The 41,174-nt window shown below is 70.4% G+C and carries 36 protein-coding genes and 2 pseudogenes (1 of these 38 running past the window's edge); 24 read left to right on the top strand and 14 right to left on the bottom strand.

Going from position 1 to position 41,174, the window contains the following annotated elements; all coding sequences use genetic code 11:
- Positions 1-543: 543 nt before the first annotated feature.
- Complete coding sequence (locus ACIRQP_RS18190; RefSeq protein WP_403890655.1) at positions 544-1,371, bottom strand: SDR family oxidoreductase; 828 nt, start codon at positions 1,369-1,371, stop codon at positions 544-546.
- Positions 1,372-1,643: 272 nt separating this feature from the next.
- On the opposite strand from ACIRQP_RS18190, the pseudogene ACIRQP_RS18185 reads away from it, so the two are divergent.
- Together ACIRQP_RS18185 and ACIRQP_RS18180 are read left to right on the top strand one after the other, a co-directional pair.
- Positions 1,644-2,069, top strand: a pseudogene (locus ACIRQP_RS18185) (hypothetical protein).
- 188 nt (positions 2,070-2,257) lie between these two features.
- Positions 2,258-2,362: pseudogene (locus ACIRQP_RS18180) on the top strand (IS481 family transposase); the annotation flags it as partial.
- Positions 2,363-2,617: 255 nt separating this feature from the next.
- Here ACIRQP_RS18180 and ACIRQP_RS18175 read toward each other — a convergent pair.
- On the bottom strand, positions 2,618-3,004 hold the full coding sequence (locus tag ACIRQP_RS18175; protein WP_403890652.1) for a winged helix-turn-helix transcriptional regulator: 387 nt from the start codon (positions 3,002-3,004) through the stop codon (positions 2,618-2,620).
- Positions 3,005-3,107: 103 nt separating this feature from the next.
- Here ACIRQP_RS18175 and ACIRQP_RS18170 point away from each other — a divergent pair, with 103 nt between their 5' ends.
- Together ACIRQP_RS18170 and ACIRQP_RS18165 are read left to right on the top strand one after the other, a co-directional pair.
- Positions 3,108-3,731, top strand: coding sequence for an NAD(P)-dependent oxidoreductase (locus ACIRQP_RS18170; protein ID WP_403890649.1), 624 nt, complete (start codon positions 3,108-3,110; stop codon positions 3,729-3,731).
- Between the two features lie 244 nt (positions 3,732-3,975).
- Positions 3,976-4,203, top strand: a complete 228-nt coding sequence (locus ACIRQP_RS18165) for a hypothetical protein (protein WP_403890646.1) — start codon at positions 3,976-3,978, stop codon at positions 4,201-4,203.
- 22 nt (positions 4,204-4,225) lie between these two features.
- Here ACIRQP_RS18165 and ACIRQP_RS18160 read toward each other — a convergent pair whose 3' ends face one another.
- The 3 genes from ACIRQP_RS18160 to ACIRQP_RS18150 all read right to left on the bottom strand — a co-directional run bounded on the left by ACIRQP_RS18160 (position 4,226) and on the right by ACIRQP_RS18150 (position 5,292).
- Positions 4,226-4,552, bottom strand: coding sequence for a hypothetical protein (locus ACIRQP_RS18160; RefSeq protein WP_403890644.1), 327 nt, complete (start codon positions 4,550-4,552; stop codon positions 4,226-4,228).
- Positions 4,533-5,033, bottom strand: a complete 501-nt coding sequence (locus ACIRQP_RS18155; protein ID WP_403890641.1) for a hypothetical protein — start codon at positions 5,031-5,033, stop codon at positions 4,533-4,535. Before ACIRQP_RS18155 ends, ACIRQP_RS18160 begins: the two co-directional genes overlap by 20 nt.
- A gap of 85 nt (positions 5,034-5,118) precedes the next feature.
- Positions 5,119-5,292: a hypothetical protein gene (locus tag ACIRQP_RS18150; RefSeq protein WP_403890638.1), complete on the bottom strand. Its 174-nt coding sequence runs from the start codon at positions 5,290-5,292 to the stop codon at positions 5,119-5,121.
- Positions 5,293-6,286: 994 nt separating this feature from the next.
- Between ACIRQP_RS18150 and ACIRQP_RS18145 the strand changes: the two genes are divergently transcribed.
- From ACIRQP_RS18145 to ACIRQP_RS18105, 9 genes are all read left to right on the top strand, one after another.
- On the top strand, positions 6,287-8,923 hold the full coding sequence (locus tag ACIRQP_RS18145) for a M14 family zinc carboxypeptidase (RefSeq protein WP_403890635.1): 2,637 nt from the start codon (positions 6,287-6,289) through the stop codon (positions 8,921-8,923).
- Between the two features lie 72 nt (positions 8,924-8,995).
- On the top strand, positions 8,996-10,285 hold the full coding sequence (locus ACIRQP_RS18140) for a threonine synthase (RefSeq protein ID WP_403890633.1): 1,290 nt from the start codon (positions 8,996-8,998) through the stop codon (positions 10,283-10,285).
- A complete protein-coding gene (locus ACIRQP_RS18135) occupies positions 10,282-11,070 on the top strand; it encodes an amino acid ABC transporter ATP-binding protein (protein ID WP_403890630.1) in 789 nt (262 codons plus the stop codon). The genes ACIRQP_RS18140 and ACIRQP_RS18135 overlap by 4 nt, the downstream gene beginning before the upstream one ends.
- 31 nt (positions 11,071-11,101) lie before the next feature.
- Positions 11,102-12,010, top strand: a complete 909-nt coding sequence (locus ACIRQP_RS18130; protein WP_403890628.1) for a transporter substrate-binding domain-containing protein — start codon at positions 11,102-11,104, stop codon at positions 12,008-12,010.
- A 2-nt stretch (positions 12,011-12,012) separates the two neighbouring features.
- A complete protein-coding gene (locus tag ACIRQP_RS18125; protein ID WP_403890625.1) occupies positions 12,013-12,693 on the top strand; it encodes an amino acid ABC transporter permease in 681 nt (226 codons plus the stop codon).
- Positions 12,693-13,349: an amino acid ABC transporter permease gene (locus ACIRQP_RS18120; RefSeq protein WP_403890622.1), complete on the top strand. Its 657-nt coding sequence runs from the start codon at positions 12,693-12,695 to the stop codon at positions 13,347-13,349. Before ACIRQP_RS18125 ends, ACIRQP_RS18120 begins: the two co-directional genes overlap by 1 nt.
- Positions 13,350-13,435: 86 nt before the next feature.
- Complete coding sequence (locus ACIRQP_RS18115; RefSeq protein WP_403890619.1) at positions 13,436-14,107, top strand: GntR family transcriptional regulator; 672 nt, start codon at positions 13,436-13,438, stop codon at positions 14,105-14,107.
- Positions 14,108-14,356: 249 nt separating this feature from the next.
- Entirely contained in the window at positions 14,357-14,713 is a 357-nt protein-coding gene (locus ACIRQP_RS18110) for a hypothetical protein (RefSeq protein ID WP_403890617.1), read from the top strand.
- Between the two features lie 124 nt (positions 14,714-14,837).
- Entirely contained in the window at positions 14,838-16,244 is a 1,407-nt protein-coding gene (locus ACIRQP_RS18105; protein WP_403890614.1) for an MFS transporter, read from the top strand.
- 40 nt (positions 16,245-16,284) lie between these two features.
- Here the strand turns inward: ACIRQP_RS18105 and ACIRQP_RS18100 are convergent, their stop codons facing one another.
- The 4 genes from ACIRQP_RS18100 to lnt all read right to left on the bottom strand — a co-directional run bounded on the left by ACIRQP_RS18100 (position 16,285) and on the right by lnt (position 21,418).
- Entirely contained in the window at positions 16,285-18,207 is a 1,923-nt protein-coding gene (locus ACIRQP_RS18100; protein ID WP_403890611.1) for a helix-turn-helix domain-containing protein, read from the bottom strand.
- 173 nt (positions 18,208-18,380) lie between these two features.
- Complete coding sequence (locus ACIRQP_RS18095) at positions 18,381-19,256, bottom strand: 3-hydroxybutyrate dehydrogenase (protein WP_403890608.1); 876 nt, start codon at positions 19,254-19,256, stop codon at positions 18,381-18,383.
- Positions 19,257-19,312: 56 nt separating this feature from the next.
- Positions 19,313-19,792 carry an NUDIX hydrolase gene (locus tag ACIRQP_RS18090; protein WP_403890605.1) on the bottom strand — a complete coding sequence of 160 codons (480 nt, stop codon included), beginning with the start codon at positions 19,790-19,792 and terminating at the stop codon, positions 19,313-19,315.
- Between the two features lie 9 nt (positions 19,793-19,801).
- Positions 19,802-21,418 (bottom strand): apolipoprotein N-acyltransferase, encoded by a 1,617-nt coding sequence (gene lnt, locus ACIRQP_RS18085; protein WP_403890602.1) that lies wholly within the window; start codon positions 21,416-21,418, stop codon positions 19,802-19,804.
- A gap of 304 nt (positions 21,419-21,722) precedes the next feature.
- Here lnt and ACIRQP_RS18080 point away from each other — a divergent pair, with 304 nt between their 5' ends.
- The gene (locus ACIRQP_RS18080) at positions 21,723-22,802 is read left to right on the top strand and encodes an O-antigen ligase family protein (RefSeq protein WP_403890600.1); all 1,080 of its coding nucleotides are present in this window, start codon (positions 21,723-21,725) and stop codon (positions 22,800-22,802) included.
- Between the two features lie 165 nt (positions 22,803-22,967).
- Here the strand turns inward: ACIRQP_RS18080 and ACIRQP_RS18075 are convergent, their stop codons facing one another.
- The gene (locus ACIRQP_RS18075) at positions 22,968-23,528 is read right to left on the bottom strand and encodes a hypothetical protein (RefSeq protein WP_403890597.1); all 561 of its coding nucleotides are present in this window, start codon (positions 23,526-23,528) and stop codon (positions 22,968-22,970) included.
- 115 nt (positions 23,529-23,643) lie between these two features.
- The gene (locus ACIRQP_RS18070) at positions 23,644-24,510 is read right to left on the bottom strand and encodes a glutamate racemase (protein ID WP_403890594.1); all 867 of its coding nucleotides are present in this window, start codon (positions 24,508-24,510) and stop codon (positions 23,644-23,646) included.
- A 58-nt stretch (positions 24,511-24,568) separates the two neighbouring features.
- Between ACIRQP_RS18070 and ACIRQP_RS18065 the strand changes: the two genes are divergently transcribed.
- The gene (locus tag ACIRQP_RS18065) at positions 24,569-25,861 is read left to right on the top strand and encodes a glycosyltransferase (RefSeq protein WP_403890591.1); all 1,293 of its coding nucleotides are present in this window, start codon (positions 24,569-24,571) and stop codon (positions 25,859-25,861) included.
- 38 nt (positions 25,862-25,899) lie between these two features.
- Here the strand turns inward: ACIRQP_RS18065 and ACIRQP_RS18060 are convergent, their stop codons facing one another.
- A complete protein-coding gene (locus ACIRQP_RS18060; RefSeq protein ID WP_403890588.1) occupies positions 25,900-27,183 on the bottom strand; it encodes a TerD family protein in 1,284 nt (427 codons plus the stop codon).
- Positions 27,184-27,421: 238 nt separating this feature from the next.
- Here ACIRQP_RS18060 and ACIRQP_RS18055 point away from each other — a divergent pair, with 238 nt between their 5' ends.
- From ACIRQP_RS18055 to ACIRQP_RS18040, 4 genes are all read left to right on the top strand, one after another.
- A complete protein-coding gene (locus tag ACIRQP_RS18055; RefSeq protein WP_403890585.1) occupies positions 27,422-27,901 on the top strand; it encodes a DUF6643 family protein in 480 nt (159 codons plus the stop codon).
- Between the two features lie 119 nt (positions 27,902-28,020).
- On the top strand, positions 28,021-28,902 hold the full coding sequence (locus ACIRQP_RS18050; RefSeq protein ID WP_403890582.1) for an MOSC domain-containing protein: 882 nt from the start codon (positions 28,021-28,023) through the stop codon (positions 28,900-28,902).
- 176 nt (positions 28,903-29,078) lie between these two features.
- The gene (locus tag ACIRQP_RS18045; protein WP_403890579.1) at positions 29,079-29,690 is read left to right on the top strand and encodes a hypothetical protein; all 612 of its coding nucleotides are present in this window, start codon (positions 29,079-29,081) and stop codon (positions 29,688-29,690) included.
- A gap of 163 nt (positions 29,691-29,853) precedes the next feature.
- A complete protein-coding gene (locus ACIRQP_RS18040; RefSeq protein ID WP_403890576.1) occupies positions 29,854-32,271 on the top strand; it encodes a right-handed parallel beta-helix repeat-containing protein in 2,418 nt (805 codons plus the stop codon).
- On the opposite strand, the gene ACIRQP_RS18035 is transcribed toward ACIRQP_RS18040, so the two are convergent.
- Positions 32,241-34,715, bottom strand: coding sequence for a hypothetical protein (locus ACIRQP_RS18035; protein ID WP_403890573.1), 2,475 nt, complete (start codon positions 34,713-34,715; stop codon positions 32,241-32,243). The genes ACIRQP_RS18040 and ACIRQP_RS18035 overlap by 31 nt on opposite strands.
- Before the next feature lie 169 nt (positions 34,716-34,884).
- Here ACIRQP_RS18035 and ACIRQP_RS18030 point away from each other — a divergent pair, with 169 nt between their 5' ends.
- The 3 genes from ACIRQP_RS18030 (at position 34,885) to ACIRQP_RS18020 (ending at position 38,649) form a co-directional block, all read left to right on the top strand.
- A complete protein-coding gene (locus ACIRQP_RS18030; protein ID WP_403890570.1) occupies positions 34,885-35,769 on the top strand; it encodes a DeoR/GlpR family DNA-binding transcription regulator in 885 nt (294 codons plus the stop codon).
- A gap of 136 nt (positions 35,770-35,905) precedes the next feature.
- Positions 35,906-36,340: an SRPBCC family protein gene (locus ACIRQP_RS18025; protein WP_403890567.1), complete on the top strand. Its 435-nt coding sequence runs from the start codon at positions 35,906-35,908 to the stop codon at positions 36,338-36,340.
- Between the two features lie 227 nt (positions 36,341-36,567).
- Entirely contained in the window at positions 36,568-38,649 is a 2,082-nt protein-coding gene (locus tag ACIRQP_RS18020; RefSeq protein ID WP_403890564.1) for a hypothetical protein, read from the top strand.
- A 94-nt stretch (positions 38,650-38,743) separates the two neighbouring features.
- On the opposite strand, the gene ACIRQP_RS18015 is transcribed toward ACIRQP_RS18020, so the two are convergent.
- Positions 38,744-39,901, bottom strand: coding sequence for a PLP-dependent cysteine synthase family protein (locus ACIRQP_RS18015; RefSeq protein ID WP_403890561.1), 1,158 nt, complete (start codon positions 39,899-39,901; stop codon positions 38,744-38,746).
- Positions 39,902-40,111: 210 nt separating this feature from the next.
- Here ACIRQP_RS18015 and ACIRQP_RS18010 point away from each other — a divergent pair, with 210 nt between their 5' ends.
- Positions 40,112-40,429 (top strand): hypothetical protein, encoded by a 318-nt coding sequence (locus ACIRQP_RS18010; RefSeq protein ID WP_403890558.1) that lies wholly within the window; start codon positions 40,112-40,114, stop codon positions 40,427-40,429.
- A 258-nt stretch (positions 40,430-40,687) separates the two neighbouring features.
- Positions 40,688-41,174 carry the 5' portion of an ATP-binding protein gene (locus ACIRQP_RS18005; RefSeq protein ID WP_403890555.1) on the top strand. The gene runs 38 nt beyond the window's last position, so only the first 487 of its 525 coding nucleotides appear in the window; its start codon is at positions 40,688-40,690; its stop codon lies beyond the right edge, outside the window.

Genomic DNA, 41,174 nt, shown 5'->3' with positions numbered 1-41,174 from the left:
AGCTCGCCACCCGCTACCGAGCCGGACTCCAACTCGCCTCACTCATCCTCTGGCTCCGCCAACCAGCGACATGATCATTGTCAGACACACCCTAGTGACCTGAGTCGGAGACTCGCCCTTTGATCAGATATGAGTCGTCCAGGTTCGAAGATTCCTCCGTTGTCGGTTACCGATGCCCAGCGGGCTGTGCTGGAGAGCTGGTTGCGTCGTCGGCCGACGGCCCAGGCTCCGGCTCAGCGGTCGAGGATCGTGCTGGAGTGTGTCGGCGGACACTCGATCACGGAGGTGTAGCGCCGGCTCGCGATCACCGCAGACACGGTCCGCACCTGGCGGCGGCGGTTTCTGGAACACGGCCCGGCCACGACTACGTCCACGCCGGCACGACCACCCTGTTCGCGGCCCTGGAGGCCGCCACGGGCAAGGTGATCGGCTCCCCGCACCGGCGGCACCCGGCCGTGGAGTTCAAGAAGCTCCTGGCAAGCCTTCAGCGCTCCTGGATTCCGATCTCTGGTGTTGCGGGATTGACGGTGCTACGAGCGTGTCCTACCCATTCGCCAAGAACTCGTCGAACGTACGCGGCGCATGCCCGGTTAGCTCCCGCACCGCCGTCGTCACCTCAGACATCGCGCCAGCTGCCATCTCTGCGTAGAGCCGCAGAAGGTCATCTACGAACCATCCGGGCAACCCCTGTGCCTGTAGACCCTCAGCCGCCTCCCGAGGGGTCAGATCACGGAAGGGAATGGCGAGCTTGGCGGCGATCTCCTCATGCGTCAGCGCCTCCGGCCCGGTGAGCGCATAGGTTTCGCCGCCTCGGAGCGGGGCTGTCAGCAGCACTGCGGCACAGGCGGCGACGTCGTAGGCATCGATGTACGCCACATGTCCCGCACCGTACGGACCTTCCAGGGCACCGCTGTGGGTGAAGCCGCCCTCGCCGGTGAAGAAATTCTGCATGTAGCCGGTGGGCTGAAGTGACGCCCACCGCAGGCCAGACGCCTTGAGGTACTGCTCGATCTCCCAGTGCGCGCGTACGGACAGCTTCGCGTCCGGGCCGGGTTGCCACGCCGATATCTTCACCACCCACGAGACCCCGACAGCCCGTGCCGTGTCGATGACGCCGGTCTGCTGCCGGACCATCGGCTGCAGCCCATCCACGGGAAGCGCGCCGCCGCTGTTGAGCAGAAGACGGTCAACGCCCTTCAGCGCGGACATCATCGACACCGGATCGTCGAAGTCCCCGACCGCGAACTCGCAGTCCAGCTCCTTGCCCTTGCGTGCGTCCCGCACCAGCGCCCGAAAGGGCACGTCCGCCTCCGCAAGCGCCCGTACCAGGTACCGGCCAATGGTGCCGGTCGCACCCGTCACAAGAATCATCCTGTTCCCCCACTGCCCGAGAAGGCTTCAAGAGTCCTCGCCGACACTACCGGAGGGTTCATCCGCTTATCGAGTCAAGGGACGCACCACCGAGCATGTTCATACCGCGCTCAGAGACATTCGTCGGAGCACCTCAGTGGCCGGCCGACTTGACGGCCAGCCGGCCGCCCCGCGTTTCCGGCCACGTCACTACCGTCATTTCTCATCGAGATTCACACGCCAATTGATCACCAAGTGACTCCGGAGCCCTTCGACAAACGCTGTTCCCAGAGATGAACGTAGCCAACCGGCGGACGCTCGACGCCACACAGGACCAGTGGCCCCGGATGCACGAGAAGACGGCGACGAAGCTCCGCGCGCTGGAGACCCGCCTCGGCTCGTTCTACGCCGGCGACGTGCGCACGTACCTGCGCGAAGAGGTCCCCGAGCAGGCGCCCGTCGTCATGTTCCCGCCGTTCTACAGCGGGGACTACACCAGCCAGTTCGCGAGCATCGACGCCGCGTTCGACTGAACGGAGCCCGACTTCGGCGAGCTGACCGAAGATGGCAAGGAAGAGATCATCCAGCAAGTGCAGGACCGGCCCCACTGGGTGTTGGGCCTCCACATCGAGCGGCCCGAGCCCGTGTCCGGCGATCTTGCGAAGGACGTGGGCGTCGGCGTCGGCGTCGGCGTCGGCGTCGGCGTCGGCGTCACATGACGAACTCGATGAAGATTCGCCCCACCGCACAGCCCCCTGAGCCCGAGCCGGAATTCGTGAGCAAAGCCGGATGAAGGACATCCGGTCCGGATCCTCTCTCTCCAGCCCGGCCGCCTGGTGCACGAGGACCTGACGGCCGACGACTTCGTCCGCCTCATGGACGTGGCGATGCGGCACCGCCGGGTCCTGTTCGGCGACCCGACAGAGTGTCCCGCCTCACCCACCTCGACCGCGCAACCGGCCGCGTCATACGCCGCTACGAACGTGAAAAGCCCGGCGAACTCGTCCACGCCCGACGCCGCACGACCTCGGCCGCGCCTCCTGTCCTGCACCCCGGCCGATCTCGTGGCCACCACCGCCGAGACCTCAACAACCAAGGGCAGCCGTTAAATTGACACACCCGTAGCTGCGCGGGGCCGTTGCGTCACTCGCCGGCGAGTACAGCACCGGCCCGGTACGCGCACGCGATCAATTCGCTGCCCGACAGCCCGTGAGCGGCGCTCCGTGTGAGCCTGACCTCTTGCAGCGCAGGGCCACTGCCCGCCGCGTTATCCGTCGCGGTCGAGAGGAGTGGCGTTGTCGTACGACTCCCGGGCGTCAAGCAGTTCGTCCCAGTGTTTCTCCGTCCAGGCGCAAGCGACTGCTATCGGTTGGAGCATGCTGCGGCCCAGCGGCGTCAGTTCGTACTCGACACGCGGGGTGGCCTCGGCGTAGACGGTGCGCTTGACCAGGCCATCTCGTTCGAGAGACCGCAGCGACTGGGTCAGGACCTTGGGGGTGACGCGGCTCAGCGGCACGCGCAGCTCGGAGAACCGGCGCGGCCTGTGCTCGAGACAGCGGATGATGAGCGCTGCCCACTTGTCGCCGAATCGGATCGGATTGAGCGAGGACGGGCACAGTTCGTCGAACATGTCGGCGGGCAGCGGTTCCCTCATAGCCTCACCCTAGCCGGTATCCCAGTGGTAACCGGGGCCCTCGATAGTGTCCGAGAACTGGCTGGGGTGCACGGGCTCCGGCCCTGGTGAGAGGCGGTTCGTCATGAACATTGTGGTCTTCGGCGCCGGCGGCCGGGCAGGGCGGCAGGCTGTCGCGGAGGCGCACCGACGCGGACACCAGGTCACTGCGGTGCTACGCGACCCTGCGGGCCACAGCGACCTGACCGACGTGCGGGTCGTGGCGGGCGACGTCACGGACACGGCGAGCATCGAGCATGCGGCCGCCGCGCATGACGCCGCCATCAGTGCCGCCGCGGACCTGTCCGTGCCGCCACACGAATTCTTCACCGCGTCGTCCCGCGCCTTGACCACCGGCCTGGCCAACGCGGGCGTACAACGCCTCGTGGTGGTCGGGCTCGCATCGGTTATGCCCGGTGCGTCCGGCACTCCACTGATGGACGAGCCCGGCTACCCGAACGAGTACCGCTCCTTTTCCCTCGGCCACGCGGCGGGCCTCGACGAGCTGCGGAGGTGTGACCTGGACTGGGCGTACGTGGCCCCGGCGGGCGACTTCGACCACCAGGGAACGCGCACTGGTCGGTATCGGATCGCTGAGCATGGCGACCTGGCCAGCCGGATTACGTACGCAGACCTGGCGATCGCACTGATCGACGAGATCGAGGCGCCCCGCCATCACCGGGCCGCCGTCAGCGTGCGCGAGGCGTGACACCCGAGGTCCACGACAGCCTGGGGCGCGGGATGCCGCTCCAGTGGAGCGGTCAAGCCGGTGGTTTCGCGGCGCCACCGGTTCTCGCGGCGAGTTCGGCGAGTTCGGTGAGGCTGGGGATCCCCAAGAAGACGGGCGCGCTCCTTGTCCGACGCGGGCGTCATTCCGATGAACGGGTCTGATGGTGGGAGTTGGGCCTGATGATTACAGGGAGATCAAGGTCAACAACGCTGGGGCCGGAGGGGTGCCGGTCAAGCTGGGCGAGTTTCTCCTCAGCTCCGGCGAGGCCGACCTTGACCCCCTCGACCTCGCCGAGCCGGCCTTCGCGTTCGGCCTCGGAGATGCGGGCGATCAGGAGCAGTCGACTGCGAGGGTCGCGACCGCAGCGCCGCAGGGGCAGGCCCGGTTGAGCCCTTCGTTGCCGGTCGGCCCGCAGCACCCCGCGCTGTTCTCTCAGTTGGGCAACGGCTGAAGGCCAACAGCGTCCTCGGGGTTCACCAGTGCTGTGTCCGGGCTGCCCGTCGAGATGACGAACCCCTCTTCGTTGCAGACCCGAGGCCCGTGGACTGCGCCGGCTTCGGGTTCTCCTGATCGTCCTGCGGGACATAGGGAGGTCCCCAGGGCTCGGGGTCGATCGCGTAATGACCCCGTTGGACGGTGGACCCTGCCCGACGTATCTTCTTGTCCTGGTCCCGCATGCTGTCCGAGACGTCGGAGACTGCGGCGAGCTCGACAAGCTCCGACGTGATCGCGGTGCCGCGCCTGGAACAGAGGAAGACGGTCATCCCCTCGTTGTAGTACTCAGAGGAGTTGCTGCGCATCCTCATTTCCTTTCGGCGGCGGCTGTCCTCTGACAGGTGATCTTGACCGTGCGCCAAGCGAGTCTGACCGGTCAGAGCAGGTGGGGATGCAGGGCGACTTTGTCTGCTTCGACATGGATCTCCACCCAGGCGCAGTGGATGCCGGCGGGGGAGGCGAGCCGAGGTCGAACAGCACCTGCGAGTCGCCCAGATCGAGGACCGTGGCGCCGTCCTCGATGAGCCGAAGGCGCCCGCGGAAGACGACCCGGGTGGCCTCCTGGCGGATTCCGGGTTCGGGAAGCGTGGCTGGCCACGTGTTCTGGCCGCAGTGGATGTCCTCGTCGACGGTCCATTCGATGTAGTGCCGACCGTCTGCTTCCTGCGGATCGCCATGCCACCGCACCACAGCGCTTCCGATGGGTGAGTGGACCTGGACCATCAGCGGTCGCCGGGGAGCCTGCGGCGCCTTCTCAGTGTGAACCAGCACGTCTTCATCATCCACGGTCCAGCCGGTCCAGGTCCGGGCGGCCTGGGCACAGACCGGTCAAATGCTTGCGCGTAAAGGAGCAGATTCTCCTGATCGTTCATCAATCGCCACAGCAGCCACCCAGCTGCCGGTCATGCTCTTCGGCTGCCGGCACGGGCAGCGGCGCCTCAACCCCCAGCTGGGTCCACTTGGCGCCGACCGACCGCAGTACGTGCTCCAGCGCGTCCATCACCACGTCCTTCGACCGCCTCGTGTTCAGGCGGATCCAGATCAAGTCCGCTATGGATAACACGAGTTGGGGGTCGGTGACAGCACGTCGGCCCAATCGTCGATTACGAGACCTCGTCCAGGGTGAGAGAGCCGATGGAACCCACCGGCATGATGTTCCTTATAACACTGCCGAACACCACGTTCCGGCGTGTGGTCGAACTCGTCGACGAAGGATCGGAGCCTTGCGGCGAACGAGGGGTTTCGATCCGGGAATGGCCCGGTGCGGCGACCAAATCCCGCTCGTCCAGTTCGTACGGCTCAGCCGCTGCCAACGGTCTGCAGGCGAGCACCGGCTCGCCACGACTCAAAACCGCGGCCCGATTGTCTCCTGTTTACAGCCTGCAAGAGAGCCCACGCTGCCGAATTCCCTAACTCCGGACCCACCAGCCCTCCTTGCTCACTTTTACTCCCGAAGACATCGGTACTCAGCATGTTCCACTTGTCGGCGACCTGCCGCAGGTTGCCCTTGTTCCAGCGTGCGTCCCGTTTGATCAGTCCGGTCGCATCGAAGCCTTTGTTCCTCCTAGGGCGTCGATCTCGAAGCCGTCGCTGGCGGCAACGTGCCACCGGAAGACTGACGGAGCGTCAGCTGGCTCTCGTCGACCGTCGGTTGCTCGCCCCACGCATACCGCGCTGCCATCGCCCCGGCCAGGCACGATGCAACACGCTTTTAATATTAAATCCAAGGTTGAACCGTTGCCCTCACTCGGTGCCGGATGACAGATTGCGTTGCGCACGAGGTTTCCACTGCCCGGGGTCGGGGCGCTCGCGGATCATCACGCGGGTCTGCCCGACAGCAGCGCGCGGCACCCAGGCACCGCGACAACCATCGTGGCGCGGCGCTGCGCCACCTACACGTACGGCGTTGTACGACACCCCGCAGACCAGCGAAGTCGACCCACCCTGACTCCGTGACGGACAACGGCCCGGCCCAGCCGGACCGTGAAAGGCGATGTCGGTAGATGACTAGCAGTGAAAGCTCAAGACTCTCCCGCCGGATGCTTCTTCGGACCACCGCGGCGGCCGGCGCCGGGGCGGCCGCGACGGTGATCCATCCGGGCGCCGCCTCGGCAGCGCCCGCGACACCCCTGACCGACCAGGACCAGCCGTCCGCCGGGCAGCAGAGGGGGCCCATCCCCACCCCGGCGGAGTACTTCGGAACTCCGATCGGAACCGACGGCTTCCTGGCTCAATGGAACAAGATGCTCCCGTACTTCCAGCTGATCGGTTCTCGCAGCGACCGGGTGAAGTACGAAGAGATAGGCAAGACCACCCTGGGATATCCGTACGTCCTGCTGACCATCAGCTCTCCGAAGAACCTGGCCAATCTCGACAAGCTGGTCGCCACCAACGCCAGGCTGGCCGACCCCCGAGGGCTGTCCGAGGCCGAGGCGAAGAAGCTGGCCACCAAGGGCAAGCCGTTCTACTACGTGCAGGCCGGGATCCACTCGACCGAGGTCGGCAACTCCCAGGCCGCCATCGAATGGGCCTACCGGCTGGCGACCGAGAATTCCGACTACATCGAGAAGATCCTCGACAACCTGGTCATCCTGCTCCAGCCGTGCCAGAACCCGGACGGACTCGTCCTCGTCAACGACTACTTCGCCGCCACGGCCGGCACCAGCTACTCACGCACCTACCCCGACCTGTACAACAAGTACACCGGCCACGACGACAACCGTGACTGGATCATGCTCACCCAGATCGAGAGCAGATACAACGTCTCGATCCTGAACAAGTACCGGCCCCACGTCTTCCAGGACTCCCACGGCGCCGGCGCCAACGCCCCCCGGCTGTTCACGCCGCCGTACCTGTCGCCGTACGACCCCAACATCGACACCATCCTGGTGCAGCAGACCAACACGGTGGGCCTGGCGATGCAGCGGGGGATGACCGTGGCCGGCATGAAGGGCCACGGCTGGGGCTCGACGTACGACTACTGGTCCCCGTCCCGGCAGTACTGCGCCTACCACGGCGCGGCGCGCATCCTGACCGAGGCGGCGGCAGCATCCAACCTCGCCTACCCCAATGTAGGCACGAAGCCGCTCGGCCAGCAGACCACCGACATCAACTTCATCGAGCCGTACGACTCCAACACCTGGACGTTGCGCAACATCATCGACCGGGTCTCGCAGGCCTTCTACTCGGGCCTGGAGGCGGTCGCCTACGACACCTACAACTGGCTCTACAACTCCTACCGCATCGGGGTCAAGGCGGTCACCCGGACCAGCCCGTACGCGTATGTCATCCCGGCCGGGCAGCGTGACCCGCAGTCCGTCCGCGACGCCCTGGAGATCTTCCACCTCGGCGCGGTGGAGATCCATGAGGCACGGGCCGCGTTCACCGCCGACGGCAAGCAGTACCCTGCCGGGTCGTACATCATCTATCTGCGGCAGCCTTACGCCGGGTTCGCCAAGACGCTGCTGGAGGTGCAGAACTACCCGCAGTTGCTGCAGTACCCCGGTGGCCCGCCGCAGCGACCGTACGACACCACCGCGCAGACCCTACCGATGCTGCTCGGTTTCGAGGCCGCCTTGATCGAGGCGTCCTTCTCGGCCGACGCCAAGCTGCTGAGCTCCGTCAGGCCCGCGGCGGTCGCCACGCCGTCCACACCACCGCGCGGCGGGGCGTACGCGATCGGACCGGAGTCCTACGGGGTGTTCCGGATCGTCGCCGCGCTGCAGAAGGCGAACATCCCCACCTTCCGTGCCGCCGCCCCGTTCACCGACGGCGGCCGCACCTTCCCCGTCGGCACCTTCCTCGTCCCGCCGTCATCGGCGGCCCAGGAGCTTCTGCGCACCCAGTCGAAGAGCACCGGCATCCCGGTGTCCGCCGTCGGCGCGGTGCCGGCCGTGGCCGGTGTCCAGCTCAAGCCGGGCACGAGGATCGGCCTGCTCAAGCCCCCGGACAACATGCCGTCCGGCTGGCTGATGTGGACGTTCGACCAGTACGGGGTGGACTACTCGGTCGTGGAGGCGGGCGACTACGCCGACCTCGCCGGCAAGTACGACGCCATCATCATGCCGGACGGGGTCAGCAAGAACTCCATCGTCAACGGCCTGAGCTCGACGACGTACCCGCCCGAGTGGGCCTGGGCGTTCGGTGTCGGCACGACCGGCTGGAACCAGCTGCACGACTTCGTGACCGGCGGCGGCACGCTGGTCACCTACGGCAGCGCGACCGCCACCGCCCAGTCGCTGTTCAGCCTGCCCATCACCTCCACCCTGCCCAGCGGCTCCAACTCGGACTTCTACTGCCCGGGATCGCTGCTGAGCCAGGAGTTCGACACGGACAACCCGGCGGCCTGGGGCGTGCCGGCGAACAACCCCGTGTGGTTCGTGTCGAACGACGCGTACAAGCTGACCAGCACGAGCACCTACCCGGTGGATGTGATCGCCAAGTACCCCGACAGCGATGATCAGTTGGAGAGCGGCTGGCTGATCGGCGGCGAACACCTCAACAAGGCGGTCAACGGGCTGTCCTGGACGATCGGCAAGGGTTACGTCGTCACCTTCGGCAGCGAGATCGGGTTCCGCACCTGGAACCGGTCCGAACAGCGGATGCTCTTCAACGCCGCGTACTACGGGCCGTCGACGAAGCTCACGGCCGACCAGTTCAAACGCCTCGGAAAGTAGATCGCGTGGTGGGGACGGGTCCTCCCGCCCCCACCACCGGCCAATCCCGGCCGGACAGAGAGGAAGAACCGGTTGTACCCCGACGATGGGACCTGGACCAGCTCGCTGACCCACCTGGAGTGTGGACGGTGCGCCGAGCGGTACGACGCGGATGTGCCGCAGAACGTGTGCCGCTGTGGTTCGCCGCTGCTGGCCCGCTACGACCTCGACCAGGTCCGAGCCTCGGTCAGGCCACAGGACATCGCGTCGCGCGGCACGGACCTGTGGCGGTACCGGGAGCTGCTGCCGGTACGGGATCCCGCGAACGTGATCACCCTCGGCGAAGGCTGGACACCGATCGTGCCGCTGGCCGGGTACGGCAGGCGGATCGGGGTACCGGGCCTGCTGGCCAAGGACGAGGGAATGTTGCCGACCGGCAGTTTCAAGGCGCGGGGCGCGGCGGTCGGCGTTTCCCGGGCGCATGAACTGGGGGTGCGACGCCTGACGCTGCCGACCAACGGCAATGCCGGCGCAGCCTGGGCCACCTATGCCGCGCGGGCCGGCACGGACTGTCTGGTGGTGATGCCCGAGGACGCTCCGCAGGTGACCCGTAAGGAGTGTCTGGCGGCCGGCGCTCGGGTGTACATGGTGGACGGTCTGATCGGCGACGCCGGTCGCATCGCGGCGCAGGCGGTACGGGACGGCTGGTTCAGCGCCGCGACGCTGCGCGAGCCCTACCGCATCGAGGGCAAGAAGACGATGGGTCTGGAGATCGCCGAACAGTTCGGCTGGCGGGTGCCGGATGTCGTGGTGTACCCGACCGGTGGCGGCGTGGGCCTGATCGGTATCCGCAAGGCGCTCGACGAGTTGGCCGCGCTGGGTTGGATCACCGGGCGGCTGCCCCGGTTCGTGGCCGTGCAGTCCAGCGGCTGCGCGCCGATCGTGCGGGCCTTCGAGTCGGGGGCCGAGACCGCCCAACCGTGGCCGGCGGACCAGGCACGCACTGTCGCGTTCGGTATCAACGTCGCCGGCGCGCTGGGCGACTTCCTCATCCTGTCCGCGCTACGGGACAGCAAGGGCACGGCGATCGCCGTCGACGACCGCGACATCCTTGAGGAGCAGGTGGCCTGTGCGACGTCCGACGGTGTGCTGATGTGCCCGGAGGGGGCGGCGACGCTGGCCGCGGTACGCCGGCTGCGCGCCGACGGGTGGCTTGACGGGGACGAGGAAGTCCTGGTGCTCAACACCGGCAGTGCGGTCAAGTACGCCGACACCCTGCGGGTCGGCCAGCCGCCCCGCCTGCGACGCGACGCGGACCTGCCGCCGGAGGCCTCCGCGGCTGAAACGACCGGCACGACCCACGGCTGTCGGACACCGCGATGACGGAGTCGCCGAGCGTGGACGGTCCGCTCGCCCGGTCACCCGCCGACACGCGGCCGGCGATGGTGCAGCTGCGCGGGGTACACAAGTCCTACGGCAGTGTCGAGGTGCTCAAGGGCGTCGACCTGACGGTGGCCCGCGGTGAGGTGGTCGCCGTCATCGGCCCGTCCGGTGGCGGCAAGAGCACCATGCTGCGCTGTGTCAACCTGCTGGAGCCCGTGACCTCCGGCCAGGTGCTGCTGGAGAACGAGGACCTGACGGGGCCCGGCATCGATCTGAACAAGGTGCGCCGGCGCATCGGCATGGTGTTCCAACAGTTCAACCTCTTCCCGCACCTGTCCGCCGTCGACAACCTCACCCTGGCACCGCGCAAGCTGCTGCAGATGCCCAAGGACCAGGCGCGGGAGCGGGCCACCGCGTTGCTGGCCCGCGTGGGGCTGGCCGACAAGGCCGACGCGTACCCGAGACAACTGTCGGGTGGGCAGCAGCAGCGGGTCGCCATCGCCCGCGCGTTGATGATGGACCCGCACGTGATGCTGTTCGACGAGGTGACCTCCGCACTGGACCCGGAGCTGGTCAGCGAGGTCCTCGACGTGATGCGTGACCTCGCCCGCTCCGGGATGACGATGCTGTGTGTCACCCATGAGATGGGCTTCGCCCGTGAACTCGGCGACCGCCTGGTGTTCATCGACGGTGGCGTGATCGCGGAGCAGGGCCGCCCGGCCGATGTGCTGGACCGGCCCCAGAACGACCGTACCCGCCACTTCCTGCGCAAGGTTCTCAGATAGCCCGCCCGGGCGGGCAGAAGGAAGTTACGTCTTGAGATCGAAATTCGGCACTGTCATCGGTGCGGCGATGGTCCTGGTCCTCGCCGCGGGCTGCTCCTCTTCGCCCGACGGGTCATCCTCGTCCAGCGCCGCCTCCGGCAGCCCCGTGGACGTGGGGGCGCCGCTGCCCGACGCGGTGAAGAGCAAGGGCAAGCTGACCGTCGGCGTCAAGTGCGACTACCCGCCGTTCGGATACATCGACGAATCGTCGAAGAACGCGGGCTTCGAAATCGCCATCGCCCACCAGATGGCCTCCTACGCGTTCGGCGACCCCAACGCGCTGACCCTGACCTGCGTGACCGGATCCAACCGGGTGTCGTTCCTGACCTCCAAGCGCATCGACCTGATCGAAGCGACGATGAACTACACCCCGGAACGCGCCCAGACCATTGACTTCTCCACCCCCTACTTCGACAGCGGCGTGAAACTGCTGGTATCCAAGAACTCCCCGATCACCTCGTTCGACCAGTTGGCCGGCAAGTCGGTCATCAGCATCTCCGGCGCCACCGCCAGCCTCTGGCTGACCCAGTGCATGAAAGACGTCAAGCAGGCGCTGTTCACCGAGACCAGCCAGGCACTGACCGCGCTGAACCAGAACCGCGGCGTCGCGTTCGCCCAGGACGACACCCTTCTGCTCGACCTGGCGGCGAAGAACCGCGACCTCAAGGTCGTCGGCGAGGCCAAAGCCGACAGCCCCTGGGGAATGGGCGTCCGCAAGGGCGACGCGCAGATGCTCGCCTGGGTCAACGGCGCCCTCGCCCACATGCAGCGGACCGACTTCTTCTGGACCGAATTCCAGAAGACCGTCACCGACCCCTCCGTGCAGAAGCAGTTCGCCAAGTACGTGCCCCGCCCGGGCAGCGAGCTGACCTATCCGTCCGGCTCCACCATGCGGTGCTGAGCATGTCCGACGCCTCCGGCTACCACTTCGACCCGGGCTTCATCGTCCAGCATCTCGACGAGCTCGGCACCGGTCTGCTGCGGACGCTGGCGATCAGCGCCATCGGCATGGCCGGTGCCCTGATCGTCGGTGTCCTGCTCGGCGCGATCAGCACGCTCCGCATACCGGTCGCCCGGCAACTGATCACGGTCTACGTCGAGGTGTTCCGCAACACCCCACTCCTGGTACAGATCTTCTTCCTCTACTTCGCGCTGCCCGAAACCGGGCTGCAACTCGACGGCTTCACCGTCGGCTGGCTGTCACTGCTCCTCTGGGGCGGTGCCTACAACGCGGAGAACTTCCGCGCCGGCTTCGAAGCCGTCGAAGGCGGCTACGTCGAAGCCTGCCGAGCCCTCGGCTTCCCCCGCCTGGCCGCCTTCCGGCACGTCACCCTCCCCCTCGGCGCCCGCGTCGCTCTGCCGTCGGTCACCAACATCCTCATCTCCGTCTTCAAGAACTCATCGTTCATGGTCGCGATCAGCTACCCGGAACTCACCGAAACCGCCGTCAACATCGTCGCCGTCACCTTCCGGGCGTTCGAGATGTTCCTCGCCATCGGCGTCGTCTACCTGGGGCTGGTCTGGCTCATGTCACTGGGCGCCGGAGCCATCGAGCGTCGCTTCGCGATAGCAGGAGGACACTGATGCCCCCATGGGTCGGACCCGTAGCCGGCTACCTCGCCGACGGCCTGCGCGAAACCGCCCTGCTGGCCCTGGTCAGCGTCGCCGCCAGCCTGCTGGCCGGAACCCTGCTCGGCGCCGTACTCACTCTGCCCAGCAGACCGGTCAGGGCGGTGGCACGGGCCTATGTCGAAATCTGGCGGGGCCTACCGATCATCATCATCCTGTACTTCATATTCTTCGTCCTCCCCATCATCGGCGTACTGGTGAACACCTTCATCGCCGCCGCCATCGGACTGTCCCTGTGGGGCAGCGCCAACATGGCCGAAGTCGTCCGCGGCGCCGTCCTGTCGGTACCCCGGGGGCAGGCCGAAGCCGCCGCGGCGCTGGGCTTCTCCTGGACCGGACGCATGCGGCACGTCCTCCTGCCCCAGGCCGCCCGGCGGGCACTCCCCCCACTGATCGGACTCGTCGTCAACCTCACCCAACAGACCTCACTGGCTGCCGTTATCGGACTGCTCGACATCCTCGAAGCATCACAACGCTCCATCGAACGACTCACCCTCTCCGGCGGCTCCTCCCACGCGGTACCGATCCTCGGCGCCGTACTCGCCGTCTTCTTCGTCATCTGCCTGCCACTGACGATGCTGTCCCGCTGGTACGAGCGCAGACTTCACTGACGCGCGCCCGGCCGCGCCGTAGCCACTCCGGGGAAGTACCGTGCTCGGTAGACATCTTCACGGAGAAAGGGGGGGCTCCCGCGACCATGACCGTCCCACGCCACACCTTGCTGAACGCCGCCTACGACCACCTGCGGGCCGCCATCCTCGAGGGCTCCCTCACCCCAGGCTCCCGCGTCACCGTCCGCCCCCTGACCGAACAACTCGGCCTCAGCCCTACCCCCATCAAGGCCGCCCTCGCCGCACTCGAACGCGAAGGCTTCCTCATCTCCGTTCCGCACCGCGGCTACTTCGTCCCCGAAGCCACCACCGACGACCTGCTGGAACTGTACGAGCTGCGGGAGGCCCTCGACGGGATCGCCGCGCGCCGGACGGCCGGGGCCCCCGATCGTGACCGGATCGCCGCCCAGCTGGGCGAGCTGCTGGAAAAGCAACGCAAGGCCATCGAGGCGAACAACCTGCACTCCTATGGGGAATTGGACCTCGCGTTCCACCGCCTCATCTGGGAAGGCTCAGGCAACCGACGCCTCATCCCCATCGCGGAGAACCTCATCGCTCAGGTGCGCCTGGGCAACCGTCTCTCCGCACGGGCGCCCGGCCGGCTGCCGGTCGCCATCGACGAGCACGAGGCCATTCTGGAGGCGATCCGGAAGGGCGACTCGCGCGCCGCGGAGCGGCACATCCGCCTCCACGTCCGTGAAGCGGGCCAGGCGCTGCAGCGCTACCTCGAGGTACGGAGTGCGGCGGAGCAGTCGTGACTTCACGCCACAGGTGCGCGGTCAAGCGGCGAACTGGCGGCCGGGCGAACCGGGGTCGGTAGCGCCTGGTCCCCCTCGTCTCGGCCCGGTACGCCCGACCAGCGCGGTGCCCGCGCCCGCGCCCTGGTCTCGGCCGCAGCGGTCTCCGCCCTGCTATGAGCTTGACCCCGGCGGGATTCTCGCAGCTGTCGAGGCCGGCCGCTGACGGCCCGCCAGGACTTCAGTCGGGGATCCCATCCGGAGTGGTGGGTGGACCGGGACGAAGCTGTCACCGTCACCACGGCCGTATGCCGGCGCGACCGTCGACGGGCCAGTGGCCCGGTCGCGATCAACGCGGGACTCCACGGCGCCGGCGGCTTCGGCAAGACCACACCGGCCAAGTACGTAGCCGCCCATCGCACGGTGCAGCGCATCACGACCGATCAGTGGCATGCCCGCCACCTCGACGTCCGATCTGTTCCAGATGTCGAAGTTCAACGGAGCGTGGTCAGTACCAAACCAGCACGGGAGTCAGCACCGCACCGCCAAATCACCCCGAATGACGCATCCTCGACGCCGCCCACTCCGCTGTCGATCGTGCCCGTGCCGCGGGCCCTGGCTGCCTGACATGGGTCGCACGCGCACACTGCGGGTCCGAACTATGGTGTCCCGCCACATGGGCCCCTGACCTGGGCATTCCTACGGTGTGGCGACACAGCAACCATCCCCAGACCGCTCGGAAGTGGTGACCATGGCTGCCTCGGCATCCGCTCCCCCAACGCCCAGCTCCCTCAAGCGCATCGTCGCCGCCAGCCTCATCGGCACGACCATCGAGTGGTACGACTTCTTCCTCTACGGATCCGCCGCCGCGCTGGTGTTCAACAAGCTGTTCTTTCCCGACTCCGATCCGCTCGTCGGGACACTGCTTTCCTTTCTCACCTACGCTGTGGGCTTCGCCGCGCGGCCGCTCGGCGCGTTGGTGTTCGGGCATTACGGTGACCGGATCGGGCGCAAGAAGCTGCTGGTGCTGAGTCTGCTGATGATGGGCGGGGCGACGTTCGCCATTGGGCTGATGCCCACGCACGCCACCATCGGTACGGCGGCGCCCGTGCTGTTGACCGTGTTGCGGCTGATTCAGGGGTTCGCGCTCGGTGGTGAGTGGGGCGGGGCCGTGCTGCTCGTGTCCGAGCACGGGGACGCCGAGCGGCGGGGGTTCTGGGCCTCGTGGCCGCAGACCGGGGCGCCGGCCGGGCAGTTGCTCGCCACCGGGGTGCTGTCCGCGCTCACCGCGCTGCTCTCGGACGCGGCCTTCGCCTCGTGGGGCTGGCGCATTCCGTTCCTGCTCTCCGGCGTGCTGGTGATCGTCGGCCTGTGGATCCGGCTCTCCGTCGATGAATCACCGGTCTTCAAGGAGGCGTTGGCCAGGGCCGAGGAGCGGAAGGCCGCGGACGCCGGGGCCGGCACGGAGAAGATACCGCTCGTCGCCGTCCTGCGGCACCACTGGCGGGATGTGCTGGTGGCGATGGGCGCGCGGATGGCCGAGAACATCAGCTACTACGTGATCACCGCCTTCATCCTGGTGTACGCCACGACCTCGGCGGGTCTGAGCAAGCAGACGGCTCTCAACGCCGTGCTCATCGCCTCCGCCGTGCACTTCGCGGTGATCCCGGCCTGGGGCGCGCTGTCGGACCGGATCGGGCGCCGGCCCGTCTATCTGATCGGCGCCGTCGGCGTCGGTGCCTGGATGTTCCCGTTCTTCGCGCTGATCGACAGCGCGAGCTTCGGCAATCTGCTCGTGGCCGTCACGGTCGGTCTGGTGCTGCACGGCGCGATGTACGCGCCGCAGGCGGCGTTCTTCTCGGAGATGTTCGCGACCCGGATGCGCTACTCCGGCGCCTCGATCGGTGCGCAGTTCGCCTCGGTCGCCGCCGGTGCCCCGGCGCCGCTCATCGCCACGGCGCTGCTCGCCGACTACGACAGCTCGACGCCGATCTCCCTGTACGTCATCGCCGCCGCGCTGATCACCGTCGTCGCGATCGTGTGCGCCCGGGAGACCCGCCATCGCGATCTGGCCGATGTCGAGGCGGAGCCGGCCCGGACAGGGGTGCCCGCGCCGCGGCGGGCCGATGACTCCGGTTCCCGTATCAGCGGAGTCTGAGGGGCGCTGTCGGAGGCGGTCGTACGGTGAAACTCCCCTTTCACCGTAGGACCGCCTCCGACATGGCGTGCAGCCGCAGCGCCAGTTGGATCTCCAGGGCCCGCGCCGGTGACTGCCAGTCGGGGCCGATCAGCCGGGAGACGCGTTCGAGCCGCTGGGCCACGGTGTTGACGTGGACGTGCAGTTCGTCCTTCGTACGGGCCGGGCTCATCCCGGACGCGAAGTAGGCGCCCAGGGTGCGGACGAGGTCCGTGCCCCGGCGCCGGTCGTAGGCGACGACCTCACCGATGGTGCGGTCCACGAAGCCCTCGATGTCGCGGCTGTCGGCGAGCAGCAGACCGAGGAAGCCGAGGTCCTGGGCGGCCGCGCCGTCGCCCGAGCGCCCGAGCAGCCGCAGGGCGTCGAGGCAGCGCCGGGCTTCCGCGTACGCCTCCGCTATCGCACCCGGACGCGCGGCGGGCGCCTCGACGACCGAGGACGCGCCTACGGTGACGGGCTCACGCAGGGCGCGGCCGAGTTGTCCGGCCGTACGTCTCGCCAGATCGGCCGCGGTGTCGCCGGGGGCGAGCGGCAGCAGCAGGACCGTGCCGCCGTCGCGGGTGGCGGCCAGGCCCTGCCCGGTCGCCGCGAGATGGGACGCGGCGGACCACAGGCGGCGCCGGTCGGCGGTCTCCCGTTCGGTGGCTCCCGAGGCGCCGGCCGTGCCGGGGACGGGGCCGTCGATCCGGGCGGCCAGCACCACATGCGGGGCGTCGAGGTCCGCACGAAGCCGCACGGCCCGTTCACGCAGCAGACGCGGATCGCGGTCGGGTGCGTCGAGGAGGTCGTCCAGCAGCTCGCCCCGTACCCGTTGTTCGGCTTCCCCGGCGGAGCGGCGGGCGAGCAGCAGCAGGGAGGTGACCATGGCGGCCCGCTCCAGGGTGCGTTGGTCGACGGGGTCGAGGCCGGGGTGCCCGCGCAGGACGAGCGCGCCGAGCAGTTCGCCGCCGGCCGATACGGCGGCGCCCCAGATCTCGCCGTGGCGCTTGGCGCGGCCCGCGGTGCCGGTCAGTTCCAGCGCGGTCACCGAAGGGGAGTCGGGGTGCGCGAACTTGACTGTGCCGTCGAGCACTTCGGAGAGCGCGCTCGCCACGTCATGGACACCCCCGCCGCGCAGCACCAGTTCGGTGAGCCGGTCGTGCACGTCCGAGGCGCGTTCGATGACCGCGCTGTGCTCCTTGATGATCCCGTTGGCCTTCTCCAGCTCGGCGAGCGCCGTCCGGGTCTCCCCCAGCAGATTCGCGGTGTCGATGGCGACGGCGGCGTGCGCGGCGAACGAGCCGAGCAGGGCGATCTGTTCGCGCTCGAAGACCCGGGCATGGCGGTCCGCGGCGAAGAGCACACCGATGACCTGACTGCCGAGCATCAGCGGGACGCCGAGGATGGCGACCAGCCCCTCGTCCCGTACACCGGAGTCGATGGACCTGGTGTGCTGGAAGCGCGGGTCGTCGAAGTAGCTGTCGGTGACGTAGGGGCGTGCGGTCTGGGCGACGAGCCCGCCGAGTCCCTCCCCCATGCCCAGGCGGAGCTGCTGGAAGCGCGCCGATACCGAGCCCTCGGTGACCCGCATGTACGTGTCGCCCGCTGCCGGGTCGTTGAGGCACAGATAGGCGACCTCCGTACCGAGCAGCGAACGCGCGCGCTGGACGATCGCGCGGAGCACGGCGTCCAGATCACGCAGCCCCGCCAGGTCGTGCGCGGTCTCGAAGAGCGCCGACAGCTCGGCCTCGCGGCGCCGTCGCTCCGCGAGCTCGGCCCGCACCCGCAGGGCGAGCCGCTTGGCGTGCTCCAGCGCGGCGAGCGCCTCCGGCCCGGCGCCCTCGGCACGGGCCAGCAGCGCGGGCCGGTCGTACGCCTCCGCCGCGGCGCCGCGTGCGAGGAGCTCCAGGTAGGAAGCCTGATCGTGGGGCATGGCATGGGACATGGACACAGGATTACCCGCCTTACGGCCGACCGCGCCAGCCCTGTGGACAACGGATGCGATGTGGAAAACTCGGCCCCCCGTCCGGGCCACCCGCTGCCCCCGTCCGGGCCGCCCGCTCCCCCTCCCAGGCCACCCCACCGTCCCTGTCGGACCACGCGCCGTCCCGCCCGAGGTCAGTGCGCGGTCCAGCCACCGTCGAGCGTGAGCGAGGTGCCCGTGATGAACGACGCGTGCGGGGTGCAGAGATAGGCGACCGCCTCGGCCACCTCGTCCGGTTCCAGAAGCCGCTTGAGCGCGGAGTCCTGGAGGAGGACATCGGTCACGACCCGCTCCCGGGGAATGCCGTGTGTCTCCGCCTGGTCGGCGATCTGCTTCTCGACCAGTGGCGTGCGCACATACGCGGGGTTGACGCAGTTGGAGGTGACTCCGTGCGAAGCGCCTTCCAGGGCAGCGGTCTTGGAGAGTCCTTCGAGGCCGTGTTTGGCCGCCACATAGGCCGACTTGTAAGCGGAGGCGCGCAGCCCATGTACGGAGGAGATATTGACGATCCGGCCCCAGCCCTGGCCATACATGTGCGGGAGCGCGCCCCTGATCAGCCGGAAGGGCGCCTCCAGCATGACCGTCAGAACGGTGTGGAACACATCCGGCGGAAAGTCCTCGATGGGGCGGACCAGTTGCAGTCCCGCGTTGTTGACCAGGATGTCGGTGCCCCGCCCCGCGCGCTCCGCCGCGTCGAGATCGGTCAGATCGAGGACCTGCGTCTCGACCGCTCCCGGCAGCCCGTCCGCCTCCCCGGCCAGGGAGTCGAGACCGTGACCGTCCCGGTCCACGGCTCTGACCCGGGCTCCCGCCGCCGCGAGTCGCAGCGCGCAGGCCCGGCCGATGCCGCTCGCGGCGCCGGTGACCAGCGCGGTGCGGCCCGCCAGATCGAGAGGGAGGCAGCCGGGGACAGCGGCATCGGAGGCGGGTACGGGACGGTCGGCGGTGCGGGACCCCGGCGTACGGGGGCCCGGAGCCGGTACGGGTACCGGTGTGGTGGGCGCGGTCATATTCCGCACCTTAAGGAGCGGCGTCGGCCCCGACCGATATGGTCAGCGCCCACACTTCACTCCGAAGTGGTGGGTTCGAACCATGTGGGTGCATCGGTGAGCGCCTGCTTGATCCGGAAGAGCGCGAACTCCTCCAGCGCGGGCAGCGCGTCCACGGCGAACCACCCCACGTCCAGCGACTCGTCGTCGTTGACCCGCGCCTCACCGCCGACCGCGCGGCAGCGGATGGTGATGTCCATGTACTGGCACTCGTCACCATTGGGGTAGGTGACCGGCTTCAGCGCCTGGACGAGCACGACCCGCTCCGCCACACACCGCACGGCGGTCTCCTCGTACACCTCGCGCACCGCCGTGAGCGCGGGCTGCTCCCCCGGCTCCGGGATCCCGCCGATGATCGACCAGCGCCCGGTGTCGACGCGCCGCCCGAGCAGTACACGCCCCTCGTCGTCGAAGACGATCGCGCTGACGCCTGGCAGCAGGAGGAGCTGGTGTCCGGCGGTGGCCCGGATCTCTCGGATGAAGTCAGGGGTTGCCATGCTCCGACCCTAACCGCCCTCGGTGTGGCGCCGGTTGCGTACGGAACGGACCGCCACCCACCCGAGTCCGGCCACCGCGACCGCCACGAGCACGCCTTCCGGCAGGGTGCCCAGCCGGGTGGCGGGGGTGAGCGAGGAGCGCAGCGGCACGTCGGCGACCAGGGCGTCCGGCGTGAACATCCCGCTCTGCCGGGTGATCGTCCCGTCCGGCTGGATGATCGCGCTGACGCCGCTGGTGACCGGGACGATCACGGTCCTGCTGTGCTCGACCGCCCGTACCCGCGACATCGCCAGCTGCTGGTACGTCATCTCGCTGCGGTCGAAGGTGGCGTTGTTGCTGGGCACGGAGATCAGCTGGGCGCCGTGCGTGACGGTGTCCCGTACGGCCCAGTCGAAGGCCGCCTCGTAACACGTCGCGAGCCCGACCTCGGTGCCCGCGAGGTCGAAGACTCCGGGCTTCGTGCCGCGGCCGAAGTCCCGGCGCACCATCTCGGCGTATCCGGGGCTGATCGTCTTCACCAGCGAGCGCATGGGCAGGTACTCGCCGAAGGGCTGGATCTGCCGCTTGTCGTACGTGTCGGTCGGTCCGCGCTCCGGGTCCCACAGGATCTGGGTGTTGCGCAGTGGTCCGGTGTCGGGGGTGACGACGGCGCCGACGGAGATGGGGACCCCGATCGCCTTGGCGGCCCGGTCGATCACCTCGCGCGCGTCGGCGTTGCGGTACGGATCGATGTCGGAGGAGTTCTCCGGCCACAGCACGAAGTCGGGCTGGGGCACTTTGCCGGCCTTCACATCGGCGGCGAGCTGGAGGGTCCTGCGTACGTGGTTGTCGAGGACCGCGCGGCGCTGGGCGTTGAACTCCAGACCGGCGCGCGGCACGTTGCCCTGTACGGCGGCGACGGTCGCGGTGCCGTCCTCGGCCGAGTCGTCGACCAGTGGCAGGGCGGCGAGCGCCACGGCGAGCGGGACGAACACGGTGGCCGCGGCGGCGGCCATGGCCCGGCGCGGGAGCGTTCCTGTCCGGCGGTACGCGAGGCCCCGGCGCAGCGCCTCGTAGAGTCCGAAGCCGCACAGCACGACGGCGAAGCCGAGCACCGGCGTGCCGCCGAGCGCGGCGAGGGGAAGGAAGACACTGTCGGCCTGGCCGAAGGCGATCTTGCCCCAGGGGAATCCGCCGAACGGCACCCGGGCGCGGACCGCCTCACCGAGGATCCAGACGGCCGCGGCCCAGACCGGCCACACGGGCAGCCGGCTGACGACCGCGATCCCGAGTCCGGTGAAGCCGATGAAGAGGGCCTCGACCGCGACGAGCGCGAGCCAGGGCCCCGGCCCGACCTCGGCGCCCGTCCAGAACAGCAGCGGCAGCAGGAAGCCGAGCCCCGCGAGGTAGCCGAGGCCGAACCCCGCGCGAGCCCGGCGCCCGTGCAGGCTCCAGGCGAGCAGGGCGAAGCCGGGCAGCACCAGCCACCACAGGGTGCGGGGCGGGAAGCTCGCGTAGAGCAGTACGCCGGACACCACCGCGGCGCCGGGCCTGGCGATCCTTCGCAGCAGGCGCCGCCCACCGCCGGGGGCGGGCGAGGGCGGAGGGGGCTGAGGGGGCTCTACGGTGGTCATGGTGGCGCTCACCCGGCGGAGTCTACGGTGATCCGCTGTGCGCCGGGGAGCGCGGTGATCCTGGGGCCGGTCCGCCGAGCGGCCCGCCCGATGCCCGCCGAACCGTCCGTTCCGAGTAGCCCGATCGAGTGATCCGGTGGGGAGATCGTCGGGTGAACCCGTCGAGTCGCCCGCCGACTGCACGCAGTAACGTTCCTCCGCAAGGTCTCCACACAACCCCACGATTACGGTTACCGTGTGCGCCAGCCCTGACCACCACCTGGCCGGATCCGGCCGTCATCGGACGGGGCCCGTCAGAGCTCGGGGGGTCGACGGGATGGCTGCGCCGGTGGAACGCTCCGCGGTACGGGATGCCGTACGGGAACACGTCCGCGACCCCGTGGGAGAACAGGGCCGCGGACCCGATGTGCTGGGCGCCCTGATCCTGGGCGGCTGCGCCGTGTGGCCGCTGATCAGCGCGGCGGGGCGCGACGGCAGGCCCGAGGGCGCCCTGCTCGCGGTGCTCGCCGTCACCGCGGGATATGTGTTCGGCCGGATCAGCGGGTCGCTGGTGCCGGTCGCCACCGCGACCGTGGTATCGGTCGGCGCGCTCGTGGCGGCGCTCGTTTCGAGCCATGCGCTCGTATCGAGCCATGAGACGTTCGGCACGGCCATGGCCGTCGTCACACCGTACGGCGACACCGGCGCGGTCACCGCGCTGCTCGTCCTGGCGGCGGGCGCGGCCTGCTGCGCGGGCACGGCGGCCCGGCGGCCGACCGTACGCACCGTACTGCGGCTACAGGCGCTGGCGATCGCGGGCACCGCGTCGCTGCTCGGTTCCTTCGTGGGGTTCATCGCGGCGCTCGGGGTACTGCTCTGCTCGCTGGCGGCGGCCAGGATGCGGCGCCGGCTGCTCGCCCTCGCCGGCCTCGGGCTGGTGACGGCGTTGGTCGTCGGCACGTCCTGGGCGGTGGCGGAGCGGGCGCTGCCCGAGGGGCTCTCGGTCTCGCTGGAGGGACAGCTCACCCAGTACCGGGTGGCGCTGTGGCACGACGCGGTCGAGCTGGCGACGGCGAATCCGGTGCTTGGCGCGGGCCCGGACCGCTTCGGTGACCTCAGCCCGACCGTCTCGGAGTCGCTGGACACCGACGGCAAGCCGCACTCGGCACCGCTCCAGCAGGCCGCCGAACAGGGTGTGGTGGGCGTGCTGCTGCTCGGAGGGGCGTTCGGCTGGCTGCTGTACGGGCTGGGCCGCTCGCCCTGCTCCACTCCGGTGGTACTGACGGCAGGAGCCACCCTGACGGCACTGGCCGCGATAGCGAGCGTGGGCAACGCGCTGAGCTTCACACCGGTGACGGCGGGCGCGAGCCTGCTCGCGGGCCTGGCGACGGCACGCAAGGCGGCCGGCCCGGCATAGGCTCCACGGGACGGCCCGGTCCCCGACGGAACGACGGAACGGCCCGGACGTGCACAGAACGGCCCCGGCCCGAACGCGCACGGAACCGCGAACGGCCCCGGCCCGGACGCCCACGAAACGGCCCGTACGCCGACGGAACAGCTCGGCCCCCGACGGAACGACGACTCAGACGCCCGCCGCGTCGGGCCTGGGGAGCAGCAGCAGCCGGCCGCGGATGATCCTCACCGCCGACTCGGCATCGTCCACCGTCACCGTGAAGGTCCTGCCGTCGCCCAACTTGAGGACGAGCGCCTCTCCTCGGCGCACCACCACGGCGGTGCCCCTCTCGGGACGCCAGCGGTATCCCCAGCCACCCCACTGGCGCGGGGTGACCCTGGGGACGAAGTCGGCGTCCACGACATGCGCCAGTTCGATACGCCGACGCGGCAGTCCCATGTGACCGCAGCGCACTTCCAGGCAGTCGCCGTCGACCCTGACCGCCACATGGACGAAGGCCAGGGTGCCGAAGAGGATCAGCAGGCCCGCCGCCATACAGCCGATGACGGACATCAGCAGGGCCGCGACACCGGACGCCCAGTTGGAGTTCACGGCCAGCTCCACCCCGAGCGCGAGGAACCCGGCGCCCGCGGCGGCGAGCAGCCACTGCACACGGTTGGTGGCGCGCCCGGTCCAGGTCTCGGGCAGGGGCTCGGCGCCTTGGCCCTCCTGCCGGGAGTACTCCCTCATGGCAAGCAGCGTACTCAGATTCCACCCAAGGGGGCGTCTTATGACCGCCGAATGGAGGGCCACGTCACAGGGCGACGGTCCGGTCCTCCGTTCTCAGCCGGCCGGAGTGCGGTCTTCAGTGAACGTGACTGACGGCGGCGAGCAGCCGTCCCTCGGCATACGCCAACGCGTGTTCCGGCAGCGCGGACTCGCGCCCGCCGAGCAGCACGGTGAGGCGCCCGTTCACCGGAACCCCGTTCACCGGAACGTTCACTCCGGCGGCCCCCTGACCCACCGGAGCGAGGACCAAACCTCCCGCGCCTTCCGCCGGCCCCGCCGGAACGGACCGTGCGCCGATACGGCGCAGCGCCTGCGCGGCGACCGCCTCGGCCGAGCCGTGCAGGACGACGGCCGGCAGGCCGCGCAGCCGGAGGGCGGTACGGATACGCTCCGCGACGAGTTCGTAATGGGTGCAGCCCAGGACGACGGCCCTCGCATCACGGGGGGTCAGCGCGGCGGCCGCGGCCACCGCTCGGTCGATGGCGGCCTCGTCGGCGTTCTCCACGGCGTCCGCCAGCCCTGGGCACGGCACTTCGGTGACCCCGGCGGACGCGGCGAAGTCACGGATCAGACCGCGCTGATACGGACTGCCCGTGGTGGCCGGAGTGGCCCAGATCGCGAAGGGCCCGCCACCCGCCGCCGCGGGCTTGATCGCCGGGACGGTACCGACGACCGGCAGTCGCGGCTCCAGCTCGGCGCGGAGCGTGGGCAGGGCGTGTACGGACGCGGTGTTGCAGGCGACGATCAGCGCGTCGGGGCGGTGTTGGGCCGCGGCCCGTGCGACGACCAGCGCGCGTTCGGTGACATCTCGTGGGGAGCGGGGACCCCAGGGCATCCCGTCGGGGTCCGAGGAGAGAACGAGATCGGCCTCGGGGCACAGGCGGCGAACCGCACCGGCCGCCGCCAGCAGACCGATGCCGGAGTCCATGAGTGCGATCTTCACCCAGTCACCATAGTCGACAGCATGTGCGGTCCGGTCGATGTGGTGCAGACTGCGGCGAATGAGCACCGTTGCCTGGATCGCCGTGGGTTCGCTGGCCGCCTGGGGCTGGCTGTTGCTGGGTCAGGGGTTCTTCTGGCGGACCGACCAACGGCTGCCCGCGCGCGAGGACGGTACGGCCGGTGAGGACGGTACGCCCGGTGAGGGTTCGCGATACGACGGTGACGGTTCGCGGTACGACGGCCAGGGCCGTGACCGGAGGCGCCGCCCGGACGACGCCGACCACGACGACCCGAAGCGGTGGCCGTCCGTCGCCGTCGTCGTACCCGCGCGGGACGAGGCCGCCGTACTGCCCGAGTCCCTGCCGTCCCTGCTGGCGCAGGTCTATCCGGGCCGGGCGGAGATATTCCTCGTCGACGACGGCAGCGAGGACGGTACCGGCAGGCTGGCCCGCGAACTGTCCGCGCGGTACGGCGGGCTGCCGCTGACAGTGGCCACGTCCGGTGAACCGGAGCCCGGCTGGACCGGGAAGCTGTGGGCGCTGCGGCAGGGCATCGCACTGGCCCGCGCCCACGCCCCCGAGTACCTGCTGCTGACGGACGCCGACATCGCCCATGAGCCGGACAGTCTGCGGGAGCTGGTCGTCGCGGCCAGGACGCACGATCTGGACCTGGTCTCGCAGATGGCGCGGCTCCGGGTCGTGAGCGCCTGGGAGAAGCTGGTCGTGCCCGCGTTCGTGTACTTCTTCTCGCAGCTCTATCCGTTCCGCTGGATCAACAGCCCCGGCGCGCGCACCACGGCCGCGGCCGGTGGCTGTGTACTGCTGCGCACGGAGGCCGCCGAGCGCGCGCGGGTGCCCGAGTCGATCCGTCAGGCGGTGATCGACGATGTCTCACTGGCACGGGCGGTCAGACACAGCGGGGGACGGATCTGGCTGGGGCTGGCGGAGCGGGTGGACAGCGTGCGCCCCTATCCGCGGCTGGCCGATCTCTGGCGGATGGTCTCGCGCAGCGCGTACGCGCAGCTCCGGCACAACCCGCTGCTGCTCGTGCTCACGGTGGCGGGCCTCGCGGTGGTCTATCCGGCGCCGCCCGTCGCGCTCTGTGCCGGGGTGTTCGGCGGGGACACGGCGGCGGGGTGGCTGGGGTTCGCCGCGTGGGCGGTGATGACCGGGACGTACCTCCCGATACTGCGTTACTACCGGCTGTCGCCGTGGCTGGCTCCGCTGCTGCCGTTCACCGCGACGCTCTATCTGCTGATGACGGTCGACTCCGCGGTGCGGCACCACCGGGGCCGCGGCGCGGCCTGGAAGGGGCGTACGTACACCCGTCCCGAGACCGCGCCGGACCCCTGACCCACCGCGTCCCGGGAGACCGGACCTTCGCGCGCGGTTCACTTCCTGCCCGGAGTCCAGTTCATGCCCCAGCCGTAGGCGTAATCGATGGTGCGCTGCGGGCTGACTCCGCGTTCCGGTACGAGAAAGCGCGCTTCGCGCTGGACGACGAGGTCGGAGCCGGTATTGGTGATCAGGGCCAGCGAGCAGACCGTCGAGGGCACCGTGCATTCCCCGAGCGCGAAGTCGATCGGGGCTCCGTGCTGCGGCTGGAGAGTGACGGTCGCGTCGAGATCCGCGAAACTGCGCGCGCCTTCGTAGATGGTCACGAAGATGACGATGCGGCGGAGCCGGTCCTTGTGGTCGAGGTTGATGGTGAGGTTCTCGCCGCTGGAGGCCGCTCCGGTCCTGTCGTCGCCGTCGAGATGGATGTACGGCGGCTGGTTGAGCGCGCCGAAGGCATTGCCGAGCGCCTGGACAACGCCTTTGCGTCCGTCGCTCAGTTCATAGAGAGCGCACAGATCGAGATCGAGATCGCTGTGGTTGGCGACGGCCCGGCCGAGTTTGGCGCCCCAGCCCCTGAACTGTTTGCGCATCTGCCAGTTGAGGTTGACGCGCATCGCGCCCGAGGTGCCGCCCTGTTTGGCCAGCGAGACGGACGGGGCGTCCTTCGTCAGCGTCACCTTGCTCAGCCGCACGGGTGCGGGCGCCGGGGTCGGAGCGGCCGGGGCCGGAGCGGGAGCGGCGGGCCTCGTGGGGCGTACCGGTTCTGGCCGTGCGGGCGCCGGGGCGGTGCGCGGCGCCGGTTCGTCGTCGACGGAGATACCGAAGTCCGTTGCCAGGCCCGCCAGTCCGCTGCCGTAGCCCTGCCCCACCGCCCGGAACTTCCAGCTCCCCTGGCGCCGGTACAGCTCACCGAAGAGGAACGCCGTCTCGACGGTCGCGTCCTGGCTCTCGTACCGCGCGATCTCGGCGCCGGAGGCGGTGTCCAGCACCCTCACCCGCAGACCGGGCACCCGGCCGAAGCTGCCGCCGTCCGCCGAGGCAGCCACCACGATCCGCTCGACGGCGGGCTCGACCTTGGCGAGATCGACCGCGAGCGTGTCCGTGACACCCTCCGGGCCGGTCTTCTTGCCCTCGTGGCGTACGGCCCCGGACGCGTGGGCCGGCTGGTTGTAGAAGACGAAGTCCGCGTCCGAGCGGACCTTTCCCGACACAAGGAGGAGCGCCGAGGCATCGACGTCCGGCACTCCCGGTCCTGAACGCCATCCCAATTCGACGCGGACGGCCCGCGCCTGTACCGGAACATTGGCTCCCTTAAGCATGGACATGCTCGCCCCCATCGCGAGTCGCGGTGTCCGAAGATTACCCGCGGCCAACCTAATCGCTGGAACACCGGCCGGCCCCCATGGGACCCGTCGTAACGCCCCGCTAGCTTGCCCTTTACACGATCCGAACACCATCGGACGACCGTTTTTCCCATGTTCGCTCGCATTGGGGATCCGAAGTCACCCACAGCTCCCGAAACAACCCCCTTATCGGACTCCCCAACCGGCACATGGTGGGCTTAACTTATGTCCTATGACCTCCCCCCGCGCCACCTACGGCGGCGGTTACTACACCGCGCCGTCGTTCCCGGACACCCCTATCTACGACTCCCTGGTCGCGGAGCGGGGCACGCCTCAGATCGCCCCGATCCGAGTGCCTTCCGCCTACGACACGGGCAACAGCTATCTGCCGGCTCTGCCCGCCGCGCTGCCGGCCCTCCCGGCGGGTCCTTCACCGTCGGCCTCCTCGTACTCCTCGTACGGGGGCGGCTACCCGCAGCAGGCGCCGCAGCCCATGCCGCTCCAGCACGCGCCCGCGCCGTACATCCCGCAGCAGGCACCGCCCCGGGGCTACCCGGGGCAGCAGCCCCCGCAGCAGGCGCAGCCGCAGCGCCCCATGCCCGGAACGGGCTACGAGGCGATGCGTCCGGCGGCTCCGCGTCCGGTGCCCGCCGCACAGCCCACGCAGTACGACGATCCGTACAACCGGCCCTACCAGACGCGGGGGTACTGACAGCGCGGGGGCGTAGAAAGCTCAGCAGGAGGAACGGCGCGCGGGAGCGCCGACGGCACGGGAGTACCAACGGGGGGTACTGACCTGCCGGGGTCCCGGGCGGCTGGCAGGATGGCTTTATGCCGAAGCCAGTCCGTCCTGTTCTGCACGCCCTGCGGGTCCATCCGGTCAAATCGATGGCCGGCTGTACGCCGGACAGCGCGGTCGTGGAGCCCTGGGGGCTTGCCGGGGACCGCCGTTGGACGCTGATCGACGCGACGGGGAAGGCGGTCACACAGCGCCAGCAGCCGCGCCTGGCACTGGCCCGCGCGGAGCCCCGTCCGGACGGCGGGATCCGGCTGTCCGCGCCGGGAATCGATCCGCTGGTCATTGGCGTGCCACGGTCGGACGACACCGTGGTGGCGGACATCTTCGGGACCAAGGTCGAGTCGGTGCTCGCCGGTCCTGACACGCGCGACGCGGTCGGCGCGGACGCCGCTCACGCCGCGCACCAGGACGTGCACCGGACACTGAGCAGGTACCTCGGGGTGGAGGTCAGGCTCGTGCATCTCGACGATCCCGCCGTCCGCCGGCCGGTGGACCCTATTTTCGCGCGGCCCGGGGAGACGGTGAGTTTCGCGGACGGGTTTCCGCTGCTGGTCACCACGACCGCGTCGCTCGACGCCCTCAACTCCCTGATCGCGCAGGGGGATCACCCGGACGAGGGACCGCTTCCCATGGAACGGTTCCGGCCGAATCTCGTGGTGGCCGGGGCGAGTCCCTGGGAGGAGGACGACTGGCGGCGCATCGCCGTCGGTGAGGTCGCGTTCCGGGTGGCCAAGCCGTGCGGCCGGTGTGTCATCACCACCACGGACCAGCGCACCGGGGAGCGCGGCAAGGAGCCGCTGCGCACCCTCGGCCGCTACCGACGGTTCGGTGGCCAGTTGATCTTCGGGCAGAATCTCGTCCCCGAGTCCACCGGCACGCTCCGGGTGGGCGATCCGGTGACCGTTCTCGAATGACGCCTTCCCGGACGCCCGTTCGCTCGACGTAACACCTGTACGACACAGGAGCACCACCCGGCACCCGAAACATTGCATGCATGGGGCATCGAAGTGAGCTTGCTCTCTCTTGCGGTCCTTCACGCGTAAATCCCGCTCCCCACGGCTAAAACGGACACGGGAGGAGGTGCGGGACTGTGCGCATCATCGTGGGGCTCTGGCGCTGGCGGCACAATCCCGTGCGCCGGGGGACCGATCTCGTGGAGGCGTGGGTCGCGGTGACAGCGGTGCTGCTGTTCGCCCTCGCGACCCCCGCCGCCGGCTGGATCTGCGGCAACACCCTTGACGCGTCACTGCGGAACACCGTGCGCGCCCAGCACGAGCAGCGGCACCGCACGACCGCCGTGGTCGTCGACCGGGCGGCGGACCACCGCCACATCGCCTACGACGCGGAGTCGCTCTCGGATCACTCCTCGGGCACCCGCGTGACCGCCAGGTGGTACGCGGCGGACGGCAGCGCGCGTACCGGCACGGTCTCCGCCCCGCTGCGGAAGCCGCGCCCCGGCGACACGTTCAGCCTGTGGACCGACCGGCGGACCGACCGGCAGGTACGGGGCCCGATGAACGCGACCAGCGCGCGCGTTCACGCGGTTCTGGCCGGATTCGGCGCGACGGCGCTGGCCGTCGGACTCGTGGAGTGCGCCCGGCGGTTGATCGTATGGCGGCTCGTACAGCGGCGCTACCGGCGGCTCGACCGTGCCTGGGCCGCGGCCGGTCCCGACTGGGGACGTACCGGCGCGGGCAGCTGAGCAGATGCCTCCCGGCAGCTGAGACCGGCCGTTGGCGTCAACTCGGCGCCGCCACGCGCGCTACGGTGGTGCCGCCCGGTCCGCCGTTGCGGCCGGGGTCCGGGGCCGGTACCCGGGACGGCAGAGCACGCGCAGACGCACGAGGTGGGGGCACAGCAGCGCCATGGCACAGGGCACGGTCCAGGTGACGCACACCGGAACATCGCGTTGGCGGCGCCGCACGGGCGAATACGCCTCCCTCGCCGCGGCCCTGGAGGCCGCCGGTGACGGCGACGTCCTCACGATCGCCCCGGGTACCTACCGGGAGAATCTCGTCGTCACGCGAGCGGTCACGCTGCGCGGCCCGGAGGGCTCACTCGGCTCCGTACGCATCGCGCCCGCCGACGGGGTACCGCTGACCGTGCGCGCCTCCGCCACCGTCCAGGACCTCCATGTGGAGGGACAGGACTCGGCGGCCCCCGCGCTGCTCGTCGAGGACGGCACGCCGGAGCTGTCGGATCTGCGGATCGTGACGCGTTCCGCGGCCGGCCTGGAGGTGCGTGGCGCGGCCCGCCCGACCGTCCGCCGCTGCACCGTCGACAATCCGGCCGGGGTCGGCATCGGCGTACTCGACGGAGCGGGCGGGGTGTTCGAGGACTGCGAGATCGTCGCCGCGGGACAGGCAGGTGTCTCCGTGCGCGGCGGCGCGCATCCACGGCTGGAGCGCTGCCGGATCCACCACGCCTCCGGCTCGGGGCTGTCCGTCACCGGCGAGGGCAGCGGTCTGGAGGCGGTCGGCTGCGAGGTGTACGAGATCAAGGGCACCGGCGTGCAGATCGCGTCCCGCGCCGCGGCCCATCTCACCGACTCCTCCGTGCACCGCACCTCGGCGGACGGGATAACCCTGGACACCGACGCCGTACTGACCCTCTCCGACTGCGACATCCACGACATCCCGGAGAACGCCGTCGATCTGCGCTCCCGCTCGGTGCTGACACTGACCCGCTCGACGGTGAGCCGCTTCGGCCGCAACGGGCTCTCCGTCTGGGACCCGGGCACCCGCGTCGACGCCAACCAGTGCGAGATCCATGACAGTACGGGCGACTACCCGGCCGTCTGGGTCAGCGACGGCGCGACCGTCGTGCTCGACTCCTGCCGGGTGCATGACGTGCCCGACGCGCTCTTCGTCCTCGACCGCGGCTCGCGCGCCGATGTCGTGGACACCGATATCTCGCAGGTACGCAACACGGCGGTGTCCGTGAGCGACGGGGCCACCGCGCAGCTCGACGACTGCCGGATCAGGGAGGCGTCCACCGGTGCCTGGTTCCGTGACCACGGCAGCGGCGGCACGCTCAACTCCTGCACCATCGACGGCGTCCAGACCGGGGTCATCGTCACCAAAGGCGCCGATCCCACCATCGAGCGCTGTACGGTCACCTCGCCCGCCGAGGCCGGCTTCTATGTCTCGGCCGAGGGCCGGGGCACCTTCCACAGCTGCCGGGTGACGGGCAGCGGCGGCTACGGCTTCCATGTGATGGACGGCTGCCGTACGACGCTCACCCGGTGCCGTACGGAACGGTGCGCGCGCGGCGGGTACGACTTCGCGGAGGACGGGCCGACCGTCGAGGACTGCACCAGCGACGAGAGCGGCGTACTGACACCGCCGAAGCCGTCCCTGGAACCGTCGGCCGTGCTGACCGCGACCCAGTCCACCGGGCTCCTCGGCGCGGTCCCGGCGCAGAGCGCCACCGCGCGGCCCTCGGACGCCGTCCCCGAGGCGACGACGCCCGCCCGCGCATCCGAGGCCGTCCTCGGCGAACTCGACTCGCTCGTCGGCCTCGACAGCGTCAAGCGCGAGGTCCGGGCGCTCACCGACATGATCGAGGTCGGCCGCCGCCGCAAGGAAGCGGGTCTCAAGGCGGCGTCCGTCCGGCGCCATCTCGTCTTCACCGGCTCCCCCGGCACCGGCAAGACGACCGTGGCCCGGCTGTACGGCGAGATCCTGCACTCCCTCGGAGTCCTGGAGCGCGGCCATCTCGTCGAGGTCTCCCGGGTCGACCTGGTCGGCGAGCACATCGGGTCGACCGCGATCCGTACGCAGGAGGCGTTCGACCGGGCGCGGGGCGGCGTGCTGTTCATCGACGAGGCCTACGCCCTCTCCCCCGAGGATTCGGGCCGGGACTTCGGCAAGGAAGCGATCGACACGCTGGTGAAGCTGATGGAGGACCACCGGGAGGCGGTGGTGGTGATCGTCGCCGGGTACACCGCCGAGATGGAGCGGTTCCTGACGGTCAACCCCGGTGTCGCGTCCCGGTTCTCACGGACCATCACCTTCAGCGACTACGTGCCCGAGGAACTGCTGCGGATCGTGGAACAGCAGTCCGAGGAGCAGGAGTACCGGCTGGGCGAGGGCACGTCCGAGGCGCTGCTCAAGTACTTCACGGCGCTGCCCAAGGGCCCCGCCTTCGGCAACGGCCGTACCGCGCGCCAGACGTTCGAGTCGATGGTGGAACGGCACGCGGGCAGGGTCGCCCAGCTGCCGGAGACCAGCACGGACGACCTGACCCTGCTTTACGCGGACGATCTGCCCGAACTGCCCTGACTCCCGGGCTCCCGCTCGCCGCGCTGCCGCGGCAGCGCCGCCGGAGGCAACCGGTCCAGCAGCGCGGCGCGTTCCTCCGCGAAGACCGGGTCCGCCTGGTAGTCGGAGTGGCCGAGGATCGGCTCGGGCAGCGGGTGGAGCAGCGTACGGCCGTAGGCGAGCGGGTCCTTCAGCGGCCCGCGGTCCACCTCCGGACGGTCGCCGTCCTCGGGAACCCGCACCGGGCCGCCGATCGGATCGGTGGACCGCCACAGATTGCGCCAGCAGTGCACCTCCTTGCTCAGCTGCCCCAGCTGCTCGGCGCCGAAGTACGCGGGGAACCAGCGGCCGTACAGCCGCTCCAGCGGTGAGCCGTAGGTCAGCAGCGCCACCCGGTGGCGGGTGGCGGACCGCAGCTGCCAGACGGCCGCGGCGGCCAGCACACTGCCCTGGGAATGGCCGGACAGGACGAGTCGGCCGCCGGTGCGACCGGTCCAGGAGACGATCCGCCAAGTGAGGTCGGGGACCGCGCGTTCGGCATAGCAGGGCGGCGCGAAGGGGTGGGCCGCGCGCGGCCAGAACGTACCCACGTCCCAGAGGATGCCGATGGTGCGCCGGGCGGAGGCGTCCCGGTAGGCGCGCCGCCCCCAGGTGACGAAGAGCAGGAAGCCCAGGCCGACCAGCCAGGAGCCGATCGACTGCGCGGTGTCCGCCACGGACTCGACGAAGGAGTCGGTGCCTTCCGCGGCCTCCCCCGGCACCTGTCCGCTCAGCCAGGACCCGGCGACCGCGCCCGCGCCGAGCAGCAGGGAGGCCCCGGAGAGGATTCCGACGAGCCGCGGCGCGTAGTCGGTGAGCGCGGCCCTGGCCCGCACGCCCGCCACCTGGCGGGTGCGCAGGGGGTCCGCCGTCTCCTTGCCGTACTCCCGCTCGATCAGCGGGGCCAGCCGGCGGGCGGCCCGTACCGTACGAACGCCGAGGACCGCGACCGGGATCAGCAGCAGCACGAGCAGTACGGGGATGACGGAGGCCTGCCAGCTCAGCAGCACCGGCGGGCCCACGATCGCGCCCTCGCCCGTACCGGGGGTGGCGTCCCCGTCGAGCCAGTCGGCGACGCGCTGGGCGACGCCGCCGGTCATCACCCCGCCCAGCGCGCAGGCGAGCATCGCGACGGCGGGCCCGCCGAGGCCCCGCATCGCGATCCGTGGATGCGGCGCGCGGCGGTGCAGGACATCAGCCGTGACGACGAGCACGACGACCAGGGCGATCTGCGCCAGCGCGAGCGCCAGGAAGGTCGGATTGCCGGGGAGCCCGCCGGTGGAGACCCAGCCGGGCCTGGACCAGGCGGCGTGGACGACGGCCAGCACGAGCACACCGAGCGCGGTGGCGGGCAGGGCACTGATCAGCAGCTTGTCGAGGGAGCCGTCGCGCCTGCGCTCGCTGCGGCCCCGGCTGCACACCACCCAGAGCACAACGGCCGCGCATCCGGCCAGCGTTGCCTGGAGCAGCAGACCGAGCAGACCGAGCGGGCCGCCGCCGGCGCTCCGGTCGTGGTCGGTGGCCGCGGCCGTGAGCGCGGCGGCGATGGTGAGGAAGCCGGCGGCGGTGTGGGCGGCACGGAGCCGGGCGACCAGTCTGCGTCCGTACCAGAAGCCGGGGCGGCCGAGGGCGGGCCGTACCGTCACCGGGTCGTCGCTCGCGGCCCGGCCCTCGTCCGTGACGCGGCCCTCGTCCGCGGTCCGGCCCTCGTCCGCGGCCGACACCCCTTCGGCGCTGGGCGCCTCGTGCGGGGCGGCGGGGTCGTCGGCGGGCCCGTCGGTGGTCTCGTCGGTGGGCGGGCGCTGCGCCTCGTACGCGCTCCACGTCCGGTTGGAGAGATACCACAGCAGCACCACCAACGCGGCGGGCACCACGGCGGCGAGAGCCAGCCGGCGCCCCGGCTGCGACCACCAGCCGTGCCCCTCCGGCGACAGGAAGCCGAGCCAGGAGCGGTCCGCGACGCACCGCGCCGATCCGGCGCACTGCCACGCCGTCAGGTCGAGCGCCACTTCGCAGGCCGCGGCCGTGAGCAGCACGGTGAGGGTGAGGGCCACCAGCCGTACGAGCACGCCGTACAGCCGCTGCGATCTGCCCAGGCCCTTCGTGGCCGGCCGCATCCAGTGCGCGAGGTTGACCACCATGAACGGGAGCAGCAGCAGCCACAGGGCGCGCGAGCCGTTGCCCGACGTGAGATTGGACCAGCAGTACGCCTCGGGGACCGGCCGGCCCGGGTAGCGCTCGGGGTGGAGCTCGGCGTCCACGTCGTCCGCGCGCCGGTACACGGCGGCCGTCTCGTCTCCGGTGATCCTGACCGTACGCGGATCGTCGAGCATCTCCTGCGGGGTGGCCCCGCCGACGCCGTGGACCAGAAGTTCGAGCGCGGTTCCGCCACTTCGCGGATCCGGATCCGTTGATTCTGGGGACACTTCGGTGGCTCGCTCTCGGAATGACTCGGTACGACGGCGGGCCGCCCCGGCCCTCACTGAACCTCCCCTCCCCCCGCGTCCGCCAACCACCGGAGCGTGCGCCGGAACCGCGTGGGAGGATGAGGCGCCCGACGACCGAACACGACGACGCGGAAGGACCGGCCCTGCGGTGAGCGACAACCAGAATCTTCTCGCGGAGCAGCGCCGTGCCCTGATCCTGGACGAGGTGCGCAGGCGCGGCGGGGTCCGGGTCAATGAGCTGACGCGCAGGCTCAGCGTCTCCGACATGACCGTGCGCCGGGATCTGGACGCGCTGTCGCGTCAGGGTGTCATCGAGAAGGTGCACGGCGGCGCGGTACCGGTGGTCGAGGCCAGTACGCACGAACCGGGATTCGAGGCGAAGTCGGCGCTCGAACAGAGCGCCAAGGAGGACATCGCGCGGGCGGCGGCGGCCATGGCGGTGCCCGGCAGCGCCATCGCGCTGTCCGGCGGTACGACGACGTACGCCCTGGCCCACCATCTGCTGGACGTACCGGATCTGACCGTGGTGACCAACTCGACGCGGGTCGCCGATGTGTTCCACTCGGGCCGGCGGGCCGCCGGGGGCGCGGGCGACCAGCGGCCGGGGGCGGCCATGGTGGTGCTCACGGGAGGGGTCCGTACGCCGTCGGACTCGCTGGTCGGCCCGGTGGCGGACCAGGCGATCCGCTCGCTCCACTTCGATGTCCTGTTCCTCGGGGTGCACGGCATCTCGGTCGAGGCCGGTCTGTCCACCCCGAACCTCGGTGAGGCGGAGACCAACCGGCACTTCGTACGGTCCGCGCGCCGGGTGGTGGTCGTCGCCGACCACACCAAGTGGGGAACGGTGGGGCTGAGTTCCTTCGCGACGCTGGATCAGGTCGACACGCTGGTGACGGACTCGGGGCTGTCGGCCGCGGCCCGTGACGAGATCGCCGAGTATCTGCCGGGGCTGGTGGTGGCGGGCGAGCCGGAGGCGCCGGGAGAGCCGCTGGAGAGCGAGTCCAGGGACCGGTCCGTACCGCGGCACGACTGAACGCCCCTGCCCGCGCACGTGCCGGCCGCTCGGCTCGGACGGCTCGGGGGCTCGGTTGCTCGGGCAGTTCAGGGGCTCGGACAGTTCGGGGGGCGCTCAGGGGGCTCGGGGGGGCCGCGCGGCTTACGATCGCCGGGTGAGCGCCTTCCGTATCGACCGCACCTCACCGCTGTCCGCCGACGAGGTCTGGCGCCGGCTCACCGACTGGCCCGCCCACGCGGACCAGGTGCCGCTGACGCGGATCTCCGTCCTGACCCCGGGTCCCACCCGCACCGGAACCGTCTTCGTCGCCCGCACCGGACTCGGCCGCGCCGGGTTCGACGACCCGATGGAGGTCGTCCGCTGGCAGCCGCCCGCGCCGGGCGTCCCCGGCCTCTGCCGGCTGGAGAAGCGCGGCCGGGCCATCACGGGCTGGGCCGAGATCCACGTACGGGAAGCGGCCGGCGCGACGCTGGTGCGCTGGGAGGAGGAGCTGCGGATCGGTCTGTCGCCGAGGCCGTTCGAGCGGCTGACCGAGCGGGCCGGACGGGCGGTGTTCGGGCGCGCCGTCGACCGGCTGCTGCGTGGCTGAGAGCCTGTCGGGTGGCCTTCGCCAGACCGCGTCCGCCCGATCAGAGGTCACCCGACAGGCTCTGAGGAGGTGTCCATCACACGAGGCGCCGACCGAAGGCACGTCAACTGCCGCTCCATGGGCCGGACATGATCACTCCTCGGTGACCTTCGCACCTTTCGCTCGTTTGGCCTGTCGAGCAGCGCCGAGCGACGACGCGTCAGCACATGCGGAAGGGCACCGTCCCCATGCCGACCCACCGACAGCCGACCGACAATGCCACAACGGGCCCGCGTCCCGGCGTCAATGACGCCGAGGCCGCCCTCGTCGAGCACTACCCGCGGCTGGTCCGGCTGGCCTATCTCACCCTCCCTCCCGCGCTGGGCCGCCACCGGCGCGTCCTCACCGCGCACGCCACCGTCCAGCATGTGCTGCCGGGCGCGCGCAAAGGCGATCCGCGGGCGCGGGTGCCCGGACAGCGCACCCCGAGCGGCTCCGCCTACGCCTGGCTACGGGCTCAGGTACTGCGCGCCGCGCTCACCCATGAGCAGCCGCCGCCCTGGTGGCGGGTACGGGCCGCCCGGCCACGGGCCGGACTGCCGCTCGTCGTGGGGCTGCGGCTCTTTCCCCGGGCCGGCGGCACCGACGAACTCGCCCTGGACCAGGCCCTGTCCACGGTCACCGCGCCCGCGCGTGCCGCGCTCGCCCTGCGTGTGCTGGAGGGCCTGTCCGAGCAGGCGGTCCTCGCTCTGCTGGAGGACGCCGGGGTGGCGGAGCCGGCCGCCGCCGTGCGTACGGCGGAACGGCTCGCCGCCCATCGGGACGGCCGGGCCGGAAAGCTGCTCGGCACCGCGGAGTTCGACCCCTGTACGGTGCAGACCCGGCCGACCGATCTGCTGCGGCGCAGGCAGCGCTCCAGGATCGCGGGGGCGGCCGTCGCGATCGCGCTGGCCGGGACGGTGCTGGCGGTCTCCCTGCCCGAGGACGGCTCCCCGGGGCGACCCGTCGCGGGAGGGGGCGCGGACGACTCCCTCTACGGTCCGGCCGGTACGGCGGCGCTCGCCCGCGCCCTCGACCCGGCCCTGCTGGAACGCGCGTCGGAGGGCGCCTGGGCCGGCACCTCCCGGATCGACTTCTCCGTCTGGCCGGCCAGGGGCGGCCGTACCGACGACACCGCGCTGCTGAAGCGCGCGCTGCGCGTCTGGGGCGGCCCGGGGCCCGCCGTCAGGGTCTCCGCCACCCCGGGCACCGGTACGGCGCCGCCCACGCAGCCGCCGCGTCTGCTGTACGCGGGCGACCTGGACGGGGCGGCGGTGGTCCTGCTCCACGACGGCCAGCGGATCGTCCGGTACGCGGAGCCGGTGTCGCGGCGGGTGCCGTTGCCGAGGCGGGGGCCGTTGCCGGCGCCGGAGCCACTGCCGGATCCGGAGATCCGAGGGGGGCCGGCGCCCGGCGGGGAGGCGGGGCAGGCGCCCTCCCTGGACTTCGCCCGTACCGACCAGGCGGACATGACGACGGCCGCCGCGCTCGCGGTCAGCCGTACCCCGGACGGGGCCCGCTATCTGCTCGCCCCGTGGATCGCCCGGTCGGCCACCCGGGATCTGCTGGCGCCCGACACCCCCGCCAGGGACCTCGATGTCTCCGCCGACGGCGTGACCGGCGCCGTACCGGCTCCGGCGTCCGGCGGTGACTGCGTGTCCTGGCCGGTGATGGTGCTGCGCTCCTCGGAAAAGATCGTGGAACGGCACTCGTTCCTCGTCACGGACCTCGGCGACCCCTCACCGGCACATCTCACCTACACCCCGCCTCCCGGCGGCGCGCCCGCGCGTGGCCCCCGCGAGGCCACGGGCGGTCAGGCGCTGCGCAACTGGGCGCGTACCGCGTGCTCGCTGCGTACGCTGCGCGGCTCCGGCGTCCGGGCCGTCAACAACTGGGCGTTCGCCGAGCAGTCGCTCCCGGAATCGGGCGGGCCGTCCACCTGGGTCTGCACCCGGGCCGACACCTGGCGCGGCCCCGGCCGGATCCTGGTGCAGTTCCAGCGGCCCGCGTCCGCGGCGACCGCGCCGGGCACGGTGGTGGCCGAGGCCCGGAACACCGCGTCCTGCGGCAGGTTCGGGCAGCACATCCTGGCGGGGACGCGCTGGAAGTCGCCCTCCGGGAAGTGGTTCCTGCTCGCCGCGGGCAGCCGCGATGTCACCCGGATCGAGGCCACCGGCAGCGTACGGGCGAACGCGACGGCGACGACGCTCGCGGTACGGGCGCCCCGGGAGGGTTCCGTACGGCTGTCGGCGCGGCTCACCGGCGGGGGCAGCCTCCGGGCGGTCGGCTGAGAACCACGAGTCCCGGGCCGGGGCCGGGCCTGGGCTTCCGCTTGGTCTGAGGCCGGGAGGGCCGCCTCAGCACACGTACGGGCGCCGGCGCCCGTCAGCCCGGCCAGACGCCGTTCTCCAGGAAGCGGTCGAGCGTCTCCGTGTACGGCGCGATGTCCAGTCCCTGCCCGGTCAGCCAGGCGTCCGAGTAGTACTTGTCGAGATAGCGGTCGCCCGGATCGCAGAGGAGGGTGACCACACTGCCCTGGCGCCCCTCCGCGACCATCTCCGCGACGATCTTCAGCGCGCTCCACAGCCCGGTGCCGGTGGAGCCGCCCGCCTTCCGACCGATGGCCCGCTCCAAGGCGCGCACGGCGGCGACGCTCGCCGCGTCGGGCACCTTCATCATCCGGTCGATGGCGCCCGGCACGAAGCTCGGTTCCATCCGTGGCCGGCCGATGCCCTCGATCCGGGAGCCGCGCTCGCTGCACGCCTGTGCGTCGTGCCGGGTCCAGCCGTCGAAGAAGCAGGAGTTCTCCGGGTCGGGGACACAGACGCGGGTGTCGTACTGCATGTAGTGGATGTAGCGCGCGATGGTCGCGGAGGTGCCGCCGGTGCCGGCCGTGGCGACGATCCACGCGGGCACCGGATAGCGCTCCAGCCTCAGCTGCTGGTAGATCGATTCGGCGATGTTGTTGTTGCCGCGCCAGTCGGTGGCGCGCTCGGCGTAGGTGAACTGGTCCATGTAGTGGCCGCCGGTTCTGGCCGCCAACCGGGCCGACTCCTCGTACAGCTTCCGTGAGTCGTCCACGAAATGACAGCGCCCGCCGTGGAATTCGATGAGCCGGCACTTCTCCGCGCTGGTGGTACGCGGCATCACGGCGATGAACGGCACCCCGATCAGCTTCGCGAAATACGCCTCGGACACGGCCGTCGAACCGCTGGACGCCTCGATCACCGGTGCGCCGGGTCTGATCCACCCGTTGCACAGCCCGTAGAGGAAGAGCGAGCGGGCGAGCCGGTGCTTGAGACTGCCGGTCGGATGGGTCGACTCGTCCTTCAGATACAGATCGATCCCCCACCGCTCGGGCAGCGGGAAGAGCAAGAGGTGTGTATCGGCTGAGCGGTTGGCGTCGGCCTGGACCTTCCGAACGGCTTCTTTGAGCCATGCCCGGTAGGCGGGATCGCTGCGGTCCACGTCGACGGTCGCCGTCGCCCGGCCGTCCGTGGACGCCGTCGCCCCGCCCGTACCGGATCCGTCTCGTCCAGTCATACGTGCCGTTCCTCGTCCGTCGACCCGGCCCCCGTCCGTCAAAGGTACCGCCATCACCTGCGCAAACATTGACTTTGGGTAGCCATAGGGATCGCTTCTGGCCCCCGCCGGAAACGCGCTCTGGTGCCTGCCCGCATACTTGTGCACACTGCCTTGAGGGGACTTGAGGGGACTGGGCACGGGAATGGGCACGGAGGGGGCTGAAGAGCCATGGCTGAGCCGGAGTTCAGCGCGCGCGGGGTACGGATCGAGCGATGGCCCCGCTCACTCACCAGGGCCGGCCAGGTCCTGATCCAGGACGGCAGGCTGGCCCTGCTGACCAGCTACGGCCGGGTGATCGACAGCGCACCCCTGCGGGCCGTGCACACGGCCAAGCCGTGGTTCGCGGGCAGCGGCAGTACGGTCGCCACCCTGAACGGGATCCGCTACCGGCTGACCATGGGCCAGCGCGGCCGGAGGCCCGACGCGACGGCGCTCGCCGGGCGCTTCATGGACACCGTCAGCAGGGCGAGCCACCCCAAAACCTGAGTCACCGAGCACGCCGCACCGATTCGCCCGAAATCTGTCCGGAACGCGTCCGGTATTCACCGGAAATCCGCCGCGAACGGCGCCTCGGTCCGCCCGAGTTGCGAAGCCGAGCCCCTGGGTTCACTCTGATCTCACATCACTCAGGGTTAACCGGCGGTCACGCTGCGAACCAGCCCCCGCCGGGCGGGATCAGCAGCGTGCCGGCTGCTGGATCCGATCTTCGTCTTCTTCGGGACCTCATGTCGGGGAGTCGTGGCCGTGATCAGCCAGCCCAGCAGGCATTGCACGGTGGAGCTCCAAGCCCTGCCGTCGCGGATCGGACAGGTCCGCAGAATAATCTCGGCGCAATTGCGCTATTGGCAACTCGATCCCTTGATCGACTACGCGGCGCTCGGTGTCACCGAGCTGCTCACCAATGTCCACCGGCACGCACAGCCGGACAAACGGTGCACTGTTGATATCGAGCTGTTGCTCGAACGGCTCATGGTCTCGGTCAGCGACCATGATCCGCGGCTTCCCACGGTCCGCGAAGCGAGTCTTTTCGATACCGGCGGCCGCGGCCTCGCCCTGATAGCGGCGGTGAGCGAGAGCTGGGGCATACGGGCCCGGGGCGACACGGGGAAGAGCATATGGTTCACCCTCCCCGCACCGCCCGCCGCGCTCGCCCTGCCCCTGCGCCCGGTGTACGGCGCGACGACGGACGGCCCCTTCCCCGGCGCCGAGTTCGGCGCCACGACCGGGGAGT

The organism is Streptomyces sp. NPDC102274 (assembly GCF_044766385.1).
Taxonomy (GTDB): domain Bacteria; phylum Actinomycetota; class Actinomycetes; order Streptomycetales; family Streptomycetaceae; genus Streptomyces.
This window is presented reverse-complemented; position numbering and strand designations above follow the sequence as displayed.

Coding starts and splice junctions, on each gene's coding strand:
- ACIRQP_RS18190 (WP_403890655.1), bottom strand. CDS start 1,371: ATGATTCTTGTGACGGGTGCGACCGGCACCATTGGCCGGTACCTGGTA.
- ACIRQP_RS18175 (WP_403890652.1), bottom strand. CDS start 3,004: ATGAGGGAACCGCTGCCCGCCGACATGTTCGACGAACTGTGCCCGTCC.
- ACIRQP_RS18170 (WP_403890649.1), top strand. CDS start 3,108: ATGAACATTGTGGTCTTCGGCGCCGGCGGCCGGGCAGGGCGGCAGGCT.
- ACIRQP_RS18160 (WP_403890644.1), bottom strand. CDS start 4,552: ATGCGCAGCAACTCCTCTGAGTACTACAACGAGGGGATGACCGTCTTC.
- ACIRQP_RS18145 (WP_403890635.1), top strand. CDS start 6,287: ATGCTTCTTCGGACCACCGCGGCGGCCGGCGCCGGGGCGGCCGCGACG.
- ACIRQP_RS18135 (WP_403890630.1), top strand. CDS start 10,282: ATGACGGAGTCGCCGAGCGTGGACGGTCCGCTCGCCCGGTCACCCGCC.
- ACIRQP_RS18125 (WP_403890625.1), top strand. CDS start 12,013: ATGTCCGACGCCTCCGGCTACCACTTCGACCCGGGCTTCATCGTCCAG.
- ACIRQP_RS18120 (WP_403890622.1), top strand. CDS start 12,693: ATGCCCCCATGGGTCGGACCCGTAGCCGGCTACCTCGCCGACGGCCTG.
- ACIRQP_RS18115 (WP_403890619.1), top strand. CDS start 13,436: ATGACCGTCCCACGCCACACCTTGCTGAACGCCGCCTACGACCACCTG.
- ACIRQP_RS18105 (WP_403890614.1), top strand. CDS start 14,838: ATGGCTGCCTCGGCATCCGCTCCCCCAACGCCCAGCTCCCTCAAGCGC.
- ACIRQP_RS18100 (WP_403890611.1), bottom strand. CDS start 18,207: ATGTCCCATGCCATGCCCCACGATCAGGCTTCCTACCTGGAGCTCCTC.
- ACIRQP_RS18095 (WP_403890608.1), bottom strand. CDS start 19,256: ATGACCGCGCCCACCACACCGGTACCCGTACCGGCTCCGGGCCCCCGT.
- ACIRQP_RS18090 (WP_403890605.1), bottom strand. CDS start 19,792: ATGGCAACCCCTGACTTCATCCGAGAGATCCGGGCCACCGCCGGACAC.
- ACIRQP_RS18080 (WP_403890600.1), top strand. CDS start 21,723: ATGGCTGCGCCGGTGGAACGCTCCGCGGTACGGGATGCCGTACGGGAA.
- ACIRQP_RS18075 (WP_403890597.1), bottom strand. CDS start 23,528: ATGAGGGAGTACTCCCGGCAGGAGGGCCAAGGCGCCGAGCCCCTGCCC.
- ACIRQP_RS18065 (WP_403890591.1), top strand. CDS start 24,569: ATGAGCACCGTTGCCTGGATCGCCGTGGGTTCGCTGGCCGCCTGGGGC.
- ACIRQP_RS18060 (WP_403890588.1), bottom strand. CDS start 27,183: ATGGGGGCGAGCATGTCCATGCTTAAGGGAGCCAATGTTCCGGTACAG.
- ACIRQP_RS18055 (WP_403890585.1), top strand. CDS start 27,422: ATGACCTCCCCCCGCGCCACCTACGGCGGCGGTTACTACACCGCGCCG.
- ACIRQP_RS18050 (WP_403890582.1), top strand. CDS start 28,021: ATGCCGAAGCCAGTCCGTCCTGTTCTGCACGCCCTGCGGGTCCATCCG.
- ACIRQP_RS18040 (WP_403890576.1), top strand. CDS start 29,854: ATGGCACAGGGCACGGTCCAGGTGACGCACACCGGAACATCGCGTTGG.
- ACIRQP_RS18020 (WP_403890564.1), top strand. CDS start 36,568: ATGCCGACCCACCGACAGCCGACCGACAATGCCACAACGGGCCCGCGT.
- ACIRQP_RS18015 (WP_403890561.1), bottom strand. CDS start 39,901: ATGACTGGACGAGACGGATCCGGTACGGGCGGGGCGACGGCGTCCACG.
- ACIRQP_RS18010 (WP_403890558.1), top strand. CDS start 40,112: ATGGCTGAGCCGGAGTTCAGCGCGCGCGGGGTACGGATCGAGCGATGG.